The organism is Mycolicibacter sinensis, assembly GCF_001667945.1.
Lineage (GTDB): Bacteria > Actinomycetota > Actinomycetes > Mycobacteriales > Mycobacteriaceae > Mycobacterium > Mycobacterium sinense_B.
Window position 1 is genome coordinate 1 of record NZ_LZJK01000155.1, and the last position, 57671, is coordinate 57671.

The window sequence follows — 57671 nt, forward strand, 5'->3', positions numbered from 1 at the left end:
TCAGCGACACGCCCGATACCAAGTCCAGCACCGTCTGCCCCGACCCCCGAAACCCCACCACCCCAGGGGACTCACCCGCCCGACCAGGTCAGCCTGCACTTCAATCAGGGCATCGACAAGGTGCCCCACGAACCGACGGAGCGAGAGCTGGCCCGGGCTCGGCGCGGCTACCTGTTTCCTGATTTCGACGAGCGGCCCTCCGAGGACTTAGAAATCCAACTCGGCGACGACAAAACAGCCGCGTTCTGGTCGGCTACCTGGCGCGACTCCGACGGTCACCAGCTCGAAGACGACCTCCCACGCATTATCGAAGAGATCCTGTTTCGACTGGACCGCAAGGTCGCCGCTCGCGAAGCCGAAGAACGTCGACAGATCGAAGCCGAACGTCAACTCGTTCTGCGAAGGCAAGCGTGGGACGAAGCCCGGGCGGCCGCAGTCATCGCTTTCGGAGACAAGTTCCTCCGCGACGCCATGCTCCGGGAGGCCCGCGACTGGCGGAAAGCCGAAGAACTGCGCGACTACGCCACCGCGGTCAGCGAGCGGGCTGCTCGCCTGGACGAACCCGACCGCACGCGACTCCTGGACTGGGCCAACGAGATTCGTGAACACGCCGCCAAACTGGACCCGATCACGTCCACCCGCGGCCGGCCAACCCCGCCATCACCTGGCATGAACGACCTGCAACCATTCATGGGCAAACACGGCATCTGGCGGCCCTGATCACCACCATCGTCGACTCCGAACCGGCACATGGATCACCGGAATCTCCGAGGGTTTGAGCGGACGTTCCACGACCGGGCGAACCGTTGCCGGAGTAATGCGGCCCTCGACATGCTCCTGCTCAATGATTTCCGCGACGTACGAATGTTCCTGCCCTTTGAGCTGATCGATCATGCGCGCAAGCAACTCGTCCAATCGTCTTACCTCGGCTTCGGCGGCATCGACGCGCTCCTGCAATGTGACGGCTCGGTGACCGCACCAGGCGCGCAGCAATTCATGCAGCGGACGACCATATCGCAGGTAGCTGTCGTACTCCTGCTCCGGCGAGGTGGAGTAACTGTAGCGGTCACGGGCAGTGGCTGACCTGCCGCGTTTGCAGAGTTCTCGATACTTCTTCTCGTCGTTGATCACCCAATCGAGGATCGGCATCGGGTTGGCGTGGGCGATCGCCGCGGCCAGCCGCATCGTGCCCTCCGGCGACACGAACACAGCACCACCGTCCTCAAAGTAATCGAGTTGATCAAGGACCTCATCGACCGTGACGCCGATCAGCGCTGCCAGAGCTGCACGATCCTTGACGATGGCGGTCCATCGCGAATAACGCCAGTCAAGTTCGCCGATCGAGTCCCGGACAAGCTCTAGGAACACGTGCTCGACCGCCCCGTCTTCGGTGCTATCCAGTGGCTCCTCGTCGAGGAAACGCTGCCAGTGCGCCATGTGCTCGTCGTAGCTCTCAACCTTTGACCAGGGGCCGTGCAGACGCCCGGCAGGTACGTTTTCGACGGTGCCGGCCTTCTCGCCATCGAGGAACTCAACCTCGTAGCGGGGCGTCTTCTTGCGCTGATCAACCGCAACAACCCGGACCCGCTCCGACGGGGCGAACTCACTTAGGCGGTAGATCTGCTCAGTGCCGGGCTCGATCAAAGAGGTGCTCACGCATCAACTTTGTCCCAGGAACGACCCCGCCGCTGGTCAATGTGACTCTGGGGTTGAGTCTCGGTGGTGGACGGTCAGATGGCTTGCCGTCTGACTGATCCGTCTTCGCGGTGGCCATTGACCGGTTCAGCGATCTGGACCGCGGGGGCACTCGAGGCGGTGAGCTCCCGCCGAAACCGCACTATCCGCCGGGCCCACGGCTCGACAACATCGTCCAGCTCGTCGTATGGGTCAGCTTGCGAGCAAGCCATCGGACGCTGACCCCCGAGATGCACGACAAGGCGATCGCAGAGCTTCCGTTCGGCGTCTGGCGACTTCTGACCGCTGGCCTCAGACCCCGGGCGGTTCAGACCGCCCAGCATGGCCGCGTCCTAGTCTGGCGTAGTGAACATGATGGAGCCTGCGCGGAAGCATCTGCGAGTGGGCCATCGCTCCGAAAGAGGCGCAATCAACGCCGTCCGCACGCTCCTGGAGCGCCACGATCAAGTCGTCGACGAAGTCGACGGTAGAAGCGACTACGGACGCGACCTCAACGTCGATGTGACTCGTGGGTCCGAGATCACCGGCGGGATCATTGGTGTGCAAGTCAAAGGGGGCAAGTCCTTCTACCGGAACGGCCGGTGGATCATCCCTGCGACGCCCACGGACTGGCACTACTGGCGCTCATCGACCGTCCCCATCATCGGCATGGTGCATGATCCCGCCACGGCAGCGATCAGGTGGATCAACCTCTCGCAGCTTGCACGCAGCGAGGTGCAGATCGATGACGGCGGCTACGGTGCTACGCCGCAGTCCGACGAGGTGACAGAAGTAGTCGTTAGCAACGTGCTCGACGACACGACGTTTGACGCGTTTTTGGGTGAAGTGTCGAGACCTACCTCGCTGCAACCCCAGAATCGGCCTATCTGCTTCTGGTCGAATCCGACGACGAGGCTCGTCGACGTGGGATCTTCAACTGCTGGACGCTGGGACGTCGCGACCCGCGGCCCCTGATCCTCCTACGGCGACTCCTCCCGTCTATGGCGGGACGGAGCCTGCTCGACGGCATCACTGTCCTGGCGCACGTCACCCCGCACCCCGACATCTTCTGGACGAGGCAGAACTGGATCACCCCACTCATCGAGGATGAGGTACTCGCGACCCTTCGTTGATCTTCGGAAGAACTGGCAACGCTGGTTCACGCGGTGGAGACTTTGGATGAGGGCGGTGTGGACTGGCAGCGAGGGGGAATCGGCCAAAGCCTTTGGTCGATCATGGTGGTCGACCCGGACCTGTGCCAGAAGCTGCCGGGAGCCATCCGGATCTGCGTGGAGGCCGGTCACTTGCAATCCGCGCTCCGCCTAGTCATCTGCTACCAGTACCTAGTCGAAGATCCGGTGTCCACCATCGACGCGATCATGAAGAAGTATCCATCGCTCGCCGCCGACGAGATGGCCGGATGGATAGTGGAACATCTGCATGAGTGGGGCAGGATCGATGTCTACTAGACGGCACGGGTCGCCTCTCGGTAAGGACGGGCCACTAGCCGGATCTTCTCGGTTTCACTTCAAGTGCATGCAACTTTGCTTCGTCAATGCTGTAGGCGTTCCGCATAACGCCATGCATTGCATTCCTCAGCTTTAAAAGGAAAGCATTGGTCGCTGCGGGATTAGCCTGAGTCCAATGCTTCCACGGGTTGTATTGCTTTGTCGTAGCAGAGATGAGCTGCTGAAATTGTTCGCCCTTGTAGAACTTCTTGAATACCTCTCGGGGCTTCTTAGCGCCCACGTAGGCTTCCACTCGTTCTTTTATGTCAACGGCATTGCCTGTAATTTCGAACTCATTGATCACGTCGCGCGCTTCATTGGTGAAAACGACACGCGTGAACTGTCGTTCATTCCTCCAAAAAGGATCATCGGCAGCAAGGTTGTAAAGATGCTGGAAAATCAGCTGATCCGGAGGCAAGTCGCCGGGCAGCAACACCACGGTTTTCCAAGACGTCGGGGGTTGGTCCCCGTCAAGACATACGATGCTGTTCTGCGAGAATTCCGGTATCTTCTTCTTGATCAACTGGAGGTAGTTAGAACAGCCTAAGGTAATCTCTGGTAGCGGAACTGTAAATTTCTTGATCGGCTGCCTGTAAACGAGAGCTTCGAAGAAGTCTGCGGCCTCCCTGTCTTCGAAGTAAACACGCAGGCTGGGCAGCGACAATCCCCGTTCGACCTTGATAGTTTTCGTGGCGATATCGGCGCTGATCTGCACCCACGACCAGTCTTCCATAACCTGGACGTCGCCGTACGTGTCACTAAGGTAGATTGTCTTAAATTTCCGCCTGAATTTCTGACTGTGCTCGTGGGCGTGTTCAATCAAAACCGGAGAATGTGAAGTCATAATGACCTGGAGGTCGAGTTCAGCGCATTCGCGTGCGAGAACCTTCCACAGGTTGATCTGCGCCGTCGGAAATAGACCGGCATCAGCCTCGTCGATCAACAGCAAGCCGCCCTTATAGTCGGGGTACTCTCCCTTCAACTTACGAAAAGACATCAACGCTAACGCGATTTGACCCGCATTGTCTTCGCCAGCCGAGACGGATTCGTGATCGTAGTCGGTGCCATGCGCCACTGCCGAGCTGATGGTTCCGTCTGTTCCAGTGGCATGGGCAGAATTTTTATTGAGAATCTCGTTGGTGAGTTTGAGAAAATCTTGCTTGTGCAGATTGAGATAATCGAAACTGTCCACGTTATACTCGCGGGCCGCGATGGGAAACAATCGCTTCAGGCTCAAGAATATGACGGGATGCGTGAAGTTCCTGCTGGTGTTACCTTTCCCCGATACGGTGCTGTTGTTCCGGACCACTGGGCGCGGCTTGTTCTGCCTCCGCATGAGTTCCAGCTTGGCCGTAGCTGCTTTATTGGTGTAACCGTCATGCAGTTCGATGTTGACGGTCATGGATCCTGGCACGTCGAACGTCTCAGACATTCGGAAGTGTTCGCTGTATTGTGACTTGAACGCACCCCCCGCTATTTGCTGGAATGAAAGCGAAGTATCTGAGACGTAGTCCTTCTCAAAGCTAAAGATTTGCGCAGCGATTCCAAGGATGGAGGATTTTGATGTGCCGTTCTTGCCGCATACGACGGTGATATGATCTCCAAGTTCGACGTCGACGCCGCGGAGTGCCCGAAAACGCTCGATCAACAATTTCTTGAGTTGCGTCTTGGACATCAGCTACCCCCGAGCGGGGTCTGACACCACAGGTTGCGGCTCACGTCGATGTACACCTTCCGTCAGCGAACAAACAGGTATCCATGGCCGATACTCGCCCACTCGTTGGGGTGAGCGACTGAGCGGCCATGTTGGAGCCGAGCATAGGCAGAGGTGACCCTCGGACGCGGCTAACAGCACCGTTCATTGTGGAGCGAAATTTGACCAGCGTTCTCCCTCCTGCAAAGGACGCCGTCTCGAAAGATTGGACGCAAGCTTTCGAGGGATCTCGCCGGCGTTCCGTCGGCCGTAGCCAACGGGACCGCGATGGCATTGCTGGTTGCGCTCGGCGGATGACGGGATAACCCCGCCAGGATCATGGGGAACACCATCCACCCGAGACCAGCCGGCCGCAATGGTTGACAGCTGAAGCGTCGGCAGGCTAGCCGGTACGGATTCAAGACATCGTCAAGGGCATCGCTCGCCCGCGGATCGCCGACAATCCGGAGAATACGCTGGCTACACTCGTTGTCCATGCACTGGATCTTGGGGCATGCGCGGCGGGAGCAGTATGTCGGCTGAGTCGGCGCCGCAGGTCGCCAAACTCGGACACGTCCGCCCGGTCGAACTGTCGTGGGCCGACCTAGTCCTGGACGACGAGAATCCACGACTGGAAGAGGGCGGCGAGACCACGCGGGAATCGGTCAACGCCCTGATCGAACTTGATGCCACAAAGCAGATCAACATGGCGCGTGACATCGCCGAGTCCGGAACCCTCAGTCCGTTCGAGCTTCCCGGGGTGATCCTCGAAGACGGCCTCTACATCGTGGTGGAGGGTAACCGTCGGGTAGCGGCGCTGAAGATGCTCAGATCCCCAGACCTCATTGACGATCAGCGGATCCGCCGGCGCGTCGAGGCCATCATTTCCGCAAACGGGGCCGGGCCTGATGAAGTTGCTTGCTCGCTCTTCGAGAACCGCGAATCGGCAAGGCGGTGGATCGAACTGCGGCATACCGGGGAGAACGAGGGCCGCGGCCTGAGCCCCTGGACGACCGATATGTCCGAGCGCTTCAACCCCACGCCAGGATCCCAAACGGGACTCGCAATGCAGCTCCGCGATCTTATGGTGAATGCGTACCCCAGCGATACCCAACTGCTCGGGCACCTCACGACGATCTTTCGCGGAGGGTACAACACAGCAGGAGCGCGGGTGCGGCGCCGTGTGACGACCCTCGGACGCCTCATTCTGCCCAAGCAAATGCAAGAAGCATTCGGTTACACGATCGAGCGCGCTAGTGGTGCAATCCGCGTGGTCGGGCCGGAGCAGGCGGTGCACGCAGCCTTCCGAAGAATTATCTTCGATGTTTCCGAGGGCATGACTGCTCGCGACATCAACAATCAGGAGCTCGTCAGTAACTACATAGCCAGCATCGCGCACCTGAAAGTGCCTGGCGGCTCGGCCACTTCACCGAATTCCTCCAGCCCGACGCCGCCAGCCACTGGTCAACAAACACCGGGAGCAAGCACTCCACCTGCGACAGGTGGTGGGGGTTCACAGCCAATGCCACCGCCATCGCCTCCGCCAGCCCCAACGGGGCGTCGTCAGCGACCAAGATCCGAACAACGCATCTTCCAGGGCTTGCGCCTAACAAAGTTTCAACTCCGTACTTCCGACACCCTCATTCAGGCGCAGCGCTTAGGCATCGATGAAACGACGCTAGTCGCTGGCGTCATGGTGCGAGTTATCGTCGAACTCTGTGTCACCGAGGCAATCGATAAGCTCAGCCTGACGGTGCCTGGCCGCCCGACGCTACGGAACAAGTTGAAGGCTGTTCTGAAGCACCTTGACCCACAGATCGAACACTCACAGAATCGCGGGCCTCGGCTCGCTGCCGCCTGGATGGATAGCCAGAAGGACAACGCCACCAACGGACTGGGCGTCGACATGATGAACGCCTACGTGCACAGCTTCACCCAGAGAGGAGGACCGGCGGATGTTCGGGCGCTGAGTCAGCACTACCGGCCGCTCTTGGAGGACCTGGACTCAGCGCTGTGAGAGCGGTGGCCACCTCGGCGTTAACGCGATATCATAGGCACGTGGATAGTCGCCGGATATGTTGCCTAGCAATGTCATTGCCTTTATGAGGTACATCAGTCCGCTCCGGTATCCCGGCGGCAAAGCTCGCATCGCCCCGTTCGCCGCCGAACTGCTCGCATCGCAGAATCCACGTCCACGCCGCTACGCAGAACCGTTCGCCGGCGGGGCAGGAAGTGCACTAACACTCCTTGTCGGTGAGCATGTCGATGTCATTCACATCAACGACCTCAACCCTGGAATAGCGGCGTTTTGGCGATGCGTGTTCAACCAAACCAAACGGCTGATCAAACGCATCGAGGACACCGATGTGAGTCTAGAAACCTGGTATCTCGCCCGTGAGATCTATGACCACCCAAAGCGCCACGGTGATCTGGAACTGGGATTTGCGACATTCTTTCTCAACCGGTGCAATCGATCTGGCATATTGAACGCTCGACCCATCGGTGGTCTAGAACAGACGGGTCAGTGGAAGATCGACGCTCGCTTCAACCGGGAGAATCTCACCCAGAGAATCGCCTACATCGGGTCATACCGGCGCCGTGTCGAACTGACCGAACTTGACGCCCGAGACTTCCTTGCCGGATTGTCCCCGCATCGACGCGACATGCTCGTCTACGTTGACCCTCCGTACCTCGGCCAAGGGGACGACCTCTACCTCGACCGACTCAGTGCCGAGGATCATCACGACCTCGCAACCAAGCTGCGGCACTCCAAGTTGAAGTGGTTCCTGACCTACGATGCCGATGACCGTGTGACCGACGAACTCTACGTCAAGTTCAGATGCGCAGAGTTCGACATCAAACACACAGCCCAGGTGAACCACATGGGCACCGAATTCGTCGTCTTCGCAGACACCATCGCGGTCCCCGACGACTTGCAGATCCTGACCACCGCCAAAGGTCGATGGATTGTTGCTTAAAGCAACGGGCCGCGCCCGACTCCAAAGCCGACGAGCTGAGAGCACTACCATGTTCAGCTGACAAGTCCGATGGCAGGTGAAGTCACTCGACGGCCGAATCTCTCACTGGCTGCTCTCTTCCACGGATCAAGCTATCTCTAATAGTGGCTATGATGTCACGAATTATCGCCTGCAAGCTTTACAAGCCCGCCGTAGCCCAAATCTCTCACAGCTAATTCAACCTGGCTAGCCGGTACTCCTCCGTAGAACGGAGCTTCTATCTCATTGCCCTTAAACGTAGTTAGCTGTGACACAAGACCTAGGATATAGCCATCATGGGAAACGACTGGCCCCCCGCTATTACCAGGCCGTGCGATTGCAGAAAATAGAAAGAAAGGATTTGCCCGGCGATCGAGAATATTTGGATTCACCACCTCGCCGCGCTGAACGACCAGCGGAACAGCCTCACTATCTGCCATAGGTATCGGTGGATATCCGAAGATGTACATCTCGTCAGACCACTCCGCATCGCGAAACTCCAAGTCGGACAGTGTCTCAAGGCGATCGGGTTCAGATTTGCCTGCCAGTAGTAGATCTGCATTCAAACTTATCCGTTCTGCCGTATGCGCTACCTCGATCACTCCCACATCTATCGTGGGGTGCGACTTCGCGCCAACCACACGCAGCGGTGAGCGGTTGGCCCACGAAATGCGACCGGGCGGAATCACTTTGGGGCGCGGAAGCTCGGGGTCTATGTCCATGCCCTCGATGACATGGGCATTGGTGATGATGTGGGTTCCGTCAACGACCAAACCGCTCCCGATATCCGGTTCGCCAGTAGCGCGACTGACACCCGGAATTGGAATAGTGAGCCCGCCAAAGCTGGGCACAATCAGTTCCGCGCCAAATAAGCGCGCCATCCAAAGGTCACCACCCATTGGTGCGCGGCCATAATTCCAAGTTAAATAGGCGTGACCCACCGGTCCCGCTGCAGCCTCAACCAACCCCCAGTCGTAAAGAATGCCGCGCCGCTCCATATCCTCGACGATGTGGGCGACCTCCTTGATATGCGAGCGGATATTCGTGATACCCCTCGCCTCGAGGTACAAGACAAGATCCATAAGCGTGCGATGTGGTTTCGCGGCGATACTTTCAAACTTTGTTCCGGTGAGAATGTTTATCGCAAACTCAGTCGGCTTGCCGGCGGTGAAAAGTTGCGTAGCCGAAAGCGCAACCATCATCCGCCACTCAAGGCTCATCGGTTCGCCCGTCAAGAACAGATTCTCGCCACCTGCCATCTGCCGTCCCCTCACAGGCCGTACCCGAATACCGCCAACCCTAGATCGGTGCGCGAATTGCGTGGTGATTGCCTCGGCCGCGTGTCCCGACTCACCGGTCTCTTTAGTCGGCCTCCCGCGATAGCACCCAAACGAACGGTCGTCGCATGGCGTGGGTCGGCGCCGACCTCCCCGCATACTGGTCGGTAAGGAATGAACAGGGCCTGGCATCATCACGTCGGCACCTGGCCGAACCATCCGAGGTCACCACACCAGGTACCAGAGAATCGCTTCGCCAGCCGTGAGACCCTGGTCAACGGCCCAGCTGAAAGATCCCAACCCGTGTCGCAGATGGCCAACTCCCCCCTCGGACACCATTGTGATGAGTCGCGTCATCGGTGACACCTGAGTCGCGTCATCGGTTACAGATTGCCCCGGCTTTTGCCGGGGTTTTTCTGTTTGTTGGGCCAGTAGTTGTGGTCGGGGTCGATGTGGTGGCTGGCGAGTTGGTGGTGGCCGGTTTTGCTGATGACGGTGACGGTGGTGGCGGCGATCAGGATGAGCACGGGGGTGCCGGCGTGGGCGCGTCCGATGCCGAGGTGGTGTAGGCGGCTGGCGTGGCGCAGGGTGAGTTTGCCGAATTGGTCGACGGTGTCGGTGCGTAGCCGGATGGCGGCTTGGGGTTGTGCGGTGGGGGTGGCTTTGGGTCGGGCGAGGTAGGCCTGTTGTGGGGTGATGTGGCCGGGATGGGCGCGGTGGGCGCGTTGGGTGTTGTAGACGGTGCGGAAGTCATCGAGGAGGTCTTGGAGCTCGGCGACGGTTTTTGGGTGGGGTCGTGCGCTTAGCCAGCGTTTGAGGGTTTGGTGGAAGCGTTCGATTTTGCCTTGGGTTTGGGGGTGGCCGGGGTGGCCGTTTTTCTGAGTGATGCCCAGGGCGGCTAGTAGGCGTTCGAAGTCGTTGTGTCCGCCGGTGAATCGTGAGGTGTAGACCGAGCCGTTGTCGGTCAATGTGGTGGCCGGTAGCCCGAATTCGTCGGTGGTGGTGGTGAAGGTGGCGACGACGTCGGGTCCGCTGACTCGGTGGTGGGCGGTGCACGACAGTAGGTAGCGGGAGTGGTCGTCGAGCCAGTTGAGGATTTCGGTGTCGGTGCCGTCGGCCAGGGTCCAATGGGTGAAGTCGGATTGCCAGCATTCGCCTGCGCTGTTCGGCGGCGAAGCGGTGATAGGAGCTGCGGGGGCGTTTGCGTGGTTGTGGGGTGATCAGGCCGTGGTGATGCAGGATGCGCCGGATTGTGGAGGTAGAAGGGATCGGTAGCCCTTGCCGGGCGAGGTGGGCCTGCAGGGTCACCGGACCAGCGTCAAGACCTTCGGCGACTAGGCGTTCACGCAAGTGCACGATGGCGGCGATGACCTCATCGGAAATCCTGCGGGGGTTGCTGGCGGGGCGTCGGGAGCGCGGTTCGAGCGCGTCGAGGCCGCCGGTGCGGTAGCGGGCCAACAGGCGGTAGATGTGTTGACGGGAGACGTTGTAGGCCTCGGCTGCGGCGGACACCGACAGGTTCCCGCTGACGACTTCCAGGACGACCACACGGGCTTTGGACATGAACCACGACTGTCACCTATGACGCGACTCATCAACCACCCCCGCAGGTGTCACCTATGTCGCGACTCATCTGTCACCTATGTCGTGAACTCACACACCCCCCTCGGACACCGTGTGACTACAGCCGTCGAGTCGTAGGCTCGATGGGGAGATGACTCGACCAGGCGGCTCGAACCAGACGTCGGCGCCTCGCACCTTCCGCGATCGCCACGACGCCGGCCGGGTTCTGGCCGAGCGGCTGGCCGATTATCGCGGCACCGAGTCTCTGTTGGTGCTGGGTCTGGCCCGCGGCGGGGTGCCGGTCGCCTGGGAGGTGGCCGCCGCCCTGCAGGCGCCGCTGGATGTGTTCCTGGTGCGCAAGCTGGGCGTTCCGCAGTGGCCGGAACTGGCGATGGGCGCGTTGGCCAGCGGCGGGCTGGTGGTGGTCAACGATCAGGTGGTCGCCGACCTCGGTATCAGCAGCGAAGTGCTGCAGTCGGCGGTCGACCGCGAGTCGGCCGAACTGCGGCGGCGGGAAATCGCCTACCGCGGTGACCGGCCGGCCGCCGATCCGCGCGGCCGGGTCGTCATCCTGGTCGACGACGGCATCGCGACCGGCGCGAGCGTGCTGGCGGCGGTGCGGGCGGTGCAGTCAGCCGAACCGGCGAGGACCGTGGTCGCGGTACCGGTCAGCCCACTCTCGGCCTGCCGCAAGATCGCCCAGGAGGCCGACGACGTCGTGTGCGCGACGATCCCCGCCGCATTCGACGCCGTCGGTCAGACCTACGTCGACTTTCGTCAGGTCAGCGATGACGAGGTCCGCGACCTGCTGGCCACGCCGACCACCATTGCCGGTTAGTCGGCCGGATGCGTCACGGGGTCGTCGGTGTTGTCCTCGACCGCCACGCCGTCGTAGTCCTCGAGGGCGTCGGAGTCAACGGTTTCCGCCACCTCGGGCGTACCGTCTTCGGCGTCGTCGTCGGCGTCGGCGTCGGTGAAGGCCTCCGGGTCCGCCGGGGCCTCAGCCGCGTCCGAGACCGCCTCGGGCGCGGCCGCCGGGCTGTTGCGGCGACGCTCACGCAACGCGTCCACGATCAGCAACAGCACGCCCAGCAGGCTCGCCCCGATACACACCCAGGCCACCAGCGCGTTGCTGGTGACCACAGCGAATACCAGTGCAGCAAGTCCAATTGCCGCCAATACCAGCGCGATGATCAGCATCGATTCACCTCCCGCCCCACGAGCAGACTACTTGCACCCACCGCGTGACGGCCCGACTGCCACCGTCAGTTGGTGCCGCGGTTGAAATGGTTGAACCCGCCGCCGTCACTGGCGGCGCTGGTGTCCACCGGTGCCGCTGAGCCGCGTTGACCCAACTCCTCGAGCTGGGATTCCAGGTAGGTCTTGAGCCGGGTGCGGTATTCGCGCTCGAAGGTACGCAGCTGCTCCAAGCGGCCTTCCAGCACGGTGCGCTGCTGGTTGATGGTGCCCATGATCTCGGAGTGCTTGCGCTCGGCGTCGGCCTGCAGGGCGTCGGCCTTCTCCTGGGCCTGACGCAGCTGCGTCTCGGAGCGGGTCTGCGCATCGGCGAGCATGGCGTCGGCCCGCTGCCGGGCCTCGGCGACCGTCGTCTCCGCGGTCTGCCGGGCCTCGCTGAGGATCTGGTCGGCGTTGGCGCGGGCATCCGCCATCAGCTTCTCGGATTCGGCGCGGGCGGTGCCGGTCAGCCGGTCGGCGGTGTCCTGGGCCAGGCTCAGCACCCGTGCCGCCTTGAGTGCCTGGTCTTCGGTGGCCGGCTCGGGCGCGGCCGGCTGTGGCGCCGGCGCGGCCGGCTCGGGGGAAGGCTCGTAGACCGGGATCGAGGTGGTGACCTGCTGGCCCCCACCGGCGCGGGCCGCGGCCAGGTCCTGGTCGAGCTCGCTGACCCGCTGACGCAGGTCGGCGTTCTCCTCGATGAGCCGCGTCAGCTCGGTCTCCACCAGGTCGAGAAAGGCGTCGACCTCGTCCTCGTTGTAGCCGCGCTTCCCGATCGGCGGTTTGCTGAACGCGACGTTGTGCACGTCTGCCGGTGTTAGTGGCATCGTCTGCCCCCTTGGTCAGGTAGGTAGCACCGATCGGGCAAGTGTAGGTCGACCGGGAATACGCTAGCCGTGTTGTAACTGCCGTCCATCCTGTCACATCAGACGCTGGGCTCGGCAATGAGAATGATATTAAGAGTGAATTTCAAATTGCTGCCACAGAAATCACGCTTCGGCAAACACCACCGGTGAGGCCGGCCACCCATGCTCGCCGGGTCGTCGCGCGGCTAGCAAGGGCTGCCGTGACCGGGGCCGGCCCCGGCGGTGGCGCCGGTCCGGCCGCGGGCAGCAAAGTGTCAGACCCCGGCCGGTGAGCGCCGCGTATTTCGCTGTGTCCCAAACGCCGTCGGTGACCCCGGGTCCCCGCTGCCGGCACCGCCCCGCGGGGTACCGGCCCGCCACCCGGGACCGTATTATTCACAATGTCGGCCCGTAAATATTGATGGCCGGTGGCCCGCCCCCGACGCAGGGCCGATCGGGACCAAACGGAAGGAACCCCAGGATGACAACCAACGACGTGGTCGTGGCGACCAGCGCAGCGGATTCGGCGGCGGTCGATGAGGTGCGATCCCGCTATGCCGAGCTGCTCGGCCGCCAAGCCGCGCTGGGGGCGGCGGTGTTCGCCGCGGTGGGTACGGCCGGCCCGGGCTTCGACGACGCCCACCGCGCGGTCCAGGCCTTCATCGAGCAGGGGGTGCGCCCGCAGCTGCGGGCCGCGGTGGAGATCATCTACCCGGCGTCGGCCGGGGTCGAGCGGTCGCGGTTGCTGATCGAGGGCCTGCTCGGCGAGACCCAGCTGATCGAGCAGGCGGCGGCGCGCATCTCCCGCGACATCGACCGGGTGCAGATCGCCGCGCACGTCGAGGCGCTGCGGGTGCTGTTGGAGGCGCTGCTGGGCAAGATCGCCGACCTGCTGATGCCCGCGCTCGCCGAGGCCAGCGGTGTCTCGCTGGCCGATCTGGCCGCCCAGCTGCCGGCGATCCCCGCCGAGCCGGCCCAGGCCGCCCAGTCCGGCGCGGCCGGCGACGGTCATGGTGGCCACGGCGGCCATGGCGGCTGCGGCTGCGGCGAACAGGACGAGGAGATGCCCGAGCTCGACGTGCGCGAGATTCCGCACGCGATCCGGCACGCGACGGTGTTCGGGGCCTTCGACGCGGTCCCGATCGGCGGCTCGATGCTGCTGGTGGCGCCGCACGATCCGATTCCGCTGCTGCACCAGCTCGCCGAGCGCAGCGGCGGCCGGCTGGCGGTCGGCTACGAGGAGCGCGGCCCGGAGGCGTGGCGGCTGCGGTTGACCCGGGTCTGAGCCCGGGCCCTCACGCGGCGTGCTGCAGCGCCAGTTCCATCCCGACGAACGCGATCAGCAGCAGCACCATGATCGACAGGTCGATGCGCACCGCGCCGATGGTCAACTGCGGGATCAGGCGGCGCAGCAGCTTCACCGGTGGATCGGTGATACTCATGATCAGCTCCAGGATCACCACCGTGGCCCCGCGTGGGTGCCAGTCCCGGCTGAACGAGCGGATGAACTCGATGACGATCCGAGCGATGAGCAGCAGCCAGAACACGAACAGCGCGATACCGAGAATCGTGAAGAACAGCGCCAACGGAATGCGACCTTACTGACGAGGGTGTGCCCGCATCAGCATCGCGCTGACCGGCCCGACTGTCGTGCCAGCCTACCGATAGGCGTAGAAGCCGGTCTCGGCGATGCGGCGGCGCTCCTCCGGCGACACGTCGACGTCGGCCGGCGACAGCAGAAACACCTTGGTCGCGACCTTGTCGAACGAGCCGCGCAGGGCGAAGGCAAGACCCGCCGCGAAGTCGACCAGCCGCTTGGCGTCGGCGTTGTCCATCGACACCAGATCCATGATGACCGGGGTGCCGTCGCGGAACCGCTCGCCGATGGTGCGGGCCTCGCTGTAGTCCTTGGGGCGCAACGTGGTGATCTTCGACAGCGGGCTGCTCTCGTCGAACATCATCGCCATCCGGCGCGGTTCCATCGCCAGGGCGCCGCGGGTGGAACCGCGCAGCGAGGCGAAGCGCGAGCGTTCGAAGTCGCGGGGCCGGTCGAACTCGCGGCTCCGGTACCGCGGGTCGTCGTCGTAGCCGACCCGGTAACCCCCGGGCGCCTCGTCGTAGTCGCGGTCGGCGAAGCGGTCGTCGTAGCGGCCGTCGGAGCGGCCCGCGACGCGGTCGAAGACGTCCTCGGAGAACCGCTCCGCCCGGGGTGAGTAGTCGCGCGACGCGGCCCGGTCATCGCCGTCGTCGTAGTAGTCGTCGTCGTAGTCATCCATAGGAGCCATCCCGAAGTAGGCCTTGACCTTGTGGAGTGTGCTCATCCCTAGACCCTTCTCTGATGACTGTGATGAAGGTGTGACTGAAGTGACTAATAACGGTGACGGTAACGGCCCAGACCGCGCACGCCCCGCAACGACACGCGGACAGGCGCAACCGGTTTCATTCCAGCCACACCAGCGAGGCCAGCCGGCCGGTGCGCCCGTCACGGCGGTGGCTGAACAGCTGCGGATCCGCCGCCGTGCAGCGCGGGTCGATGTCGATCGCTGCGACACCCCTTTCCTTTAATTGCCGGGCGATTCCGGCTCGCAGATCCAGCCCGGGCGTCCCGGCCGAGGTGAGTGTGCGACTACCGGGCAACGCCGCCTCGACTTCGTCGGCCATCGCGGCGGGCACCTCATAGTGCGGCCCGCTGACCGCTGGGCCCAGCAGCACCGAAATGTCGCCGACCTGCGCGCCCGCAGCCAGCATGCCCTCCAACGCACGAACCACCACCCCGTGTTGCGCGCCGACTCGGCCGGCGTGCACCGCGGCGACCACCCCCGCGCGGGCATCGGCCATCAGCACCGGGACGCAGTCGGCGGTCACCACCACCATCGCCAGCCCGGGGACGGCGGTGATCAGCGCGTCGGTCGCCTCGACCGGGGTGTCGCGTGGTCCGTCGATGAGCTCCACGTGATCGCCATGCACTTGGTTCATCCACACCAGGCGATCAGCGCCCAGGCCGGTCGCCTTCGCCAACCGTGCGCGGTTGGTCGCCACGGCCGCGGGATCGTCGCCCACGTGGTCGCCCAGGTTGAAACTGTCGAACGGAGCTGCCGAGACGCCACCGGCCCGGGTGGTCGTCACCCGCCGGACCCGAAAAGCCATGCGGCCGAACTAATGCCGCATGAACGGCGGCACGTCGACGTCGTCGTCGTCGCAGCCGTCATCACCGTTGCGGCCGCCGACGCTGACCGTCGCCCCGTTGGTGGGGGCGGGCACGCTGACCGCATCGACCGGGTCGAACAGCGACGAGGTCACCTTGCCGGCCTGCCCGGGGGCCACCGCGTGCCGGGCCTGACCGGTGGTGCCGGTCACCGGCTTGCGACCCGAACCGGCCGAGTCGAAGCCCGCCGCGATCACCGTCACCCGGACCTCATCGCCGAGCGAGTCGTCGATCACGGTGCCGAAGATGATGTTGGCCTCGGGGTGCGCGGCGTCCTGCACCAGCGAGGCCGCCTCGTTGATCTCGAACAGGCCCAGGTCGCTGCCGCCGGCGACCGACATCAGCACGCCCTGGGCGCCCTCCATCGACGCTTCCAGCAGTGGCGAGTTGATCGCGACCTCGGCGGCCTTGAGCGCCCGGCCGTCGCCGCGGGCCGACCCGATGCCCATCAGGGCGGTGCCCGCACCGCTCATGATGCCCTTGACGTCGGCGAAGTCGACGTTGATCAGGCCGGGGGTGGTGATCAGGTCGGTGATGCCCTGCACGCCGTTGAGCAGCACCTCGTCGGCGCTGCGGAAGGCGTCCATCAGCGAGACCTGGGCGTCGCCCATCTGCAGCAACCGGTCGTTGGGGATCACGATCAGGGTGTCGCAGCTCTCACGCAGCGTGGTGATGCCGTTCTCGGCCTGCATCCCGCGCCGCTTGCCCTCGAAGGAGAACGGCCGGGTGACCACGCCGACGGTCAGCGCCCCGAGCTTGCGCGCGATGCTGGCGACCACCGGCGCTCCGCCGGTGCCGGTGCCGCCGCCCTCCCCGGCGGTGACAAACACCATGTCGGCACCGCGCAGCAGCTCCTCAATCTCGTCCTTGGCGTCTTCGGCGGCCCGGCGGCCCACTTCGGGGTCGGCGCCGGCGCCGAGGCCGCGGGTGGAGTCCCGGCCGACGTCGAGCTTGACGTCGGCGTCGCTCATCAACAGTGCCTGGGCGTCGGTGTTGATCGCGATGAACTCGACGCCTTTGAGGCCCTGCTCGATCATCCGGTTGACGGCGTTGACGCCACCACCACCGATACCCACGACTTTGATGACGGCCAGATAGTTGTGCGGTGGGGTCATCGTTCGTCTTCCTCCCTGGTGGGATTGGATTCCTCTCTGGGGCCTGTCTGCGGAACTCCCGGAACTGCCTTGTTGACTGACCTGGGGCAAACCCTCAACCTCAACCAAAGGCTTAGAGTTATGTCAAGTTGTTCCACGCAACCGCCACAGTAGGGCCGCCGCGGCTGTCACCGGCGCCGACGCGCCGAGACACGCCGGGCGAATTTTCTTGACTGGCGCGGTATTCCCGTCGGGATCCGCGCGTGCCGTGGCGGCCGATTCCCGCTCGGCGACGTGCGGCCGCGGGTTAACGCACCGTGGGCAGGTCCGGACTCGACACGTCGTAGGTGTGTCCGGGCTGGGTGAGCAACGCCGCCAGCTTCTGGGCCTTCTCCGTGGTGCGGTCGGTATTGCCCCAGATCACCACCCGGCCGTCGGCCAGCGTCAGGGTGATCGAGGCGACCGACGGGGCGGCCACCCGGCTGACCTGGGCGGCGACCTCCGGGGCCAGCGCGGTCATCACCTGCAGCGCGGCCCGGCTGGCCGGATCCGTCGGGCCGGGGTTGTCGACGTCGAAGATCGGCAGCATCGCCGGGGGCGGGGCCGTCGCGAAGTCGACGCCGTCCTTGTCGAACAGGTGTGGGCCGTCCGGAAAGTCCTTGAATACCACGGGGACCCGCTCCACCACCGAGATGCCCAGCGCCGACGGATACTGCCGCTGCACCCGGGCGCTGGCCACCCTCCGGATCGCGGCGACCCGCTCGGCGACACCGCCGGTGTCGACCTGCAGCAGCGGGGTGCCGAGCTGGACTTTCGCGACATCGAGCACCTCGTCGCGGGAGACCGCCGCGATCCCGGTCACCTCGATCTCGCGCACCGACATCACCGGCGTGAAGTACAAGACGAGCCCGAGCCCGATGATCACAACCAGCGCGAGAAAGGTGGCCAACGCCATTTTCAGGCCCCGAACGGTGCCCCGCGGAACACCTTTGGCCGGCTCGGACGAGCCTGTTCGCAGCCGCCGCTTGGCCTCCCGGCGGGCTTGCTCGATCGCCTCGGCGCGGGCCTGCGCGGCGCGCCGCTCGGCCCGTTCCCGCCGGGCGCGCCGGCGCGGGCCCTCGACCTCGGCCGGCTTCTCGGCCGTTTCGGTGGCCTCGGTGTCCTCGACGTCAACTGCCTGGGTGTCCTGGGGCGTCTCCTCCGCCGGGTCCTGCGGTGGGACATCCGGGATTTCGGGTGGCACGCTCACAGCACGCCCGGGCGGCCGGGAAAGGTCCGGGCGGCCCGCGCCCGCAGCGCGGTGACGATCTCTGGGCCCAGCACAGTCACGTCGCCGGCGCCCATGGTGACGATCACGTCGCCGGGACCGGCGGCCGCTGCCACCGCTTCGGGAACCGCGGCGAAGTCCGGCAGGTAATGCACCGGAACACTCACGTACTCGGCGACGCTTGCCCCGCTCACACCGGGCAACGGCTGCTCGCGCGCACCGTAGACGTCGAGTACGAAGACCTCGTCGGCGCCGTCCAGTGCGCGACCGAACTCGGCGGCGAACGCCTTTGTGCGCGAGTACAGATGAGGCTGAAACACCACCAGGCTGCGCCCCGTGCCGCGTTCGGCCAGCAAGGTGCGCACCGCGGTCAGCGTCGCGGCGATCTCGGTGGGATGGTGCGCGTAGTCGTCGAAGACCCGCACCGAATCGCCGGTACCGGCCGAACCCACCAACTCGAACCTGCGCCGCACTCCGTCGAACCCCGCCAGGCCGTCGAGCACCGCGTCCAGCGGTGCCCCGACCTCGATCGCCGCCAGCAGTGCACCCAGCGCATTGAGCGCCATGTGCCGGCCCGGCACCGCCAGGCGCATCGCCGCCCGGTGGGTCGATCCGGCCAGCGCGATCTCCGCGACGGCGCCGGTGCCCTGCTGCTCCCAACTCAGCAATGACCCGGCCAGCTCCTGCTGCCCGGGTGCTTCCGTGCCGTAGCGCAGCACCCGGATACCTTGTGCGGCAGTACGGTCGGCTAGCTCGGCGGCGCCGGGATCGTCGACACAGACCACTACCGCCCCGCCCGGGGTGATGCGCTCCACAAACGAGTCGAACACCTGGGTGTAAGCCTCGGCGCTGCCGAAGAAGTCGAGGTGATCGGCTTCGATGTTGGTGACCACCGCCACGTTCGGGGTGTACTCCAGCAGTGAGCCGTCGCTCTCGTCGGCTTCGGCGACGAACAGCGGACCGCTGCCATGGTGGGCGTTGGTGCCGGCTTCGGCACCGGCAGAACCTAATTCGCCCCCGACCGCGAACGACGGATCGAGTCCGCAGTGCTGCAGCGCCACCACCAGCATCGAGGTGGTGGTGGTCTTGCCGTGGGTGCCGGTGACCATCAAGGTGGTGCGCCCGGCCATCAGCTTGGCCAGCACCGCGGGCCGCAGCACCACCGGGATGCCGCGGCGGCGGGCCTCGACGAGTTCGGGGTTGGTCTTGGGGATCGCCGCGTGCGTGGTGACCACCGTGGTGACGCCGCCCGGCAGCAGGTCCAGGGCCGAGGCGTCGTGCCCGATCCGGACCTGCGCGCCGCGGGCCCGCAGCGCGTGGGTTCCGCGGGACTCCTTGGCGTCCGATCCCGACACCAGGCCGCCACGATCCAGCAGGATGCGGGCGATGCCGGACATGCCCGCTCCCCCGATGCCGACCATGTGCACCCGACGCAGCTCCGGCGGCAGTTGCTCAGCGTCCATGCCGGCTCCGAGAGCGCCGGGCGGTAGCGACGTCGAGAGCCACCTCGGCCACTCGCCGCGCCGCCTCGGGATGTCCGGCCAGGGCGGCGGCGCTGGTCATCGCGGCCAGCCGCCCGGCGTCGGTGAGCAGTCCGACGACCGTGCCGGCCACGAAATCCGGTGTGAGCGCCGCGTCGTCGACGAGCACCCCACCGCCGGCGTTGACCACCGGTAGCGCGTTGAGCCGCTGTTCGCCGTTGCCGATCGGCAACGGCACATACACCGCGGGCAGACCGACCGCCGACACTTCGGCGACCGTCATCGCCCCGGACCGGCAGATCGCCAGGTCGGCGGCCGCATACGCCAGGTCCATCCGGTCCAGGTAGGGCACCGCGACATAGGGCGGATCACCCGGGCCGGGCTCCGGCAGCTCCAGGGTGTTCTTCGGCCCGTGCGCATGCAGCACCGAGATCCCTGCCGCGGCAAGGTGTTTGGCGGCCCCGGCCACGGCCTGGTTGATCGAGCGGGCGCCCTGCGAGCCGCCGAAGACCAGCAGCACCCGGGCGTCGTCGGCGAAGCCGAAGTGGGCGCGGGCCGCCGCCCGCAGCGCCGCCCGGTCCAACGTGGTGATCGCGGCGCGGACCGGCACCCCGACCACCTCCGGGTGCGCCAGCCCGCAATCGGCCACGGCCGAAAGCACCCGCGCTGCGCCGCGGGCCCCGACCCGGTTGGCCAACCCGGCACGGGCGTTGGCCTCGTGGATCACCACCGGGACCCGGCCGTTGCCGATACCGCGCGCGGCCAGGTACGCCGGCAGCGCCACATAGCCGCCGAAGCCGATCACCACGTCGGCGGCGGTGGTGCGCAGCACCGCCCGGGTCTCCCGGACGGCCCGTGCCACCCGCAGCGGCAACCGGGCCAAATCGGCGTTGACCTTGCGGGGCAACGGCACCGGGGTAATCAGCTCCAGGTCATAACCGCGCGCCGGCACCAGTCGGGTCTCCAGGCCGCGGGCGGTACCCAGGGCGGTGATCCGGACGCGCGCGTCCAAGGCGCTCAGCGCGTCGGCGACGGCCATCGCGGGTTCGACGTGGCCGGCGGTGCCGCCACCGGCCAGGACCACCGAGATCGGCGCACCGCGGTCGGGCTTGCTGACCGAGTCGTTCACTGCCCTAACGCTGACCTTCCAATGCGCGTGCGCGCCCGCGGGTCGGACGCCGCTCGTCCGACGCCGCCGGGCGGCGTCGGCCGCCTCCATTTTGCCCTGCGCGGCCCGCGCCCCGGCTCGCCGCCCGCTTGGGGGCCTGCCTGGCCCGGCCGCTGCCGCGCGGCCGGGCGGCCGGTTGCGGCCGGGACCGCAGCCGGTCGCGCAGCGCCTCGATGCGGGTCGGTGTGTAGGGCTCCGGCAGCGGCAGCCGCAGGATCCGGTTCATCCGGTCGTCGGCGCCGGCACGCAGCGCCGCCACCGCCTCCGGTTCGTGCCGGGCCGCGTTGGCCATGATGCCGATCATGAACAACGTTGTGGCCGTGGAAGTCCCACCCGCAGATATCAGCGGTAGCTGGATTCCGGTGACCGGCAGCAGCCCGATCACGTAGCCGACGTTGATGAACGACTGGCCGATCACCCACATCGTGGTGGTGGCGGTCAGCAGCCGCAGGAACGGGTCGGCGGAGCGCTTCGCGATGCGCATGCCGGTGTAGGCGAATAAGCCGAACAGGGCCAGCAACCCGAACCCGCCGATGAAGCCGAGCTCCTCACCGATGATGGCGAAGATGAAGTCGTTGTGTGCGTTGGGCAGATAGTTCCATTTGGCGGTGCCCTGACCCAGGCCGTCGCCGAAGATCCCACCGTTGGCCAGCGCGAACTTGGCCTGCCGGGCCTGGTACCCGGCGCCTTGGATGTCGGCGTCGGGATCCAGCCAGGACCGCACCCGGTCCGAGCGGTAGCCCTCGGTCACCGCCATGATCGCGGCGGCGGCGACGATGGCCGCCAGGGAGGTGGTGAACACCCGCAGCGGCAGGCCGGCGTACCACAGCAGCGCCAGCAGGATGATGCCCAGCGAAACCGTCTGGCCCAGGTCGGGCTGGATGACGATCAGCACCAGGGCGACACCGGCGGCGGGCACCAGGGGCACCAGCATCTCGCCCAGCGTCGCGCGCTCCATGCGCCGGGCCGCCAGCAGATGGGCGCCCCAGATTGCGAACGCGATCTTGGCGAGCTCGGAGGGCTGCATGGAGAAGCCGTAGATGACGAACCAGCCCCGAGACCCGTTGGACAAGGTGCCGATGCCCGGGATCAGCACCAGCACCAGCAACACAATGGTGAACGCGTAGCCGGCAAAAGCCGTGCGGCGCATGAACCGTACCGGCATCCGCAGCGCCACGTAGCAGCCGAACAGTCCGATCACCGTCCACAGCACCTGCTTGGCGAAGATCCGCCAGGCCGAGCCGTCCACACCGTAGGACTCCACCCCGGAGGCGGACAGCACCATGATCAGCCCGAGGGTCGTCAGCAGCGCGGCGATGGCGATGATCAGATGAAACGAGGTCATGGGGCGGCCCAGCCAGGCGCCGAACCGGGTGCGCGGTTCGCTCTTGACCGGCTTGTCAGCAGCCGTGTCTTGGGCGGGATCGGCGGCTTCGGCGGCAGCCTCGCGCCGCCGCAGCCGGCCCAGCACCCCGAGCACGCCGATCACACCGAGCCTGCCGCGGATCGCGCGGCGGCGGCAAACGCATCGCCCCGGGCGGCGTAGCCGGAGAACTGGTCGAAGGACGCCCCCGCCGGCGCCAACAGCACCGTGTCGCCGGGCCGCGCGAGCTCACGGGCGGCGGCCACCACCGCCGTCATCACCCGGGAACTCAGCGACTCATCAGACCCTTCAGCTACATGTGCAACACGAGTAACTGGAGACACGGCAGCATCACCCATATCAATATCCTCGCCTGTCACAACGTGGACGACGGGGACATCCGGTGCGTGTCGCGATAACGCCTTGGCAACCTCGCCGCGATCCCGGCCGATCAGCACCGCCCCGGCCAGGTGGCCGGCGATCCTGGCGACGGTCGCGTCGACCGAGGCGCCCTTGAGCAGCCCGCCGGCCACCCAGACGACCCGCGGATAGGCCAGCACCGAGGCTTCGGCCGCGTGCGGATTGGTCGCCTTGGAGTCGTCGACGTACCGGATGCCGTTGGCGACGACGACCAGTTCGGCGCGGTGCCGGCCGACCTGGAACGACGCCAGCGCGTCGGCGATCGCCTCCGGGGGCACGTCCACGCTGCGGGCCAGTGCGGCCGCGGCCAGCGCGTCCAGCGTCCCAACCGGTCCGGGCACCGGTATGGACGACACCGGCGCCAACGCCAGGCCTTCACCGGATGGGCCGAAGGCGCGATCGACCAGCATGCCGTCGACGACCCCGAGCTCGCCGGCCGCGGGCTCACCGAGCCGAAAGCCCACCTTCACCGCGGCGGGGGCCGTATCCAACAGCGCGGCGGCGCGGGCGTCGTCCAAGCCGACCACCGCCACCCGGCCGGCCAGCGCACGCGCCTTGGCGGCGGTGTAGGCGGCCATGCTGCCGTGCCAGTCCAGGTGGTCTTCGGCGATGTTGAGCACCGCGCCGGCCTCCGGGCGCAGCGACGGGGCCCAGTGCAACTGGAAACTGGACAGCTCGACGGCCAACAGTTCGGATTCATGCGGCGGTCCCAGCTTCCGCTCTCCTCCGTCGAGCCTCGCTGAACCGCCGGCCGGCTCTCCCAGCACGTCCAGCACGGGACTGCCGATGTTGCCGCACAACTGAGCGCGTCGGCCCGCTGAGGTCAGCATTGCGTGCAGCATCGACGTGGTGGTGGTCTTGCCGTTGGTGCCGGTCACCACCAGCCAGCGCCGCGGTGGTCCGTACCGGCCGGCCGCATCCAGCCGCCAGGCCAACTCGACGTCGCCCCAGATCGGTACACCGGCCGCGGCGGCGGCGGCCAGCACCGGGGTGCCCGGCGGAAATCCGGGGCTGGTGACCACCAGGGCGTAGTCGGCGATCTGTGGCGCCACCGCAGCCGGGCTCAGCGTGGCGACCCCGGTGTACCGGGCCAGCGCGGCCGGGTCGTCGTCGCAGAGCGTCAGCTGCAGTCCCAGGGGCGCCAACGCCCCCAGCACCGCCCGGCCGGTCACCCCGGCGCCGGCGACGAGCACCCGGGCACCGGGCTCCAGCACACTCAGCATGTCAACCGCCGACCGCGGTGAACCACTCGCCGTAGAACATGGAGACGCCCAAGCCGCAGGCGATGGCCGTCAGCAGCCAGAACCGGATGATCACCGTGGTCTCGGCCCAGCCGGCCAACTCGAAGTGATGGTGGAACGGCGCCATCCGGAACACCCGGCGGCCGGTGCTGCGAAACGCCAGGATCTGCACCACGACCGAGGTGATCTCGGCGACGAAGAGGCCGCCGAGCACCACCGCGAGGATCTCGGTGCGGGTGGTGATCGACAGTCCGGCGATCACCCCGCCCAGCGCCAGCGACCCGGTGTCGCCCATGAAGATCTTGGCCGGGGCGGCGTTCCACCACAGAAAGCCGATGCAGGCACCGGCGGTCGCGGCGGCGATCAGCGCCAAATCCAGCGGATCGCGGACGTTGTAGCAGCCCAGTCCGGGCGCGCTGGCGCAGGCGTTGCGGTGCTGCATCACGGTGATCAACACGTAGGCGGCGCTGACCATCGCCATGGACCCGGCGGCCAGCCCGTCGAGGCCGTCGGTGAAGTTGACCGCGTTCGACCAGGCGCTGACCACCAGGACGACGAAGAGCACGAACACCGCCGCTGGCAGCGTGACGGTGGCGATCTCACGCACGTAGGACAGCTGGGGGCTGCCCGGGGTCAGGCCGGAGCTGTTGCGGAACCCGAGCACCAGCAGACCGAACAAGGTGGCCGCGGTGACCTGCCCGACGGTCTTGGCGGTCTTGTTCAGGCCGAGGTTGCGCGCCCGGCGGATCTTGATCAGGTCGTCGACGAAGCCGACCACGCCCAGCGCGGTGGCCAACCCCAGCACCAGCAGCCCGGAGGCCGTCGGCCCGGTGCCGTAGAACACCAGGCCGGCCAGCTGTGCGGTCAGATAGCCCGCCCAGATGCCGGTCACGATGGCCACGCCGCCCATCGACGGGGTGCCGCGCTTGCTGTGGTGGCTGGCCGGCCCGTCCTCGCGGATCTCCTGCCCGAACCCCTGCTTGGTGAAGACCCGGATCAGCACGGGGGTCAGCAGGATCGCGACCAGCAGCGCGACGCCGGCGGCGACGAGGATCATGATCATCAGCGATCTCCCGCATCGTCGCTGGTCAGGGCATCGGCCAGCGCGGTCAGCCCGGCGGAGTTGGAGGCCTTGACCAACACCACGTCACCGGGGCGCAGTTCGGCGCGTAACAGGGCGAGGGCGGCATCGGCGTCGGGAACCGTACTGGCCCCCCTGTCACCTTGGGCGCCCCAGGATCCCTCCATGACCGCGCCGTGGTGCATCGCGCCCATCGATCTCCCTACTCCGACGACAACAAGACGAGAGACATCTAAGCGCACCGCGAGCCGCCCGATGCGGTCATGCTCGGATATCGCGTCCTCGCCCAGCTCTGCCATCTCCCCGAGCACCGCCCAGCTGCGGCGCTTCGTCCCCGGTTCCTCGCCGCGGGCGATCCAGGCCAGCGCCTGCAACGCCGCTCGCATCGAATCCGGGTTGGCGTTGTAGGCGTCGTCGATCACCGTCACCCCGTCGGCGCGGGTGGTGACGTGCATCCGGTGCTGCGAGACCGGTCCGGCGCCGGCCAGGGCGGCGGCCACCTGCTGCGGCGTCGCGCCGCATTCCAGTGCGACCGCGGCCGCGCACAGTGCGTTGCCGACCTGATGGTCCCCGGACACCCCGAGCTGCAGCTCGGTCTCGACCCGGCCGGCGTGCAGGGTGAAACGCGGGCGGGCCAGCGCGTCGAGCGCCACCGGCCCGGCCCACACGTCGGTGGGCGCCGCGCGGCTGACCCGCACCACCCGGGCGGCGGTCTTGGCGGCCATCGCGGCCACCGCCGCGTCGTCGACGTTGAGGATCACCACCCCGGATTCCGGGACCGCTTGGGCCAGCTCGGCTTTGGTCTCGGCGATCGCCTCACGGGAGCCGAACTCGCCCAGATGCGCCGTCCCGACGTTGAGCACCACCGCCACCTGCGGCGGGGCGATCGCGGCCAGCGCCGCGATGTTGCCGCGATGCCGTGCCGACAGTTCCAGCACCAAAAAATCGGTGTTCTCGTCGGCGCGCAGCACCGTCCAGGGGTGGCCCAGCTCGTTGTTGAACGATCCCGGCGGCGCCACCACCTCCCCCAGCGGCGCCAGCACCGCGGCGATCAGGTCCTTGGTGGAGGTCTTGCCCGACGAGCCGGTGATGCCGACGATCGTGAGCCCGTTTGCCACCAGGGTCTCCGCCACCGCGGCGGCCAGTTTGGCCAGCGCCGCCAGCACCGCGGCGCCGGATCCGGCGGCGTCGTCGTGTTCGAGTGCACCGGAACGACTATCGGATGCGACCGGTTCTACAACGATGGCCGGCACCCCGACCGGGCGGGCCGCCAGCACCGCCACCGCTCCGGCGGCCACCGCCGACGCCGCATGGTCGTGGCCGTCCGACCGCGCCCCGGGCAGCGCCAGAAACAACGAGCCCGCCGTGATGCGGCGCGAATCGAACTCGACCGTGCCGGTGACGGTGGTGCGGGCGGCCTGCTCCGCCGAGATGTCGGCCAGGCGGCCGCCGACGATCTCGGCGATCTGCGTAAGGGTCAGCGCGATCATCGGTGCTGCTCTCGGGCTTCCAGCGCCTGGGCGAGTTCGACGCGGTCATCGAAGGGCTGGGTGCACCCGCCGGCGGTCTGCCCGGTTTCGTGGCCTTTGCCCGCGACGAGCACCACGTCGCCGGGCCGCGCCCAACCCACCGCGTACTCGATCGCGGCCCGCCGGTCACCGATCTCGACCACCTCGGCGGCGCCGTCGGCGGTACCGGCCAGGATGGCCCGCCGGATGTCGGCCGGGTCCTCGCCGCGCGGGTTGTCGTCGGTGACGACGACGAGGTCGGCCGTTTCCGCGGCGATCCGGCCCATCGGGCCGCGCTTGCCGGGGTCACGGTCGCCGCCGGCGCCGAAAACCACGGCCAGCCGCCCGGCCGTGTCGCGCAGATCCTCGCGCAGGGTCTGCAACACCGCTTGTAGTGCGCCCGGCTTGTGGGCGTAGTCGACCAGCGCCAGGAAACCCTGGCCGCGGTCGACCGGCTCCATCCGGCCCGGCACCCGGGCGTCACGCAGGCCGGGTGCCGCCTGCTCCGGCGACACCCCGACCGTGTCGAGGATGGCCAGCGCCACCAGGCAGTTGGCGACGTTGTAGTCGCCAGGCAGCCCGATGCCGACCGGATGGCGGACCCCGGCGGGATCGACCGCCGTGAACTCCCGGCCGCGCGGGCCGGCACTGACCTGGTCGACTGCCCAGTCAGCCGGCCGGCCGGTCGCGCTGACGGTGATCGGTGCCGTGGCCCGCGCCGCCATCGCCGCGCCGGCCTCGTCGTCCACACAGACCACCGCGCGGGCGGCCCGCAGGGCTGAGGCCGGATCGAACAGCCGCGCCTTGGCCTCGAAGTAGTCGGCCATGCTCGGGTGGAAGTCCAGGTGGTCCCGGGACAAGTTGGTGAACGCGCCCACCGCGAAGCGGGTCCCGTCGACCCGCCCCAGCGCCAGCGCGTGGCTGGACACCTCCATCACCACGGTGTCCACCCCGCGCTGGGCCATCACCGCCAGCAGCGCCTGCAGTGCCGGGGCCTCTGGGGTGGTCAGCGCGCTGGGCAGGTCGACGCCGTCGATGCGGACGCCCACGGTGCCGATCAGTCCGGCGGTACGGCCGGCGGCCCGCAGTCCGGCCTCGACCAGATAGGTGGTGGTGGTCTTGCCCGAGGTCCCGGTGACCCCGATGACCGTGAGCCGCTCGCAGGGGTGCCGGTAGACCTCTGCCGCCAGCTCGCCGAGCACGGCCCGCGGCGACGGGTGAACCAGCACCGGCGTGTCGGGTGCGGTTGCATTCTCCGCGATCTCGGCGGCCCCGGCCCCGTCGGAGAGCACCGCTGCCGCGCCGCGGGCAACCGCCTCGGCCACGAATCGCGCACCGTGCGTCGTCGCCCCGGGCAGCGCCGCGAACAGGTCGCCCGGCTGGACGTCCTGGGCGCGCAGGGTCAGCCCGGTGATCGCCAGCTCCGGCACCACCCCGCCGGTGGCCGTCACCGCCGCGATCCGGGCAGCCAGCGCCGGCAGCGGCGTTCCTGCGCCGACGTCCGGGCGCAATGCGGCAGACACCGCGATCACCTCCATCCGCTCCGGCCAGGTCGTCAGAACCGGACCTGAGACTACCCAGGCGGGCGGTGGCAGCTGCTACATCGCCTGCAGAACCAGTGGCGCTCCGGGGTCGGGCGACAACGGGACGTTGTGGCGCTGCAACAGCCAGGCGGCGATGTTGTGGAACAGCGGCGCGCCTGAGGTGCCCGGTGATCCGTCCGCGGCGCGGTGCGGGTTGTCCAACATCAAGCCGATCACGTAGCGCGGGTTGTCGGCGGGCGCTATCCCGGCGAACGTGATCCAGTAGACGTCGTCGTAGTAGCAGCCGCACGCGGGGTTGATCTGCTGGGCGGTTCCGGTCTTCCCGGAGATCTGGTAGCCGTCCACCGCGGCCTGCCATCCGGTGCCCTGTTGGATGCCGGTCGGGTCGCGCTGGGTCACCGAACGCAGCATGTTGCGCACGGTTGCCGCGGTCTGCTCGGAAACGACCCGCACGCCGTCAGGCCGGGGTTCCTCGGTGCGGCTGCCGTCGGGGGCGATGGTCGCCTTGATGATCCGTGGCGGGATCCGCAGCCCGTCATTGGCGATGGCCTGGTACATGCCGGCCATTTGCAGCAGCGTCATCGAAAGGCCTTGGCCGATCGGCAGGTTCGCGAACGAGCTGCCTGACCACTGATCGACCGGCGGGACCAGTCCCGCGCTCTCGCCGGGCAGTGCCACGCCGGTGCGCTGCCCCAGCCCGAACTTCTCCAGCATCTCGAACCAGCGCTCCGGACCCACCCGCTGGGCCAGCATCAGGGTGCCGACGTTGGAGGATTTACCGAAGATCCCGGTGGTGGTGTAGGGCGTGACGCCGTGCTCCCACGCGTCGCCGACCGTGACGTCGGCGATGTTGATCGATCCGGGGACCTGCAACACCTCATCGGGGGTGCTCAGCCCGTACTCGATGACCGATGCGGCGGTGATGATCTTGTTGACCGAGCCGGGCTCGAACGGCGACGACACCGCCGGATTGCCGAGCTGCCGGTCCTCCTGACGCCCGATGTCCTGGGACGGGTCGAAGGTGTTGTCGCCGGCCATCGCCAATACCTCGCCGCTCTTGGCATCGAGCACCACCGCGGTCACGGTGCGCGCCCCGGAGACGTTCTTGGCCTGCTGCACCTGCTGCTGGACGTAGAACTGGATGTCGTCGTCGATGGTGAGCTGGATCGTCGAGCCGTTGACGGCCCGGTGGCGGTTGCGGTAGCTGCCCGGGATCACCACGCCGTCGGAGCCGCGGTCGTAGGTGATCGAACCATCCGTGCCGGCCAACACGGCGTCCATCGAGTCCTCGAGGCCCAACAGGCCGTGGCCGTCCCAGTCGATGCCGCCAATGATGTTGGCCGCCAACGATCCGCCGGGATACTGCCGTAGGTCCTGGCGTTCACTGCCCACTTCCGGGCACTTGTCGGTGATCGCCTCGGCCAGCGCCGGCTCGACGGCGCGGGCGAGATAGACGAAGGTCTCGTTGCTGCGCATCTTCTTCAGCAGCGTCGCCGCATCCGGCTTGTTGCCGAGCCGCCCGGCGATCTCCTTGGCGATCTCCTGCAGCCGACGCTGCGGATCGGGAGCGGCAGGATTCTTCTTCTTGGCTTCTTCGAGTTGCTTGCCGACCTTGATCGGCTGGAAGGTCAAGGCCCGCGCTTCGATGGTGAATGCCAGCTTGTCGCCAGTGCGGTCGATGATGTCGCCGCGCATGGCTTGTTCGACGTCGGTGACCTTGAGCTGCCCGGCGGCTTCGGCGCGCAGCCCCGACGCCCGTGGAACCTGCAGATAGAACAGCTGCGCCGCAGCAAGTGCCAGCACCAGGAAGATGACGGCGTTGCCGGTGCGGTGCCGAAAGACGAACGACGCGCTGCGCAGACCCAGGTCGGTGGCGGGGCGGGTGCGACGCTCGCGGGCCGAATGTCCGGCCGGCTGAGCCACTTTGGGTGGCTTACCGCCCTTGGCCGGCGCGGCCTGCTTGGCGGAGGCGGTCGTCCGGCCGGATTTGCGGGCCTTGATCTTGACGGAGCCGTCGGCGCGGCGCGCCGGTCCGGTCCCCCGCGCCGGCCGTCTCATCGCGCGGCTCCGGGGACCGCCGGGGGCAGCAGCACCTCCGGCGGCAGCACGGGCTGCGGCGGCACTGCGGGCTGCGGCGGCGCGGCCTCGGCGGGTGGCACGGTCGCCGGTGGCAGCACGGCGCCCGGTGGCAGCGCGGGCTGCGGCGGCAGCGCGACGGGCGGGATGTCGAACACCGGCCCCGGAGGCGGCCCAGACAGCGGCGCGCCGGGCAGGCCGGGCATCCCCGGCAGGCCCGGAATGATCAGGGGCATACCGGGTGCAGCAGGGGCGGGCACCGCCGGGGCGGGCAGATGCCGGTTGTCCAGCTTCGGCGCCGCGGGCGGCACCCGGACCGGAACCTCGGCCGGCGGCGTCACGGGCGCATCGTCGGGCAGTTTGGTGTTCAGCGGGGGCGGCGGCACACCTTCGGCCGGCTTGGGGACCCCGACCACCACCCAGTTGCCGGCGGGGTCCTGAACCAGGTGCGCGGTGTCGCGGGTCGGGATCATGCCCAGCTCGCGAGCCGCCTCGGCCAGTGCCGGTGCGGACTCGGCGGTCAGCACGTCACGCTCGAGCGCCTCCTTCTGCTGCATCAGCACCCGGTTGCGTTCCCGGATGTTGCCCAGCTGATAGGAGCGCTCGGCGGCATCCGTCGACAGCCACAGCGTGATGCCCAACCCGATGCCGAGCGAGCCGATGATCAACACCACGAACGGAACCTTGGCTGCCAGCGTGCGCGGGCGCAGGTCGATCGAGGCCAGCCGGGTAATCAGGCGTTCCCGCAGGGGGACGCGCACGACCTTGGGCGCCTTGGCCTTTCGTGCCTTGGCCCGCGCCTTGGCCTGCTTGGTGTTCTTCGGTGGTACCGGCCTTGCGTCGGGGCGCGGCTCCGGCCGAGTCGATGCCGCGTTCTGCGGCCCCGAGCGCGGCCGCGATTCACGCCCCGGTGCAGACGCGGTCGCGTGCTGCCGACGCGTACGCCGCGACGGCGGTGCCTCGTTTGAGCGGCGCGGCCCGGTTCGGGTTGCGCCGTCGGGGTTGCGGCGGCGGTCGCCGTGCCGTACCGCAGGTTTGCGCTTGGTCGCCATCAGTTCCCCCTCGATGCCGCGATCGGCCCGTCCGCAACCCGCTGCACGGCGCGCAACCGGACCGATCCGGCGCGCGGGTTGCGCTCGACCTCGTCCGGTTGGGCGCGTTCGGCGCCGCGCGTCAAGGCGGTGAAACGCGGCTTGTCGCCGGGCAACTCGACCGGCAGGTCGACCGGGGTCCGCGACGTGGTCACCGCGGCGAACAGCTGCTTGACGATGCGGTCCTCCAGCGACTGGTAGGACATCACCGCGATGCGCCCGCCCACCGCCAGGGCGTCCAGCGCCGCCGGAAGGGCATCGCGCAGCGAGTCCAGCTCGCCGTTGACCGCGATGCGCAGCGCCTGAAACGTTCGCTTGGCCGGATGCCCCCCGGTACGCCGGGCCGGCGCCGGGATCGCCTCGTAGAGCAGGGCGGTCAGCTCCCCCGTCGATGTGAACGGGGTCTGCGACCGGCGGCGGACGATGTGCGCGGCGATCCGGGATGCGAAGCGTTCTTCCCCGAAGCGGCGCAGGATGTCGGTTAGTGCTGCCGCGTCGTAGGTGTTGACGATGTCCGCAGCCGTCAGCTCGGCGTCCGGGTCCATCCGCATGTCCAAGGGGGCGTCCTGGGCGTAGGAGAAGCCGCGCTCGGCCCGGTCCAGCTGCATCGACGAAACGCCGAGATCGAACAGCACCGCGTCGACGGATGCTGTTGCGGCCAAGCCTACTTCGGTCAGTGCGGCGCTGATCCCGTCGTAGCGGGTGCGCACCATGCTCAGGCGATCGGAGAAGCGGGCCAACCGGGCGCCGGCGATGTCGAGCGCGGTGGTGTCCCGGTCCAGTCCGATGACCCGTAGACCGGGGAACTCACTCAGAAAGCGTTCGGTGTGCCCGCCGGCCCCCAGCGTCGCATCGACGAGGGTGGCGCCCCCACCGTCGGGGGACTGCCGGGTCAGGGCCGGGGCCAGCAGTTCCACGCAGCGTTCCAGCAGTACCGGCACATGCCCGAAGGCGCCCTGGTCGGCCACTGCAACACCTCCCCGTCGCGTCTGCTCGCAAGCCCCTGCCTCGAGGTCCCTGCCCGACAGCGCGAACCTGACGTTGGGGAAGTACGTCAGGGTCGGTTCGGACAGAGGCCACGAGGCACGGGCGTGCGCCTCAGATGATGTCGCTGAGTGCTTCATCGCTGGCCGCGGAGAAGTTCTCTTCATGGGTCTGCTGGTAGTCGCTCCAGGCCTGCGCGTCCCAGATCTCGAGGTAGTCGACCGAGCCGATGACCACGCAGTCCTTGGACAGGTTGGCGTAGCGCCGGTGGTCCGGTGACAAGGTGATTCGGCCCTGACCGTCGGGATGCTGCTCATCGGTGGCGGCGGCCAGGTTGCGCAGAAACGCCCGCGCCTCCGGGTTTCTGCGCGAGGCCTTGGCCGCACGGCGGGCCAGCTGCTCGAACTCCGCCCGCGGATACACGGCCAGGCTGTGGTCTTGGCTCTTGGTGACCATCAACCCTCCTGCCAGCGCGTCGCGAAACTTCGCGGGCAGTGTGAGCCGCCCCTTGTCGTCGAGCTTGGGCGTATAGGTGCCGAGAAACATCGGCTACCTCCCGCTCACGTCGTCAACGTATGCCCACAATACCCCACAATCCCCCACTCCGCACCATCTAAAGCCTCATCTTCGCCTCCTTTCCCCACCCGGCTAGCGATTTTCCGGCACGGCGGCAGCAGCAGCGCTCGGCCGTGCCGATAAACGTGCTGGTCAGCCGTGAAAAATCGAAGTGGGGCGAAGTGGGGCCGATCGCCGACCGGGTGGCACCGGTATCAGAGGCCGGGACGACGCGGCCACGAAAAAAGGGCAGCCAATCGGCTGCCCTGTTCCGTCAGACGTTGCGTGTTACGGCTCGAAGCGGCGGCGGAAGCGGTCCTCCATGCGGCTGGCGAAGGTGCCGCTGCTGCCCTTGACCCGACGCTGCTGGCTTCCGCCCGCCTTGGCCGCGCCATCGCGGCCGGCCGTGGCGTGGTTGCCGGTGATCGCGAAGACCACCCCACCGAACATGACCACGAAGCCCAGCACGCTCAGGATCAGGAAACCGGGGTTGACGGTCGCGTAGAACGGGATCCCCGAGACCAGCATCACCAGCCCGACCAAGAACAGTGCCATGCCCTGTAGCCGCCGCCGGGTGGTCGGGGTACGCAGAGCACCACCGCGAACGCTGGAGGCGAACTTCGGGTCCTCGGCGTAGAGGGCGCTCTCGATCTCATCGAGCATGCGCTGTTCATGATCGGAGAGTGGCATTCGTCCCTCCTTGCCGACGGCCGCTCACATCACTGCCCACGGCTGGCTACGGACTGTGCGGGCAACTAATACTGATAATACGAGGTCGACCTGCGGTGTACCACAGGCTTCCTCAGCTGATTGTAGCCGCGGTCCGGCGAGGCCGAACCACAACCGCCGACGTCCTCCGGATAATGGATCCGGCGCGCCGCACTACCGACCGGGAGAGGAACCTGCACGTTGGCGACATTGCTCATCGACCTGTCGCCGCACGATATGGCGGATCGCCTCGGCGAGGCGCTGCGGGTGTACGTCACCGCGATGGGCTACCCGCCGGGCACCGAGAACCAACGTGCCGCGATGTGGCTGGATCACACCCGCCGCCGCGGCTGGCAGGGCGTGGCCGCCCTGAACGGCGAAGACGGTGGTTCCAGCGCTGAGCTACTGGGCATCGCCTACGGCTACTGCGGAGCACCCGACCAGTGGTGGCAGCAGCAGGTGGTGCTGGGCCTGCAGCGCCGCGGGCTGCCGCGCCACGCCATCTCGCGCCTGATGACCAGCTACTTCGAGCTGACCGAGTTGCACGTGATGCCGCACTCGCAGGGCAGCGGCCTGGGCGAGGCGCTGGCGCGGCGGCTGCTCGCCAGGCGCGCCGAGGCCAATGTGCTGCTGTCCACCCCGGAGATCAGCGGCGAAGGCAACCGCGCCTGGCGGTTGTACCGGCGGCTGGGATTCACCGACGTCATCCGTGGTCACCACTTCGCCGGCGACCCCCGGCCGTTCGCCATCCTGGGTCGGCCCCTGCCGTTGGAGCAGTCGTCAGCGCAGCACCCGGCCGGTCTGGCACGATGACCTCCGTGCATGTTCGGCGTTCGCCCCGGTCCACCGCATACCGCCGACTGCTGGCCCTGGTCGGGCTGTTGCTGATCACCGCGCCGCTCACGGTGGGGTGCGTGCGCATCAAGGCGACCATCACCGTCTCTCCCGACGACCTGGTCTCCGGGCAGATCATCGCGGCGGCCAAGCCCCGCAACGACAACGACACCGGCCCCAAGCTCAACGCCGACCTGCCGTTCGCCCAGAAGATCGCGATCTCCGGCTATAACCGGGACGGCTACCTCGGCTCGCAGGCGGTGTTCTCCGACCTGACCTTCGCCGAACTGCCCCAGCTGGCCGAGATGAATCGCGACGCGGCCGGGGTGAATCTGGCGCTGCGCCGCGCCGGCAATCTGGTGATCCTGGAGGGCCGGGTGGATCTCACCTCGCTCAGCGACCCGGAGGCCGACGTCGAATTGAGCGTGGCGTTCCCCGGCGAGGTGACCTCCACCAACGGCGAACGCGTCGGCCTGGACACGGTGCAGTGGCGGCTCAAGCCGGGCGTGGTGAGCACCATGACCGCGCAGGCGCGCTACACCGATCCCAGCACCCGATCGTTCGCGCGCGCCGCCATGTGGCTGGTGTTGTCGACGTTCGGTGTGGCCGCCGCGGTGGCGCTGATCGCCTGGCAGGGCCGGGACCGCTCACCGCGATTCGCGTCGACTCAGGACGCCGCCGGCGACCAGTAGTCGAGCATCTGCGCGAACGTCGTGAACGCGGCCGCGGAGACCCCGTACGTCGCCTCCAGGTGAATGCTCAGCGGAAAGCCGAGGTCGGCGACCCCGTCGACCACCCGCTTGTACAGGTCGAGCATCAGCTTGCGCCGCTGCTCGGGTTCGCTGCCCGACAGGGTCTTGACGAACGCCTGCTCGGCCGCCACCGCCGCGTTGCCGGGGTCCTGGATCAGCCAGTTGATCAACCCGACCCGGTTCTCGACCGTCGGCACGAAACCGAAGGACAGCAAGATCTCCGGGCGGGCGTCGCTGTGCCGGGCGAACTCGGTCAAAAACGGCACGATCGCATCGGAGTACAGCAGTTGGGTCAGCCCGAACGTCGCACCGCGGTCGCACTTGAAGCTGAACCGGCTGATCTCGTCGGCGCGGGTCGGGATCAGGATGACGCCGCGGTTGGGCACCTCATCGCGGAATGTCGCCAGCGCGTCGGTGGGCGCCACCCCGGAGCCCTCCCCGTCGGCCATGGTGCGGGGCACGCCGACGAAGACGACACCTTCGATGCCGGCCGAGGTCAGATCGTCGAGCCGACGGCGCAGCGCCGGTTCGTCGGAGAACGCGGTGACCTGAGTGCACAGCCCGGCCATGCCCGGCAGCTCCGGCTTGATCGCGGTCCAGAAGTCCAGCACGTCGAGCTTGGGCTTCATCTCGACCGGGCGGTCGTCCTCCTCGGCGATCATGCCGGGCATCAGGATGTGCCGGATCCGGCCTTCAAGACCGGATTCGGCCGCGAACCGCAGCACCTTGCCGGCCTCCTCGCAGGCCTTGTCCCGGGGCTGCTGGTCGCCGGAGTCCAGGTTCGGTGGGACAAGCTCGAGTGCGACGGTGTTCAAGGTCACGAGGTTGCTCCTCATCGAAGGCGGTCAACGGGCCGCGGCGGCATCGCCGGCCCTCCGCGGAGAAGGCACGAGCGGCACGGCGGCCGACACGGCCGCAAGATGCTTGAGCCTATCGGCCTCACGTCAGCGCCGCCTGGCTGAGTCCCCCCGGGCGTGATGGCACACTCTACGCTGGATGCACGCCGGGAGTCCCGGTCCGGGCCGAGTGAGAAAGGGGCGCCGCGCTGAGCTTCAAGGCCACAGCAGCAACCGCACCGTCGGCCGTCGAATTGGCCGGCGCGGTAACCGAGCAGTTGCGCTCCTACCTGCGCACCCGCCGTACCGACACCGCCTACATGGGCGATGACTACCAGGCCCTGATCACCGGCCTGGAAGAGTTCGTGCTCAGCGGCGGCAAGCGGCTGCGTCCGGCGTTCGCCTACTGGGGCTGGCGCGCCATCACCGGCCGCGACGCCGTCGCCGACGAGCTGCTGCTGTTCTCGGCGCTGGAACTGCTGCACGCGTGCGCGCTGGTGCACGACGACGTGATCGACGCGTCGGCGACCCGCCGCGGCAGCCCGACCACCCACCATAAGTTCGCGGAGCTGCACCGCCGTCGCGGATGGCGGGGCGTCCCCGAACAATTCGGGATTTCGGCCGCCATCCTGCTCGGTGACCTGGCGCTGGTCTGGGCCGACGATATCGTCGCCGGTACCGACCTGCCCGCCGGTGCGCAGCGCCGGGTGCGGCGGGTCTGGTCAGACATCCGCACCGAGGTGCTCGGCGGGCAGTACCTCGACATCGTGTCCGAGGCCAGCGGTGTCGAGTCGATCGCGTCGGCGATGGCGGTCAACACCTACAAGACCGCCTCCTACACGGTGGTGCGGCCGCTGCAACTGGGCCTCGCGGCCGCGGCCGACCGGCCCGACATCCACGCCCTGTTCCACGAACTGGGCACCGACCTCGGGGTGGCGTTCCAGCTGCGCGACGACGTGCTGGGTGTGTTCGGGGATCCGGCGGTGACCGGCAAACCGTCCGGCGACGACCTGCGTTCGGGCAAACGCACCGTGCTGGTGGCCGAGGCGGTGGAACTGGCCGACAAATCGGATCCGTTGGCGGCCAGGCGGTTACGCACGTCGCTGGGCACCGCGTTGACCGACGCGCAGGTCCGCGAGCTGTGCGAGGTGATCGAGGCGGTGGGCGCGCTGGCCGCCGTCGAGGACCGCATCGATGTGCTGACCCGTCGCGCCATGGCTGCCCTGGCGGCCGCGCCGATCGACGAGGTTGCCAAAGCCGGACTGACCGACCTGGCCCGCCTGGTCGCCGACCGGTCCGCCTGAGGACCCGGAGCGCCGATGCCCACGCCCACCACCCCACCGGCCCCAACCGTGTCCACCGCTCCCGCCGGAGCCGGCTCGCGGCTGCGCCGCTTCGCCACCAGCGAGCAGGCCGGCGCGGCGTGGCGCGGCTGTCTGGGTGCCCTGCTGATCACCTTGGGCGGCCTGGGGGCCGGTAGCACCCGGATCCAGGACCCGGTGCTGGAATCGGTGCACCTGTCCTGGCTGCGCTTCGGCCACGGCCTGGTGCTGTCGTCGGTGCTGCTGTGGACCGGGGTGGCGGTGATGCTGCTGGCGTGGTTCGGTCTGGGCCGACGGGTGATCAACGGCACCGTAACCACATACACCTTGATCGCCACCACCGGTTTCTGGCTGGCGCCGTTGCTGTTGTCGGTTCCGGTGTTCAGCCGCGACACCTACTCCTACCTCGCCCAGGGCGCGCTGCTGCGCGACGGTTTCGACCCCTATGTGGTCGGCCCGGTGGAGAACCCCAACCCGCTGCTCGATGACGTCAGCCCGATCTGGTCGGCAACGACGGCGCCCTACGGTCCGGCGTTCATCCTGATCGCGAAGCTGGTGACCATCTTGGTGGGCGACAACGTGGTGGTCGGCACCATGGTGTTGCGGTTGTGCATGCTGCCCGGGCTGGCGCTGTTGATCTGGGCCGCGCCGCGGGTGGCCTGCCGGGTCGGGGGTACCGCCCCGGCGGCGCTGTACCTGGCGGTGCTCAACCCGCTGGTGATCATCCACCTGATGGGTGGCGTGCACAACGAGATGCTGATGGTGGGTCTGATGATCGCCGGGATCGCCTTGACCCTCGACGGCCGCCACCTGGCTGGGATCACCCTGGTGGCGCTGGCCGCAGCGGTCAAGGCCACCGCCGTCATCGCCTTGCCGTTTCTGGTCTGGGTCTGGATGCGCCGGCTGCGGCACGAACACCGCGGTTCAGCAAGGCTCGACGAAGGAGAGCCGAAGCTGGAACCGCGACACGAACACCGCGGTTCAGCGAGGCTCGACGAAGGAGAGCCGAAGCTGGAATCGCGACACGAACACCGCGGTTCAGCGAGGCTCGACGAAGGAGAGCCGAAGCTGGAACCGCGACACGAACACCGCCGCTACCCCGCGGCGACGGCGTTCCTCATCGCGGCAGGCATCGCCGCCCTGATCGTGGTGGGGGTCTTCGCGGTGCTGTCCAGCTTGGCCGGTGTGGGTCTGGGCTGGCTGACCGCTCTGCTGGCCGGCAACGTCAAGATCATCAACTGGCTCACCGTCCCGACCGCGGCCGCCAACCTGATCCACGCCGTCGGCGGACTGTTCGCCCCGGTGAACTTCTACGCGGTGCTGCACATCACCCGGATCACCGGCATCGTGGTGATCGCGGTGGTGCTGCCGGCGCTGTGGTGGCGGTCCCGTCGCGACGATCGCACGGCGGTGGCCGGGATTGCCTGGGCCATGCTCATCGTGGTGCTATTCGTGCCGGCCGCATTGCCCTGGTACTACACCTGGCCGTTGGCGGTGGCGGCCACCCTGGTGCGCTCCCCCACGGCGATCGCCGCGATCGCCGCGGCCTCGACCTGGATCATGGTCATCTTCAAACCGGACGGCTCACACGGCATGTACTCGTGGCTGCACGTGATCGGCGCCTCGGGCTGCGCGCTGTTCGCCTGGTACCGGCTGTCGAAGGCCGACGAGGCACCGCGCGGCCAGGCGGGACAGCGAGCCGGCTGAGGTCAATACGCCATGGCCTGCGCCCGGCGCATCACCTCACGCGCCTGGTGGGCGTGCAGCGCGTCGATCGGGCGGGCGTTTGGCACCGACTCCTTGACGCCGTCGCGGGTCAACGACAGCGACGAGTCCGGGGTGAACAACCAGCGCACGATGTCGGTCTGCTGGTAGCCCCCGTCGTGCAGCACCGCCAGCAGCCCCGGCAGGCTCTTGACGACGTCCCCCTCGGAGGTGAAGAACACCTGCGGGACCAGCAGCACACCGTCGCGCCGCACCGCGACCAGATGGTTGTCGCGCAGATACTGATGCACCTTGGTGACCGGCACCCCGAGCATTTCGGCGACCCGGGGCAGGTCGAAGGTCGGTTCGTCGGGCTCTAGGACGTCGTCGGCGGCCGGGATACTGCTCACGCCACGAAGTCTAAAGCGTGCCGAACAACTCGGTTGAGTGTTGGAGACCGCCCTTCGCGGGCGTCCGTCGGTTCAGGCCGCGGCTGCGCTGTGAATGTCGGCTCCCGCATCATCCGGGGTGGTTTTCACCACCTCGCAGCTGTTGGTCAGCGCCGTCTCGTCGGCGGGCTTTGGCGGCCCGGCCTCCCGGTCCGGGGACCGCTGACGGTCATCGCGGCGCGCCCGGGCGAATGCGGATGCACAACCGCTCGTTCGACACGCCTTGGAACCGCCGCAGCGGGCGCCCACCCACATACCATGACCAGGTGACTTCCACGTGGGGGCCGGACGCACTCGAAGGCGCCCTGTTGGACGGGCGGTACCGGGTCGGGACCCGCATCGCCACCGGTGGCACCTCCACGGTGTACCGGGGTCTCGATGAGCGCCTGGACCGCCCGGTCGCGTGCAAGGTGATGGACCTGCGCTACGCCGGCGATCAGCAGTTTTTGACCCGGTTCCAGCTCGAGGCGCGGGCGGTCGCCCGCCTGAAGGACCCGGGGCTGGTGGCGGTCTACGACCAGGGGTTCGGCACACCGCTCGATCCCGGACAGCCGTTTCTGGTGATGGAGCTCGTCGAGGGCGGGACCCTGCGGGAACTGCTCAACGAGCGCGGCCCGATGCCCCCCCACGCCGTGGTCGCGGTGCTCCGCCCGGTACTGGGGGCGCTGGGCATCGCGCACCGCGCCGGCCTGGTGCACCGCGACGTCAAACCGGAGAACATCTTGATCTCCGACGACAGCGAGGTGAAGGTGGTCGACTTCGGGCTGGTGCGGGCCATCGCCGCGGCCGGAATCACCTCGACCAACGTGATCCTGGGCACCGCGGCCTACCTGTCACCCGAACAGGTCCGTGACGGAAACGCCGGGCCGGCCAGCGACGTGTACGGGGTCGGCGTGCTCACCTACGAGCTGCTGACCGGCCGCACCCCGTTCTCCGGCGACTCGGCGTTGACGGTGGCCTACCAGCGGCTGGACCGCGACGTCCCACCGCCCAGCTCCGCCATCGACGGTGTGCCAAGGGAATTCGATGACCTGGTGGCCCGGGCCACCGCGCTGGACCCGGCCGACCGCTACGCCGACGGCTTCGAGATGGCCCGCGACGTGGCGGCGATCGCCGAACGGTTGGAGCTGCCGGCGTTTCGGGTGCCGGCCCCACGCAACTCCGCTCAGCACGTCGCGGCGTCGCCCCAGCGCGCGACGCTGCACATGGCCCGCGAACCGCAGCACCCGGCGGCCGACACCGATACGCAATATCAGTTGGTGACAGGGCAATTCGCCGGAATCGAGTTGAGCCGGTTCGTGCTGGAGCGCCAGCATGCGCGCCGGATGGTGCTGATCTGGCTGGCGGTGGTGTTCGCGCTCACCGGATTGGTGGCCGCGGTCGGGTGGACGCTGGGCAACAACGTTGGCGCGCTGCTGTAGCCCCTCGCCGCGCGCGCAGAAACGTCAGCCGCGCAGCATCTCGGCGACCAGGAACGACAACTCCAGGCTCTGCTGGGTGTTGAGTCGCGGGTCGCACGCCGTCTCGTAGCGACCGCCCAGGTCCGCGTCCGAAATGTCCTGGGCCCCACCGAGACACTCGGTGACGTCCTCCCCGGTGAACTCCAGGTGGATCCCGCCGGGATGCGTGCCCAGCGCATGATGCACCTCGAAGAACCCCTGCACCTCGTCGACGATCCGGTCGAAGTGCCGGGTCTTGTGGCCGGTGGAGGCCTCGTGGGTGTTGCCGTGCATCGGGTCGCACTGCCAGATCACCTGGTGGCCGGTGGCCTGCACCTTCTCGATGATGCCGGGCAGCAGGTCGCGCACCTTGTTATTACCCATCCGGCTGACCAGCGTTAGCCGGCCGGGCACATTGTTCGGGTCGAGCCGCTCGACGTATTCGACCGCCAGCTCCGGCGAGGTCGTCGGCCCGAGCTTGATGCCGATCGGGTTGGCGATCAGCTCGGCCAAGCCGACGTGAGCGCCGTCGAGCTGCCGGGTCCGCTCCCCGATCCAGACGAAGTGCGCCGACAGGTCGTAGAGCCGTGGTTCGCCCTCGATGTCGGCCATCCGCAGCATGGCGCGCTCGTAGTCGAGCACCAGCGCCTCGTGGCTGGCGTAGATCTCGGCGGTCTGCAGTTCCCGGTCGGCCACGCCGCAGGCGTTCATGAACTTCAGGCCGCGGTCGATCTCCCCGGCCAGCGCCTCGTAGCGGGCGCCCGCCGGCGAGGTGCGCACGAACTCCCGGTTCCAGTCGTGCACCAGTTCCAGCGACGCCAGACCCGACGACGTCAGCGCGCGCACCAGGTTCATCGCCGCGCTGGCGTTGGCGTAGGCCCGCACCAGCCGGGACGGGTCGTGCTCGCGCACCGCGGCATCCGGAGCCAGCCCGTTGACCATGTCACCGCGGTAGGACTTCAAGCCGAGGGCATCGATGTCGGCCGAGCGGGGCTTGGCGTACTGGCCGGCGATGCGGGCGACCTTGACCACCGGCATGGACGCGCCGTAGGTCAGCACCACCGCCATCTGCAGCAGGGTGCGGATGTTGCCCTTGATGTGCGGCTCGGTGTTGTCGGTGAAGGTCTCGGCGCAGTCGCCGCCTTGCAGCAGGAAGGCCTCCCCGCGGGCGACCTGGGCCAGCAGCTCCTTCAGCCGCACGATCTCGGAGGCCACCGTGATCGGCGGGACGCTCTCCAGCACCGTTCGCATCGCCTTGGCCTGGTCAGCGGGCCAGCTCGGCTGCTGAACGGCCGGCCGGGCCAGCGCGGCGTCGAGACGCTCACGCAGGTCCGTGGGCAGCGGCGGCAGCGCCGGCAGCTGGTCGATCGGTACGTCAACGGTCCAGTTCACCCGACCATGGTAGCCGGGCGCCGACCTGCCCTGATCAGGCCAGTTCGTCTGCGGTGATCACCTGGAAGCGACGCAACTGGTCACGGGCATCCACCAGCGCGTCGTGGCTGCCCGCCGACCGCGGGGGCAGGCGGGGCCGGCCCCGGTCCTCCCACAGTTGACGCAGCTCATGGGTGAACCGCGGGATCGGCGCCGGAAGGTCGGGCATGGTGCCCCACAGCTGGCAGAGCACCACGTGGTCATAGGCGGCCACCCAGGCCCACAATTCGATCGGCTCGCCGCGTTCGACCCCCAGGAATTCCTCGAGGTCGGCGCGGATCCGGCTGCGCGAACGCCAGGCCTGGGACGCCGGGGAGGGCAGCTTGGGCAGCACGTGGGTGCGGACCCATTGCCCGGCCCGGGCGGGATCGAACTCGGTGGACACCGCGTAGTACTCGCGACCGTCCTCGGCGACTACGCCGATTGAGATCAGCTCGATGGTGCGGCCGTCCTCGATGAACTCGGTGTCGTAGAAGTACCTCACCGCCACGGACCGCCGGGTCTCGGCAGCGGGGGAACCGAGAATGGCCTGGTGGGCGCCGAGGCGTCCGCGACCGCACGGTTGGGCACCGGACGTTGGGGGGCTGGCCCGGTAGGCACTCTGGGCCGTCCGATCCAGATCGGCTCGGTCGGCGCCGAGGCGGCCCGCACCTCGCGGTCCAGTTCGGCGTCGACGACCCGCTCGTCGGGCAGCTGGGGCCGGCCCGCGATGGCGTCTTGGAGCCAGAGCTTGGCCTGCACCACCGGGCGTCGCAGCCGCCGTTCCCGCTCCAGCGCGCGCCGCATCCGCTCCCGGCTGCCCAGGTAGCGCCAGCGGGCCCACGGCGCATGCGGCCGGGACAGCCGGATTGCACCGATCACCAGCAGCGGGAAGAAGAACATCCCGATCAGCCCGGTCCAGACCTTGCCCTTCAACAGCACCACCACACCCAGCGGCAGCGCCATCACCAACCCGGCGAACACCCCGGTGCGGATCAGCAGCGAGGACGTGTCATGCCACGCCGACAGCAGAAACGTCAAGGGGTGAAAGCCCAGCACCAGCAGGCCGGTCACCGCGGCAGCGGCGAATACCGCGTCCACCGAGGCGCGCCCGTCCTCCTCCCAGTACACGTCGGATAGGTGCAGGATCAGCGCGTACTCGTCGAGCACCAGCGCCGCGCCGATCCCGAAGGCGATCGCCGACAGGCTGAACGCCGGTTCGTGCCCGTGCGGTCCCGCCGCCACCAATGTCACCCCGGCGACCATCACCAACACCACCCCGAACACCACGTGGTGGATGTGCTTGGAACCGATGTGCACGTTGCGCGGCTGCCACCACCGCGGCGCGTCGACGCGCCCAGCGGTGCTGCGGATGTAGCGGACCACCGAGCGGGTCACCAGAAACGTCACCAGGAACGCGAGCAGGCAGCACAGCAGCGGCAGCCTGCCCCGATCGACGATGTCGTGGCGGAACCATTCGAGCACCTAATGAAACGTACGCCGTCGTGGCACACCGCGCCCGGACCACCGTCGGTATGGCGTGGGTACCCGATAGGCTGTGCTGCGACATGAGTACATCGCGGCCGCCCGACCCGGGCCGTCGGCACGGGGGCGCCGCCGTTTGGTGGATCTTCGCCCTGCTGGCGATCGGAGCCCTGGGCTACACGACGTGGCGGGCGCTGGGCAGCACGCCCTATCACATCGACGTCGACGTCTACCGGATGGCCGCACAAGCCTGGCGCGACGGGCAGCCGCTCTACGGCGACGACTGGTTTGCCACCCAGATCGACGGCACGGTGCTGCCGTTCACCTATCCCCCGATCGCCGCCGTGTTGTTCGCCCCGCTCACCTGGGTGTCGCTGGGTGCGGGCACCGCCGCGCTGACGCTGCTGTCGACCCTGCTGCTGGTGGTGTCCATCACCATCGTGCTCAGCGGCCTGGGCGTCGGCGTCGGTCGCGGGAGCGGTCCCCTGTGGTGGCGCCGGGGCGTGGTGGCCGCGGCGATCGTCGCGGCGGCCATCTGGCTCGACGCCGAACCGATCTGGGCCAACTTCGACTTCGGCCAGGTCAACGCGGTGCTGATGACGCTGGTGCTGGCCGACTGTGTGCCGCGGCGCACCGCCTGGCCGCGCGGCGCGCTGCTCGGGGTGGCGGTGGCGCTGAAGCTGACCCCGGCAGTGTTCCTGCTGTATTTCCTGCTGCGCCGCGACGGCCGTGCCGCGGTGACCACGGTGGCGTCGTTTCTGGCGGCGACCCTGGTGGGTTTCGCGCTGGCCTGGAGCGACTCCTGGCAGTACTGGACGCACACGGTCCGCAACACCGACCGGATCGGCGGGGCGACGCTGAACACCAACCAGAACCTGGCCGGCGCGCTGGCCCGGCTGCCGCTGGGCGAACATCAGCGCTCTGCGCTGTGGCTGGTGGGTTGCCTGCTGGTCCTGGCGCTGACCGTGTGGGCGGCCCGCCGGGTGCTGAACTGGGGCGCTGCCGGGGCGCCGACGTGCGCGCTGGTCTGCGTGGCGCTGTTCGGGCTGGTGGTGTCCCCGGTGTCGTGGTCACACCACTGGGTGTGGATGCTGCCGACGGTGGTGGTCACCGGGGTGCTGGCCTACCGGCACCGGGCGATCGCGCTGGGCGTGCTCAGCGCACTGGGGGTGGCGCTGATGCTGCGCAGTCCGATCGAGTTGTTGCCCGAGCATCATGAGGCCGGCGCGGCGTGGTGGCGTCAATTGGCCGGGACATCGTATGTGTGGTGGGCGCTGGCGGTGATCGTCACCGCCGGTGCGTCGCTGGGTCGTGGCCGCCCGGCGGCCCCGGATCAGCCGGCGGCGGTTTCCGGAAACCGGGCGACCGGCTGAGCCGTTGCCCCATCTTGTTGCGGGGCACCGTTTTTCAGACTGGCCGCGTAGATGTCGACGTACTCCTGACCGGACAGGCCCATCAGTTCGTAGATCACCTCGTCGGTCACGGCCCGCTCGATGAAGCGGTTGTCGGCCATCCCGTCGAAGCGGGAGAAGTCCATCGGCTTGCCGAAACGGACCGTGACCCGGCCGAACCGGAGCATCTTGGTGCCCGGCGGGTTGACCACGTTGGTTCCGATCATGGCGACCGGAATCACCGGGACGCCGGTGTGCAGCGCGAGCCGGGCCAGGCCGGTCTTGCCTTTGTACAACCTGCCGTCGGGGGAACGGGTGCCCTCGGGGTAGATGCCCAGCAGCTTGCCCTCGTTGAGGATCCGTTCGGCGGTGGTCAGCGCCGCCTGCGCGGCGTCGGCGTTGGTGCGGTCGATGGGCACCTGCCCGACCGCGGTGTAGAACCAGCGGGTGAACCAGCCCTTGATCCCGGTGCCGGTGAAATATTCGGACTTGGCCAGGAAGGTGATCCGGCGGCGCACCACCAGCGGCAGGTAGAAGCTGTCCATGACGGCCAGGTGATTACTGGCCAGGATCACCGCACCCTCATCGGGGATGTTCTCCAATCCCTCGACTTTGGGACGGCCGATCAAGGCCAGCAAGGGGCCTAGTAGTACGTACTTGAACAGCCAATACCACATGGCCCCTCCCTTCCAACCACGAACATCGGCCGTGTTCGCGCCAACTTTACCGACCATGCGTGGCTACGGCCACACGGTGATTCGTCACACGGACGATTCCCCGGAATTCCTTAGGTTGCTTGGTTTTCAGGGCTCAGTGCTCGACGGTGACCGGGATGTGCTGGTAGCCGGACCGCGTCGGTGCACCCCCGTCGCCGCCGGGGGGCGGGCCGCCGGGCGGGCTCGGCGGCTCACCGGTCTCACCGACCACCGCCCGGATCACCTCGAACAACGCGACACTGTGATCGGCGATGACGGTGAGCAACGGGTGTTCTTCGCCGGTCACCAACGCCGCCAGCGCACACACCGGGCACCACACCTGCTGACACTTGCCCGGACCGTCACCGGACGCCGCCAAGAGCGCCGCCGCCCGCACCGCCGGGTCGAGACGGTCCAGAATCGCCTGGGCAAGCTTGCGCAACTCGGGTCCCAATTCACCCAGATCGGGGTGCGCGCCAGCGCTCAACGTCGCGCCTCCTCGTCCCTGCTCACCGGCCACACCTGGGGGTCCGGCCGGAAACGCACCGTCAACTCGCTGCCCCGCAACGTTGCGTCCAAAACCGTGCATCGCCGCAGCACCGACGCCAGCCGAACTCGGCGTCTGGTGCCGCCGGCACCGATGATCAAGTCGTCACCGGACCGCCCCAGGCTGAGCGAACCGGAGTCGACCTGGGGCAACTCTAGCCGCAATCGGTACACCGCCCCCAGTCCGGAACCCGACTCCCGGTCGACAACCGGGCGTAGGGGTCCCGGCGGCGCCGACCCGTCGCGGCGTCGGCTGCTCTCGAGGAGTTCGGCCAGCGCTTTGGGTCCGATCGGTTCCCCCGCCAGGTGGGGTACCAGCACCATCGCCACGTCGCCGATGGCGCGATCCAACTCGTCGAGGACGCCGTGCTGTTCGCGGATCCGCTCGGCGTACCAGTCGAACGCCGGATGGGCGGGCAGATTGGTGTAGACGTACGAATCATCTTGCAACAAAATCTGATTCACGATCAGCTCATCGACGCGCACGCCTGTCAGGGCCAGCGTCCCCAGGGTCCGTACGGCTTCGGCGGCCACCACGCGCTCAGCGGTCAGCACCAGGTGCGCCCCGACCAGCGCCTCGTCGGTCAGCAGCGCGGCAAGCCGCTCGGCGGCACCATTGACTCGCTCGATCAGCTCGACCAATGCGGCCGACCTGTCCTCGGCCGCACTGAGTCTGCGGTGCCTCGGCCAGGACCGCTCCGCATACAGCGCCACCGTGGCGGGCAGCGTCAGCATCCGCATGGCGTCGGCGGTGGACGCGCAGTCGACGACGACCCGGTCCCACCGGCCGCTGCCGGCCAGTTCGCCGACCTCGTGCAGGCCGAGCACCTCCTGGACGCCGGGAAGCGCCGAAAGCTCTTCGGGGGCAAGATCTCCCAGATCCGACTCGGGGAATCGCTCGGACAGCACCACGACGACTTCAGCCCAGTGCGCCTCGAGCAACGCCAGGGTGTCCAAGGCCAGCACGTCAAGCCGGCCGGGACCGGCGTCGTCGAGCCCCACCGAAACCAGATCACGGCCACCACTGGGCGCCACCGTCACACCGAGCACGTCACCGACCGAATGCGCCTGGTCGGTGGAGATCAACAGCACCCGGTTGCCGGCGCGGGCTTCCGCGACGGCAGTCGCCGCGGCCAGTGTGGATTTGCCCACGCCGCCTTTGCCGACGAACAGACTGATCGGCGCCACCGGGAGCACTGTGGGCGTTCCTGCCTCAGGCGGCCTCACTCAGCCTCGGCTCGTTTCTTCAGGTCCTTCAGCGCCGTGTCGGTCAATCGCCGCTCCGCCTTGCGTTTGAGCAGACCGATCATCGGAATCATCAGATCCACCGACAGCTCGTAAACGACCTCGGTCCCAGATCCCTTGGGCGCCAAGCGGTATTCGCCTTCCAGAGCTTTCAGCAGCGAACTGGAGACCAAGGACCAGCGCACCGAGCGACGGTCGGGCGCCCAGTCGTACTCGAGCACCATGGTGTCTTTGAGCACCGCCGCGTCCAGCACCAGCCGGGCCACCTTGGGGTACCCGTCGGAGTCGGTTTCGAGCACCTCGGCCTCGGTGTATTCCGACACCCAGTCGGGGTAGGCACCGATGTCGGCGATCACCTTCATCACCGTGCCCGGATCTGCCGCGATGAAGATGGTCTGAGCTGTCTTGTCCGCCACCTGGTTACTTCCCTAACTCGTTCCCGCCTGCCACCGGCCCTCGGCAGAGACGCTACCTCGCCGCACCGCGTGCCCGCCCGTTCCGCCCGGTCAGCTCACGGCGGTCGGCGCGACGCCCACCGGCCGGGACCGCTCGAGGCGGGCTTTCACCTCGAAGGCCATCCGCTTGCCGGCCACCCGGCGCCGGTGAACCAACTTCGGCAGGTTCATCCGGGCCAGCTGGCGGCCGGTCACGCCGGTGGGCTCAGCGTGCAGGAAGTAGTGCAGCATCACCCCGTCGAGCACCGGATCCAGCCAGATCTCCATGGTGCCGGTCAGCGGTCCGCTCACCGTCCATCGGACGCCCTTTTCGGCGCGGTCCTCGACCACGTGAAGCTGCAGGTCCGGCCACCACCGTCGCCAACTCGACCGGTCGGCGACCACAGCGCCGACCTGCGCGCCGGGTGCGGCGATGAACGTCTCGTCGGCAACCTGGATACTGTTCATCGCCCCAGCTTCACATATGCCGCCGTGCGCGCGGAACGCCCCGGGTGCGCAGCCGCGTTCTGCGCGGCCGTGGCAGTGAACGCCGTCACACCCGCCGTCGGGCGCCGACTAGGCTGGGCACACCGACAGCTGGCTGCCAAGAGAGGTCATCGCATGCGTGAGTTCAGTGTTCCCGCGCCGTTCACCGTCGAGGAGCACGACAACGTCGCCGCGGTCGTCTTCGAACACGAACGCGACCATCCCGACTACGTCATCTACCAGCGCCTCGTCGACGGGGCGTGGACCGATGTGACCTGCGCCGCCGCGGCCGCACACATCCGTTCGGCCGCACTGGGTCTGATCGCCCACGGCGTGGCGGCCGGGGACCGGGTGGTGATCTTCTCGGCGACCCGGTACGAGTGGGCCATCCTGGACTTCGCGATCCTGTCGATCGGCGCGGTGACCGTGCCGATCTATGAGACGTCGTCGGCGGAGCAGGTGCGCTGGGTGATGGAGGACTCCAGCGCGGTGCTGGCGTTCGCCGAAACCGACGCCCACGCCCAGATGGTCAACGAACTCGCCGGCGAGCTGCCAGCGCTGCGACGGGTGCTGACCATCGACGGGTCGGGTGCCAAGGCGCTCGACGAACTCGCCGAGGCCGGCGCCGGCGGCGACCCGGCGCAGGTCACCGCGCGCCTCAACGCGCTGAAGGCCACCGACCCGGCCACCCTGATCTACACCTCGGGCACCACCGGGCGCCCCAAGGGTTGCGAGCTCACCCACTCCAACCTGATCTACGAGGTGCGCGGCACCAAGGCCGCGCTGCCGACCCTGCTGGGGCCCGGCCAGCGGCTGCTGATCTTCCTGCCGCTGGCCCATGTGCTGGCCCGCGCCCTGACCCTGGCGGCCTTCACCAACCGGGTCACGGTCGGGTTCACCAGTGACATCAAGAATCTGGTGCCGATGTTCTCGGTGTTCAAGCCGACCGTGGTGGTGTCGGTGCCCCGGGTGTTCGAGAAGGTCTACAACACCGCGGCGCAGAACGCCGCCAACGACGGCAAGGGCCGGATCTTCGAGATGGCCGCCCAGACCGCGGTGGACTGGAGCGAGGCCACCGACCGCGGCGGGCCCGGGCTGCTGTTGCGCGCCAAGCACGCGCTGTTCGACCGGCTGGTCTATCACAAGCTGCGTGCGGCGCTGGGCGGCGACTGCCGTGCCTCGGTGTCCGGCGGTGCGCCGCTGGGTGAACGACTGGGCCATTTCTACCGCGGTGTCGGACTGTCCATCTACGAGGGCTACGGCCTGACCGAGACCACCGCCGCCGTCACCGTCAACCCGGTCGGCGGGATGAAGGTCGGGACCGTCGGAAAACTGGTGCCGGGCAACAGCATGCGCATCGCCGACGACGGTGAGTTGCTGGTGCGCGGTGGGGTGGTGTTCAGCGGCTACTGGCGCAACGAGCAGGCCACCGCCGAGGCGTTCTCCGACGGCTGGTTCCGGACCGGCGATCTGGCCGACATCGACGACGAGGGCTACCTGAAGATCACCGGCCGCAAGAAGGAGATCATCGTCACCGCCGGCGGAAAGAACGTCGCTCCCGCGGTGCTCGAGGACCAGCTGCGTGCCCACCCGCTGATCAGCCAGGCGATGGTCGTCGGTGACGCGCGGCCGTTCATCGGGGCGCTGATCACCATCGACCCGGAAGCCATCGAGGGCTGGAAGCAGCGCAACAGCAAGGCCAGCGCCGCCACCGCCGCGGATCTGGCCTCCGACCCCGACCTGATCGCCGAGGTGGACGCGGCGGTCAAGCAGGCCAATCTGGCGGTGTCGCACGCCGAGTCCATCCGCAAGTTCTCGATCCTGCCGGTCGACTTCACCGAGGCCACCGGTGAGCTGACGCCGACGCTGAAGGTCAAGCGCAAGGTGGTCGCCGAGAAGTACGCCGATGCGATCGAGGCGATCTACGCCAAGGACTGAGCCGGCCCGGGTGTCACGGCTTAGGCCCGCAGCAGGTCGGCCATCCGCCCGGCCAGCGTGTCCCAGCGCCAGTGACTGGTCACCCAGTCGCGTCCGGCGGCGCCCATCGCGGCAGCACGGTCCGGGTCGGCGAGCAGTCCGCTGACGGCGTCAGCGATTGCGGCGACCGACCGGCCGTCGACCACCCGCCCGGTCCGGTTGTCCAGCACGGTCTCCGGGGCGCCACCGGAGCGACCGGCGACGACCGGGACACCGGCCGCTGAGGCCTCCAGGAACACGATGCCCAGCCCCTCGACGTCGAGCCCGGCGCCGCGGGTGCGGCACGGCATCGCGAAGACGTCGCCGAGCAGGTAGTAGGCCGGCAACTCGGCGGCCGGCACGCCGCCGGTGAACGTCACGGCATCGGCCACCCCGCAGTCTGCAGCCAGCTTCCGCAGCTTCTCGGCGTAGGGGCCGCCGCCGACGATCACCAGCGCGGCCCCGTCTACCCGCTGCCGAATCACCGGTAGCGCCCTGATCAGCATGTCCTGGCCCTTCCGTGGCACCAGCCGCGACACACAGACCACCGTGGGCCGCCCGCCCAGCCCGTGCCGGACCCGCAGTTCGGCGCGGGCGCCGGGATCGGGACGGAACCGGTCGGTGTCCACCCCGGGCGGCAGGTGTTCCAACGCGGCCTCCGGCCCGAACGCCGAGGCGAACCGGCCACGGGTGTAGTGGCTGACGAAGGTAACGGTGTCGCAGGTCTCGCCGATCCGGCGCAGCACCGAACGGGCCACCGGCAGCATCGACCAGCCGACCTCGTGGCCGTGGGTGCTGGCCAATACCCGGCTGGCGCCCGCGGCGCGGGCCCGCTGCGCCAGCAACGCCAGCGGGGCGGCCGCGCCGAACCAGACGGTGTCGATGGCCTGTTCGGCGATCAGACCGCGCATCCGGGTGTCGACGGCGCGGCCCGGCAACATCAGCGTGCCGGGATGGCGCACCACCCGGTAGTCCGCGGATGTCGCCGCCTCGTCGAAGGCGTCGGCGCCCTTCCATTGCGGCGCATACACCGTCACGTCGTGGCGTCCGGAGCCGGCGATGCGGCGCACCAGCTCGTCCAGATAGCACTGGATGCCGCCGGGACGCGGCGGAAAATCGTTGGTTACCAGCAGGACCCGGCTCACTGCAGGGATGCTAGCGCGGTGACGGGTCGGGCCGCCCGCGGCACGACGAGGAACCGGGCAATCAGCGTCAACCCCGCCACTGCCGCCACCCGGCGAGCAGGTCGGACAGATCCACCCCGAGCACCAGCGGCACGGCCACGGCCGGCTCGACATGACCGGGGCCGCAAGCCGACAGATACAGCTCGCGCAGCTTGGCGGTGCCGAAACGGTCGGCGACGAACCGCGCGAACTCCCACGCCCGGTCGTAAGCCTGCGCCCGTCGCGGGCCCGGCACGTCCAGGTCGGCGTCCGCGGGCAAAGCCACCGGGGCCACCGGGGCAGCGGCCGAATCCGGGGCGGGGCGGGCGACGAAATCGGCGACGCCCTCGGTGAGCCAGCGCGGCGCGTCGATGGCGGTATCGGCGCGAGCCGCGAAGTGGAAAAGCTCGTGGGACAACACTATTCGCAGCGCCGGCGTGCTCATCGCCGCTGCCCCAGGGGCGAACACGATCCGCTGGCCGCTGACCTGCCGGCGCTCGGGATCGACCCGGTCGGCCACCGCGACCGCGGCCACGTCGGACCACTGTTCGACGTCGACCCCGCCGGCGTCTCCGCCGGCCAGGGCGGCGAATTGCCGATCCGAGCCGGTCGCGGTCACCTCGATGCGGTGCGCCCAGTCGGTCCCCCAGAACGCCTCGACCGCCGCGACGGCCTCGCCGATGTTCGCCTCGATGCGGGCCAGCAGTGCCGCGCCCCGCGGGCCACCGTGATTCTGCACAACGACCCTACGGTGATCGCCCACGATCAACGGCGCATCGGCCGGCGGAGGCGTCGCCACGGTCAACACCGCCGCGGCGGCGATCAACTCGGCTGCCAGCACTGCGGCCAGCAGCCGGCGGATGCGGCGGCGCTCAGTAACGGCGGGCGTTGTGGATCGGGCCGGAGGAGTTCATCGGAACCACCCGGACCGGCTGACCGTAGGTGGACGAGTGGATCATCATGCCGTCGCCGACGTAGATCCCGGAGTGAGAGGCGTCCGAGTAGAAGGTCAGCACGTCACCGGGCTGCAGGTCCGACAGGGCCACTGGCTGACCGCCGTTGGCCTGCGCCTGGCTGGAGTGCGGCAGGTTGATGCCGGCCTGGTGGAACGCCCACATCACCAGCCCCGAGCAGTCGAAGCCGCCTGGTCCGGCCCCACCCCAGACGTAGGGCGTGCCGACCTGGGTCAGTGCTGCCTGCACGGCGGTTGCCGCGGCACCTCCGCCGCCGCCGGGTGCGCCCAGCGGCAGGTCCCCCGGGGGCGGGGCGTCGAACCCGGGAGCCGGCAGACCCGGCGGCGCCGCCTCGGGGCCGGGTGCCCCCGGCGCGGCCTCCGGGACCGGCCCGGGTGCGGCCATCGCCGTGCGCTGCTCGGGGGTGAGCGCGTAGTACTGCGACTTGACCACCGAGATCTGCAGCTGCAGGCGGCTCTGCTTGGCCTGCAGTTCGGCGCGCACCGCAGCGGCCTGCTCGGCCGCTGTCCGGGCCTCCTCGGCCGACTTGGCCGAGGCCTGTTCCGCCTGGTCGGCCTGGTCACTGGCGGCGCGGTAGCGCTCCAGTTGCACCGATAGATCCCTGGCGACCACCCGCTGGACGGCGAGCTTGTCGATCAGCTGCTGCGGCGACTCGGCGGTCAGGATCGCGTCCATGCCGCCAACCCGGCCACCCATATAGGTGGTGGCGGCGAACCGGTTCACCGCCGAGCGGTAGGTGGACAGCTGCTCCTTGGCGGCGACGAGCGCGGCCTGGTCAGCGGCGTGTGCGGCGTCGGCGGCCTGCTGTTCGGCCAGTTTCTGGTCGAGGTTGAGCTGCGCGGTGTGCATCGCCTCGGTGGTCTGCTCGGCCTGCCGGGACAGCTCGCTGAGCTTCGCCAGCGCGTCATCAGCCGGGTCAGCATGCACGCAGCCGACGAATGTGCCGGTCAGGGCCGTGACGCCGACCGTGAGGCCAGCCGCAACACCGAGAACAGGACGCCTAAAAGCACGCAGATTCCACCGCATACGTTCGAGCTTCAAGATTGCATCCTTAACACTGCCAAGGGAGGTACGTGGCCGTGCCGCCGCCGAAAGTACGTAAGGTCTCGAACAGGTTACGAAATGGCAACGGCGTTGTCCATCGCGAGCTGCCACTTTAACAGCCGGGCCCGTCCGAGCCCCAAAGCGGCGCGCCGGAGGTCAGGCTACCCCGGACCGGCGCGCCGGTCGGCGTTCTCCACGGATCGGCACCAACCGCAACCGCGGCGCCATGCCGGCGTCGGCGAGCACCTCCAGGGCGGCCCGCTCGTCTTCGAGTAGCTCGTCGGGCACCCCCAACAGCACACTGACCACACAGTCCCGGCAGGCGGGGCCGCGGACCGCACAGTCATCACAGTCGATCACCACCGGCTCCGGATCGGCCCGCTGCGCGTCGCGGTGACCCGGCTGGTCGGAGATCTCTCCCATGGTGATTCCTCTCGATCGGTTGCCGGCACGTTAGCGCCGGGCACCGACAAGCCGGCCACTGCGATGTCGGTGCCGCCGCCTACGGTGCTGCGCATGACCCGCCGCGCTGATGCAGGGCAGCTGAGCCTTCTTTCGTTGCCGGGCCAGCTCGAAGCCGCCCCGGCCGCCACGGCGTTGCGGGACACCACCTTCGTGGTGGTGGACCTCGAGACCACCGGTGCGCGCGCCTCCCCCGGTGCCGACGGCGCGGCAGACGCCATCACCGAGATCGGCGCGGTCAAGGTCCGAGGCGGCGTGGTCGAAGGTGAGTTCGCCACCTTGATCAACCCGCAGCGCGGCATCCCACCCCAGATCGTCCGGCTGACCGGGATCACCACGGCGATGGTGCACGACGCGCCCACCATCGAGGCCGTGTTGCCGACCTTCCTCGAATTCGCCGGGTTCGACCGCGGTTCGGTGCTGGTCGCCCACAACGCCGGATTCGACGTCGGCTTCTTGACGGCGGCCGCGCAGCGGTGCGGGCTGGGCTGGCCGCGGCCGCCGGTGCTGTGCACGGTCCGGCTGGCACGACGGGTGCTCAGCCGGGAAGAGGCACCCAGTGTGCGACTGGCCGAGTTGTCCCGGCTGTTCGCGGTCAGCAGCACCCCCACCCACCGGGCCCTCGACGATGCCCGCGCCACCGTCGACGTCCTGCACGCTCTGATCGAGCGGGTCGGTAACCAGCGGGTCCACACCTTCGCCGACCTGCGGGCCTACCTGTCACACGCCACACCGGCCCAGCGCCGCAAGCGGGCCCTCGCCGACGGGCTTCCGCACCGCCCGGGGGTTTACCTGTTCCGCGGCCCGTCCGAGGAGGTGCTCTACATCGGCACCGCCACCGACCTGCGCCGCCGGGCCGGCGCGTACTTCAACGGCTCCGATCGCCGGCGACGCATCGCCGAGATGGTGGCTCTGGCCACCCGGCTCGATCATGTCGAGTGCGCCCACCCGCTGGAGGCGGGGGTGCGCGAACTGCGGCTGCTGGCCGCGCACGCCCCGCCGTACAACCGGCGGTCGAAGTTTCCCCGGCGGTGGTGGTGGATCGCCTTGTCGCAGGAAGCCTTCCCCCGCCTCGCGGTGATGCGGGCACCCCGCCACGACCGGGTGATCGGGCCGTTTAGCTCCCGCGCCGATGCCGCCCAGACCGCCGCCCTGCTGGCACGGTTCACCGGAATCCGCACCTGCGCAACCCGTTTGAGCCGAACCAGCCGGCACACCTGCCCGCCGGCCGAGGTCAGCCCCTGCCCGGCCGCGCCGGAGTTGACCGCCGCGCAGTACGCCGAGAACGTGCAGCGGGCGGCGGCGTTGATCGCCGGCACCGACAACCATGCGCTACGCGCGGCGGTGCGCCAGGTAACCGCGCTGGCCGACCGCGGGCATTACGAAAGTGCCGCGCGGCTGCGCGACCACACCGCCGCGGCGATCGATGCGCTGTGGCGAAGCCAGCGCGCCCGCGCGCTGGCCGCGCTACCGGAGCTGGTGGCCGCCGCGCCGGACGGCGCCGGCGGCTGGCACGTCGCGGTAATCCGCCATGGCCGGCTGGCCGCGGCCGGCTGCGCCGCCCGGGGCGTGCCACCGATGCCGGTCATCGACGCGATCACGCTGGGCGCCCAGGCGGTGGTGCCCGAGCCGGCGCCGTTGGCCGGTGCCCTGGTCGAGGAGACCAGGCTCATCGCGCGCTGGCTGGCGGCGCCGGGCGTGCGCATCGTGCGCGTCGGGGCCCTCGAAGGCGAGAACGCCGGGTGGGCATCGCCAGTGGGCTCGGCCGGGCCGTGGACCGCGTGGGCGGCGCTGGCCCGCTCGGCGCGGCTGGCTTCAGAGCTGGGCGCCGAAGCGGACCCAGCGAGCGAGCAGCTGTTCGGCCGCGCCGCTGTCTATCGCCGCGACAGCGCGCTGCAGCCCGTCCTCCCAGGCCGGCAGCCATTCAGCGCTGCTGGATAGCCCGGCATGGGCGACCAGCGCCCCGGCGGCGTTGAGCACCACCGCATCGCGCACCGGGCCCGGGGTTCCGGCCAGCACCGACCGGGCCTCTTCGGCGTTGGCCTGGGCGTCACCGCCGAGCAGCTGGTCCACCTCGGCGCGGGCGAACCCGAACCCGGCGGGGTCGAACGTCAGCCGGTCGATAGTGCCGGCCTGCACCCGCCAGATGGTGCTGGTCGTGGTCGTGGTCAGTTCGTCCAGGCCGTCGTCGCCGTGCACCACCAGCACGCTGGACCGCCGCGCCGCGAACACCCCGGCCATCACCTCGGCCAGCTCGCCGAAGGCGCAGCCGATCAGGCCGGCCCGCGGCCGGGCCGGGTTGGTCAGCGGACCCAGCAGGTTGAACACGGTGGGCACGCCGATCTCGCGACGCGCCACCGACGCATTGCGGTAGGACGGCTGGAACTGGGGAGCAAAGCAGAACCCGATGCCGACCTCGGCGACGCTGCGCGCCACCGCGTCAGGCCCCAGGTCGATGCGCACGCCCAGCGCCTCGAGGGTGTCGGCGCCGCCGGACAGCGAACCGGCCGACCGGTTGCCGTGCTTGACCACCGGCACACCGGCGGCGGCCACCACGATCGCGGCCATCGTGGACAGGTTCACGGTGTTGGCGCCGTCACCGCCGGTGCCAACCACGTCCACGGTGTCGGTGCCGATCGCGTCGGTGGGAACCTTGCGGCCGTAGGCCAGCATGACGTCGGCGAGCTCGGCGACCTCGGCGGCGGTCGGGCCCTTCATCTGCATGGCCACCCCGAAGGCCGCGATCTGCGCCGCGGTGGCGCTGCCGCCCATGATCTGCTCCATCGCCCAGGCCGCCCGGCCCCGGGCCAGATCCGCGCCGGACGTCAGCGCGCCCAGTACCTGCCGCCACTGTGCTATCTGCGCTATCGGCTGTGCTTCACCACCCGGCTCGACCACGCGCCGATCGTCGCATGCGGCCCGCACGCCACCAAAGCCGCCCGGAAACGAGCAGGTAACAGCAGAACCAACAGCAGTTCGCAGGAATTGTCAGCCCCGGGTGGAGATCTACAACTACGTAGCGTCATACTTGCGGATGTGACGAGCGCTGTGGGGTCCTCGGGTACTGCCATTACGTCGCGTGTGCATTCGCTGAACCGTCCGAACATGGTCAGCGTCGGCACCATCGTGTGGCTTTCCAGTGAGTTGATGTTCTTTGCCGGGCTGTTCGCGATGTATTTCACGGCCCGTGCCCAGTCCGGAGGCGCCTGGCCGCCACCGCCAACTGAGCTGAACCTGTGGCAGGCCGTCCCGGTGACCCTGGTGCTGATCGCCTCGTCGTTCACCTGCCAGATGGGCGTGTTCGCCGCCGAGCGCGGCGACGTGTTCGGGCTGCGCCGGTGGTACCTGGTGACCTTCCTGATGGGCCTGTTCTTCGTGATCGGGCAGGGCTACGAGTACTACCACCTGGTGACGCACGGCACCACCATCCCGTCGAGCGCTTACGGCAGCGTGTTCTACCTGTGCACCG

53 protein-coding genes and 2 pseudogenes (1 of these 55 running past the window's edge) are annotated in these 57671 nt (G+C 68.4%); 17 read left to right on the plus strand and 38 right to left on the minus strand.

Features of this window, described 5'->3' with window-relative positions; all coding sequences use genetic code 11:
• On the plus strand, positions 1–720 hold a 720-nt coding region (locus tag A5694_RS20415; RefSeq protein ID WP_207516061.1), incomplete at its 5' end, for a hypothetical protein.
• Here A5694_RS20415 and A5694_RS20420 read toward each other — a convergent pair.
• On the minus strand, positions 721–1656 hold the full coding sequence (locus A5694_RS20420; RefSeq protein WP_082952774.1) for a hypothetical protein: 936 nt from the start codon (positions 1654–1656) through the stop codon (positions 721–723).
• 390 nt (positions 1657–2046) lie between these two features.
• Here A5694_RS20420 and A5694_RS20425 point away from each other — a divergent pair, with 390 nt between their 5' ends.
• The 3 genes from A5694_RS20425 to A5694_RS20430 are packed head-to-tail and all read left to right on the plus strand — an operon-like array spanning position 2047 to position 3143.
• Entirely contained in the window at positions 2047–2649 is a 603-nt protein-coding gene (locus A5694_RS20425) for a DUF4365 domain-containing protein (protein ID WP_234787948.1), read from the plus strand.
• A gap of 26 nt (positions 2650–2675) precedes the next feature.
• Positions 2676–2807, plus strand: a complete 132-nt coding sequence (locus tag A5694_RS25010) for a hypothetical protein (RefSeq protein WP_267887760.1) — start codon at positions 2676–2678, stop codon at positions 2805–2807.
• 33 nt (positions 2808–2840) lie between these two features.
• A complete protein-coding gene (locus A5694_RS20430) occupies positions 2841–3143 on the plus strand; it encodes a hypothetical protein (protein ID WP_064924133.1) in 303 nt (100 codons plus the stop codon).
• A 34-nt stretch (positions 3144–3177) separates the two neighbouring features.
• Here A5694_RS20430 and A5694_RS20435 read toward each other — a convergent pair whose 3' ends face one another.
• Positions 3178–4857, minus strand: a complete 1680-nt coding sequence (locus A5694_RS20435) for an AAA family ATPase (protein ID WP_064924134.1) — start codon at positions 4855–4857, stop codon at positions 3178–3180.
• 550 nt (positions 4858–5407) lie between these two features.
• Here A5694_RS20435 and A5694_RS23780 point away from each other — a divergent pair.
• Both A5694_RS23780 and A5694_RS20450 read left to right on the plus strand, forming a co-directional pair.
• Positions 5408–6892, plus strand: coding sequence for a hypothetical protein (locus A5694_RS23780; protein ID WP_131809622.1), 1485 nt, complete (start codon positions 5408–5410; stop codon positions 6890–6892).
• Positions 6893–6950: 58 nt separating this feature from the next.
• The gene (locus tag A5694_RS20450; protein ID WP_207516062.1) at positions 6951–7853 is read left to right on the plus strand and encodes a DNA adenine methylase; all 903 of its coding nucleotides are present in this window, start codon (positions 6951–6953) and stop codon (positions 7851–7853) included.
• A 155-nt stretch (positions 7854–8008) separates the two neighbouring features.
• Here the strand turns inward: A5694_RS20450 and A5694_RS22905 are convergent, their stop codons facing one another.
• Positions 8009–9130, minus strand: coding sequence for a S1 family peptidase (locus A5694_RS22905; RefSeq protein ID WP_165605207.1), 1122 nt, complete (start codon positions 9128–9130; stop codon positions 8009–8011).
• A gap of 401 nt (positions 9131–9531) precedes the next feature.
• Positions 9532–10711: pseudogene (locus A5694_RS20455) on the minus strand (IS481 family transposase).
• Between the two features lie 151 nt (positions 10712–10862).
• On the opposite strand from A5694_RS20455, the gene A5694_RS20460 reads away from it, so the two are divergent.
• Positions 10863–11549, plus strand: coding sequence for a phosphoribosyltransferase (locus A5694_RS20460; protein ID WP_064924138.1), 687 nt, complete (start codon positions 10863–10865; stop codon positions 11547–11549).
• Here the strand turns inward: A5694_RS20460 and A5694_RS20465 are convergent.
• Together A5694_RS20465 and wag31 are read right to left on the minus strand one after the other, a co-directional pair.
• Positions 11546–11911 (minus strand): hypothetical protein, encoded by a 366-nt coding sequence (locus A5694_RS20465; protein ID WP_064924139.1) that lies wholly within the window; start codon positions 11909–11911, stop codon positions 11546–11548. The genes A5694_RS20460 and A5694_RS20465 overlap by 4 nt on opposite strands.
• Positions 11912–11976: 65 nt before the next feature.
• Positions 11977–12771 (minus strand): DivIVA-like cell division protein Wag31, encoded by a 795-nt coding sequence (gene wag31 / locus A5694_RS20470; protein ID WP_064924140.1) that lies wholly within the window; start codon positions 12769–12771, stop codon positions 11977–11979.
• A gap of 499 nt (positions 12772–13270) precedes the next feature.
• Between wag31 and A5694_RS25015 the strand changes: the two genes are divergently transcribed.
• A complete protein-coding gene (locus A5694_RS25015) occupies positions 13271–14074 on the plus strand; it encodes a DUF2249 domain-containing protein (RefSeq protein ID WP_064924141.1) in 804 nt (267 codons plus the stop codon).
• A 10-nt stretch (positions 14075–14084) separates the two neighbouring features.
• Here A5694_RS25015 and A5694_RS20480 read toward each other — a convergent pair whose 3' ends face one another.
• The 17 genes from A5694_RS20480 to A5694_RS20560 form a co-directional block, all read right to left on the minus strand.
• Positions 14085–14375 (minus strand): YggT family protein, encoded by a 291-nt coding sequence (locus A5694_RS20480; RefSeq protein WP_019735026.1) that lies wholly within the window; start codon positions 14373–14375, stop codon positions 14085–14087.
• A 72-nt stretch (positions 14376–14447) separates the two neighbouring features.
• Positions 14448–15110 carry a cell division protein SepF gene (locus tag A5694_RS20485; protein WP_064924142.1) on the minus strand — a complete coding sequence of 221 codons (663 nt, stop codon included), beginning with the start codon at positions 15108–15110 and terminating at the stop codon, positions 14448–14450.
• A 118-nt stretch (positions 15111–15228) separates the two neighbouring features.
• A complete protein-coding gene (pgeF, locus tag A5694_RS20490) occupies positions 15229–15936 on the minus strand; it encodes a peptidoglycan editing factor PgeF (RefSeq protein ID WP_064924143.1) in 708 nt (235 codons plus the stop codon).
• A 9-nt stretch (positions 15937–15945) separates the two neighbouring features.
• Positions 15946–17109: a cell division protein FtsZ gene (ftsZ, locus tag A5694_RS20495; protein WP_064924144.1), complete on the minus strand. Its 1164-nt coding sequence runs from the start codon at positions 17107–17109 to the stop codon at positions 15946–15948.
• Between the two features lie 286 nt (positions 17110–17395).
• A complete protein-coding gene (locus A5694_RS20500; RefSeq protein WP_082952776.1) occupies positions 17396–18337 on the minus strand; it encodes a cell division protein FtsQ/DivIB in 942 nt (313 codons plus the stop codon).
• Positions 18334–19818, minus strand: a complete 1485-nt coding sequence (murC, locus tag A5694_RS20505; protein ID WP_064924145.1) for a UDP-N-acetylmuramate--L-alanine ligase — start codon at positions 19816–19818, stop codon at positions 18334–18336. The genes A5694_RS20500 and murC overlap by 4 nt, the downstream gene beginning before the upstream one ends.
• Positions 19808–20965: an undecaprenyldiphospho-muramoylpentapeptide beta-N-acetylglucosaminyltransferase gene (gene murG, locus A5694_RS20510; protein WP_082952777.1), complete on the minus strand. Its 1158-nt coding sequence runs from the start codon at positions 20963–20965 to the stop codon at positions 19808–19810. The genes murC and murG overlap by 11 nt, the downstream gene beginning before the upstream one ends.
• A gap of 4 nt (positions 20966–20969) precedes the next feature.
• Positions 20970–22484 (minus strand): putative lipid II flippase FtsW, encoded by a 1515-nt coding sequence (gene ftsW, locus A5694_RS20515; RefSeq protein ID WP_082952783.1) that lies wholly within the window; start codon positions 22482–22484, stop codon positions 20970–20972.
• Between the two features lie 5 nt (positions 22485–22489).
• Positions 22490–24010, minus strand: a complete 1521-nt coding sequence (gene murD / locus A5694_RS20520) for a UDP-N-acetylmuramoyl-L-alanine--D-glutamate ligase (RefSeq protein ID WP_064924147.1) — start codon at positions 24008–24010, stop codon at positions 22490–22492.
• 1 nt (position 24011) lies between these two features.
• Positions 24012–25091, minus strand: a complete 1080-nt coding sequence (mraY, locus tag A5694_RS20525) for a phospho-N-acetylmuramoyl-pentapeptide-transferase (protein WP_064924148.1) — start codon at positions 25089–25091, stop codon at positions 24012–24014.
• Positions 25091–26599, minus strand: coding sequence for a UDP-N-acetylmuramoyl-tripeptide--D-alanyl-D-alanine ligase (locus A5694_RS20530; protein WP_064924149.1), 1509 nt, complete (start codon positions 26597–26599; stop codon positions 25091–25093). The genes mraY and A5694_RS20530 overlap by 1 nt, the downstream gene beginning before the upstream one ends.
• Positions 26596–28155 (minus strand): UDP-N-acetylmuramoyl-L-alanyl-D-glutamate--2,6-diaminopimelate ligase, encoded by a 1560-nt coding sequence (locus A5694_RS20535; RefSeq protein WP_064924150.1) that lies wholly within the window; start codon positions 28153–28155, stop codon positions 26596–26598. Before A5694_RS20535 ends, A5694_RS20530 begins: the two co-directional genes overlap by 4 nt.
• Positions 28156–28215: 60 nt before the next feature.
• Entirely contained in the window at positions 28216–30219 is a 2004-nt protein-coding gene (locus A5694_RS20540) for a peptidoglycan D,D-transpeptidase FtsI family protein (protein WP_064924151.1), read from the minus strand.
• A complete protein-coding gene (locus A5694_RS20545) occupies positions 30216–31292 on the minus strand; it encodes a hypothetical protein (protein ID WP_428844290.1) in 1077 nt (358 codons plus the stop codon). The genes A5694_RS20540 and A5694_RS20545 overlap by 4 nt, the downstream gene beginning before the upstream one ends.
• The gene (gene rsmH, locus A5694_RS20550) at positions 31289–32452 is read right to left on the minus strand and encodes a 16S rRNA (cytosine(1402)-N(4))-methyltransferase RsmH (RefSeq protein WP_082952778.1); all 1164 of its coding nucleotides are present in this window, start codon (positions 32450–32452) and stop codon (positions 31289–31291) included. The genes A5694_RS20545 and rsmH overlap by 4 nt, the downstream gene beginning before the upstream one ends.
• Positions 32427–32858 carry a division/cell wall cluster transcriptional repressor MraZ gene (mraZ, locus tag A5694_RS20555; protein ID WP_064924153.1) on the minus strand — a complete coding sequence of 144 codons (432 nt, stop codon included), beginning with the start codon at positions 32856–32858 and terminating at the stop codon, positions 32427–32429. Before mraZ ends, rsmH begins: the two co-directional genes overlap by 26 nt.
• A 297-nt stretch (positions 32859–33155) precedes the next feature.
• Positions 33156–33557, minus strand: a complete 402-nt coding sequence (locus tag A5694_RS20560) for a DUF3040 domain-containing protein (RefSeq protein ID WP_064924154.1) — start codon at positions 33555–33557, stop codon at positions 33156–33158.
• A gap of 219 nt (positions 33558–33776) precedes the next feature.
• Here A5694_RS20560 and A5694_RS20565 point away from each other — a divergent pair, with 219 nt between their 5' ends.
• Both A5694_RS20565 and A5694_RS20570 read left to right on the plus strand, forming a co-directional pair.
• Positions 33777–34388: a GNAT family N-acetyltransferase gene (locus A5694_RS20565; RefSeq protein ID WP_064924155.1), complete on the plus strand. Its 612-nt coding sequence runs from the start codon at positions 33777–33779 to the stop codon at positions 34386–34388.
• Complete coding sequence (locus A5694_RS20570) at positions 34385–35101, plus strand: LppM family (lipo)protein (RefSeq protein ID WP_064924156.1); 717 nt, start codon at positions 34385–34387, stop codon at positions 35099–35101. Before A5694_RS20565 ends, A5694_RS20570 begins: the two co-directional genes overlap by 4 nt.
• Here the strand turns inward: A5694_RS20570 and A5694_RS20575 are convergent.
• Positions 35077–35982: a mycobacterial-type methylenetetrahydrofolate reductase gene (locus A5694_RS20575; protein WP_064924157.1), complete on the minus strand. Its 906-nt coding sequence runs from the start codon at positions 35980–35982 to the stop codon at positions 35077–35079. The two genes, A5694_RS20570 and A5694_RS20575, sit on opposite strands and share 25 nt — an antisense overlap.
• A 269-nt stretch (positions 35983–36251) precedes the next feature.
• Here A5694_RS20575 and idsA2 point away from each other — a divergent pair, with 269 nt between their 5' ends.
• Positions 36252–37301, plus strand: a complete 1050-nt coding sequence (gene idsA2, locus A5694_RS20580) for a bifunctional (2E,6E)-farnesyl/geranyl diphosphate synthase (RefSeq protein ID WP_064924158.1) — start codon at positions 36252–36254, stop codon at positions 37299–37301.
• Positions 37302–37316: 15 nt separating this feature from the next.
• The gene (locus A5694_RS20585) at positions 37317–39026 is read left to right on the plus strand and encodes an alpha-(1->6)-mannopyranosyltransferase A (protein WP_064924159.1); all 1710 of its coding nucleotides are present in this window, start codon (positions 37317–37319) and stop codon (positions 39024–39026) included.
• Between the two features lie 2 nt (positions 39027–39028).
• Here the strand turns inward: A5694_RS20585 and A5694_RS20590 are convergent, their stop codons facing one another.
• Entirely contained in the window at positions 39029–39433 is a 405-nt protein-coding gene (locus A5694_RS20590; protein ID WP_064924160.1) for an Rv2175c family DNA-binding protein, read from the minus strand.
• Positions 39434–39738: 305 nt separating this feature from the next.
• Between A5694_RS20590 and A5694_RS20595 the strand changes: the two genes are divergently transcribed.
• Positions 39739–40893 (plus strand): protein kinase domain-containing protein, encoded by a 1155-nt coding sequence (locus A5694_RS20595; RefSeq protein WP_064924184.1) that lies wholly within the window; start codon positions 39739–39741, stop codon positions 40891–40893.
• Between the two features lie 24 nt (positions 40894–40917).
• On the opposite strand, the gene A5694_RS20600 is transcribed toward A5694_RS20595, so the two are convergent.
• From A5694_RS20600 to A5694_RS20610, 3 genes are read right to left on the minus strand one after another with little or no spacing between them, the layout of a single operon-like run.
• On the minus strand, positions 40918–42303 hold the full coding sequence (locus A5694_RS20600; RefSeq protein ID WP_064924161.1) for a class II 3-deoxy-7-phosphoheptulonate synthase: 1386 nt from the start codon (positions 42301–42303) through the stop codon (positions 40918–40920).
• A 34-nt stretch (positions 42304–42337) separates the two neighbouring features.
• Positions 42338–42826, minus strand: a complete 489-nt coding sequence (locus tag A5694_RS20605; protein ID WP_064924185.1) for a polyadenylate-specific 3'-exoribonuclease AS — start codon at positions 42824–42826, stop codon at positions 42338–42340.
• A complete protein-coding gene (locus A5694_RS20610) occupies positions 42823–43806 on the minus strand; it encodes a hypothetical protein (protein ID WP_064924162.1) in 984 nt (327 codons plus the stop codon). Before A5694_RS20610 ends, A5694_RS20605 begins: the two co-directional genes overlap by 4 nt.
• Before the next feature lie 83 nt (positions 43807–43889).
• Here A5694_RS20610 and A5694_RS20615 point away from each other — a divergent pair, with 83 nt between their 5' ends.
• On the plus strand, positions 43890–45179 hold the full coding sequence (locus A5694_RS20615; protein ID WP_064924163.1) for a glycosyltransferase 87 family protein: 1290 nt from the start codon (positions 43890–43892) through the stop codon (positions 45177–45179).
• Here the strand turns inward: A5694_RS20615 and A5694_RS20620 are convergent.
• The 5 genes from A5694_RS20620 to A5694_RS20640 all read right to left on the minus strand — a co-directional run bounded on the left by A5694_RS20620 (position 45140) and on the right by A5694_RS20640 (position 48585).
• Positions 45140–45874, minus strand: coding sequence for a lysophospholipid acyltransferase family protein (locus tag A5694_RS20620; RefSeq protein ID WP_064924164.1), 735 nt, complete (start codon positions 45872–45874; stop codon positions 45140–45142). The genes A5694_RS20615 and A5694_RS20620 overlap by 40 nt on opposite strands.
• Before the next feature lie 133 nt (positions 45875–46007).
• Positions 46008–46379 carry a hypothetical protein gene (locus tag A5694_RS20625; protein ID WP_064924186.1) on the minus strand — a complete coding sequence of 124 codons (372 nt, stop codon included), beginning with the start codon at positions 46377–46379 and terminating at the stop codon, positions 46008–46010.
• Positions 46376–47626, minus strand: coding sequence for an ArsA family ATPase (locus A5694_RS20630; RefSeq protein ID WP_234786374.1), 1251 nt, complete (start codon positions 47624–47626; stop codon positions 46376–46378). Before A5694_RS20630 ends, A5694_RS20625 begins: the two co-directional genes overlap by 4 nt.
• Positions 47627–47661: 35 nt before the next feature.
• A complete protein-coding gene (locus A5694_RS20635) occupies positions 47662–48099 on the minus strand; it encodes an SRPBCC family protein (RefSeq protein ID WP_064924166.1) in 438 nt (145 codons plus the stop codon).
• 90 nt (positions 48100–48189) lie between these two features.
• A complete protein-coding gene (locus tag A5694_RS20640) occupies positions 48190–48585 on the minus strand; it encodes a hypothetical protein (RefSeq protein ID WP_064924167.1) in 396 nt (131 codons plus the stop codon).
• Between the two features lie 153 nt (positions 48586–48738).
• Here A5694_RS20640 and A5694_RS20645 point away from each other — a divergent pair, with 153 nt between their 5' ends.
• The gene (locus A5694_RS20645) at positions 48739–50541 is read left to right on the plus strand and encodes an AMP-dependent synthetase/ligase (RefSeq protein WP_064924168.1); all 1803 of its coding nucleotides are present in this window, start codon (positions 48739–48741) and stop codon (positions 50539–50541) included.
• A gap of 20 nt (positions 50542–50561) precedes the next feature.
• Here A5694_RS20645 and A5694_RS20650 read toward each other — a convergent pair whose 3' ends face one another.
• The 4 genes from A5694_RS20650 to A5694_RS20665 form a co-directional block, all read right to left on the minus strand.
• Positions 50562–51704, minus strand: a complete 1143-nt coding sequence (locus A5694_RS20650; RefSeq protein WP_064924169.1) for a glycosyltransferase family 4 protein — start codon at positions 51702–51704, stop codon at positions 50562–50564.
• A 67-nt stretch (positions 51705–51771) separates the two neighbouring features.
• Positions 51772–52575 (minus strand): hypothetical protein, encoded by an 804-nt coding sequence (locus tag A5694_RS20655; RefSeq protein WP_082952779.1) that lies wholly within the window; start codon positions 52573–52575, stop codon positions 51772–51774.
• A 19-nt stretch (positions 52576–52594) separates the two neighbouring features.
• On the minus strand, positions 52595–53722 hold the full coding sequence (ripC, locus tag A5694_RS20660; protein ID WP_207516064.1) for a peptidoglycan hydrolase RipC: 1128 nt from the start codon (positions 53720–53722) through the stop codon (positions 52595–52597).
• Between the two features lie 174 nt (positions 53723–53896).
• Positions 53897–54163, minus strand: coding sequence for a hypothetical protein (locus tag A5694_RS20665; RefSeq protein ID WP_064924170.1), 267 nt, complete (start codon positions 54161–54163; stop codon positions 53897–53899).
• A gap of 93 nt (positions 54164–54256) precedes the next feature.
• Here A5694_RS20665 and A5694_RS22910 point away from each other — a divergent pair.
• Positions 54257–56080: pseudogene (locus A5694_RS22910) on the plus strand (DEDD exonuclease domain-containing protein); the annotation flags it as partial.
• Here the strand turns inward: A5694_RS22910 and trpD are convergent.
• Positions 56018–57100 (minus strand): anthranilate phosphoribosyltransferase, encoded by a 1083-nt coding sequence (gene trpD, locus A5694_RS24805; RefSeq protein WP_064924171.1) that lies wholly within the window; start codon positions 57098–57100, stop codon positions 56018–56020. The pseudogene A5694_RS22910 and the gene trpD overlap by 63 nt on opposite strands.
• 138 nt (positions 57101–57238) lie before the next feature.
• Here trpD and ctaE point away from each other — a divergent pair, with 138 nt between their 5' ends.
• Positions 57239–57671, plus strand: partial view of an aa3-type cytochrome oxidase subunit III gene (gene ctaE, locus A5694_RS20675; protein ID WP_064924172.1) — the 5' portion only. The gene runs 179 nt beyond the window's last position; 433 of the gene's 612 nt are visible here — the first part of the coding sequence; the start codon lies at positions 57239–57241; its stop codon lies beyond the right edge, outside the window.

Bases quoted from the DNA above. Each gene is read 5' to 3' on its own strand.
- A5694_RS20425 (WP_234787948.1), top strand. From the start codon at position 2,047: ATGATGGAGCCTGCGCGGAAGCATCTGCGAGTGGGCCATCGCTCCGAA.
- A5694_RS25010 (WP_267887760.1), top strand. From the start codon at position 2,676: ATGGCGGGACGGAGCCTGCTCGACGGCATCACTGTCCTGGCGCACGTC.
- A5694_RS20435 (WP_064924134.1), bottom strand. From the start codon at position 4,857: ATGTCCAAGACGCAACTCAAGAAATTGTTGATCGAGCGTTTTCGGGCA.
- A5694_RS23780 (WP_131809622.1), top strand. From the start codon at position 5,408: ATGTCGGCTGAGTCGGCGCCGCAGGTCGCCAAACTCGGACACGTCCGC.
- A5694_RS20450 (WP_207516062.1), top strand. From the start codon at position 6,951: ATGTTGCCTAGCAATGTCATTGCCTTTATGAGGTACATCAGTCCGCTC.
- A5694_RS22905 (WP_165605207.1), bottom strand. From the start codon at position 9,130: ATGGCAGGTGGCGAGAATCTGTTCTTGACGGGCGAACCGATGAGCCTT.
- A5694_RS20460 (WP_064924138.1), top strand. From the start codon at position 10,863: ATGACTCGACCAGGCGGCTCGAACCAGACGTCGGCGCCTCGCACCTTC.
- A5694_RS20465 (WP_064924139.1), bottom strand. From the start codon at position 11,911: ATGCTGATCATCGCGCTGGTATTGGCGGCAATTGGACTTGCTGCACTG.
- wag31 (WP_064924140.1), bottom strand. From the start codon at position 12,771: ATGCCACTAACACCGGCAGACGTGCACAACGTCGCGTTCAGCAAACCG.
- A5694_RS25015 (WP_064924141.1), top strand. From the start codon at position 13,271: ATGACAACCAACGACGTGGTCGTGGCGACCAGCGCAGCGGATTCGGCG.
- A5694_RS20485 (WP_064924142.1), bottom strand. From the start codon at position 15,110: ATGAGCACACTCCACAAGGTCAAGGCCTACTTCGGGATGGCTCCTATG.
- pgeF (WP_064924143.1), bottom strand. From the start codon at position 15,936: ATGGCTTTTCGGGTCCGGCGGGTGACGACCACCCGGGCCGGTGGCGTC.
- ftsZ (WP_064924144.1), bottom strand. From the start codon at position 17,109: ATGACCCCACCGCACAACTATCTGGCCGTCATCAAAGTCGTGGGTATC.
- murC (WP_064924145.1), bottom strand. From the start codon at position 19,818: ATGGACGCTGAGCAACTGCCGCCGGAGCTGCGTCGGGTGCACATGGTC.
- murD (WP_064924147.1), bottom strand. From the start codon at position 24,010: ATGCTGAGTGTGCTGGAGCCCGGTGCCCGGGTGCTCGTCGCCGGCGCC.
- mraY (WP_064924148.1), bottom strand. From the start codon at position 25,091: ATGATCATGATCCTCGTCGCCGCCGGCGTCGCGCTGCTGGTCGCGATC.
- A5694_RS20530 (WP_064924149.1), bottom strand. From the start codon at position 26,599: ATGATCGCGCTGACCCTTACGCAGATCGCCGAGATCGTCGGCGGCCGC.
- A5694_RS20535 (WP_064924150.1), bottom strand. From the start codon at position 28,155: ATGGAGGTGATCGCGGTGTCTGCCGCATTGCGCCCGGACGTCGGCGCA.
- A5694_RS20540 (WP_064924151.1), bottom strand. From the start codon at position 30,219: ATGAGACGGCCGGCGCGGGGGACCGGACCGGCGCGCCGCGCCGACGGC.
- rsmH (WP_082952778.1), bottom strand. From the start codon at position 32,452: ATGAAGCACTCAGCGACATCATCTGAGGCGCACGCCCGTGCCTCGTGG.
- mraZ (WP_064924153.1), bottom strand. From the start codon at position 32,858: ATGTTTCTCGGCACCTATACGCCCAAGCTCGACGACAAGGGGCGGCTC.
- A5694_RS20560 (WP_064924154.1), bottom strand. From the start codon at position 33,557: ATGCCACTCTCCGATCATGAACAGCGCATGCTCGATGAGATCGAGAGC.
- A5694_RS20570 (WP_064924156.1), top strand. From the start codon at position 34,385: ATGACCTCCGTGCATGTTCGGCGTTCGCCCCGGTCCACCGCATACCGC.
- A5694_RS20585 (WP_064924159.1), top strand. From the start codon at position 37,317: ATGCCCACGCCCACCACCCCACCGGCCCCAACCGTGTCCACCGCTCCC.
- A5694_RS20615 (WP_064924163.1), top strand. From the start codon at position 43,890: ATGAGTACATCGCGGCCGCCCGACCCGGGCCGTCGGCACGGGGGCGCC.
- A5694_RS20620 (WP_064924164.1), bottom strand. From the start codon at position 45,874: ATGTGGTATTGGCTGTTCAAGTACGTACTACTAGGCCCCTTGCTGGCC.
- A5694_RS20640 (WP_064924167.1), bottom strand. From the start codon at position 48,585: ATGAACAGTATCCAGGTTGCCGACGAGACGTTCATCGCCGCACCCGGC.
- A5694_RS20645 (WP_064924168.1), top strand. From the start codon at position 48,739: ATGCGTGAGTTCAGTGTTCCCGCGCCGTTCACCGTCGAGGAGCACGAC.
- ripC (WP_207516064.1), bottom strand. From the start codon at position 53,722: ATGCGGTGGAATCTGCGTGCTTTTAGGCGTCCTGTTCTCGGTGTTGCG.
- A5694_RS20665 (WP_064924170.1), bottom strand. From the start codon at position 54,163: ATGGGAGAGATCTCCGACCAGCCGGGTCACCGCGACGCGCAGCGGGCC.